General features: G+C 74.3%; 54 protein-coding genes (2 of these 54 only partly in view). 34 read left to right on the top strand and 20 right to left on the bottom strand.

From position 1 onward, the window contains the following. On the top strand, window positions 1-455 hold the 3' portion of the coding sequence (locus KSE_RS10375; protein WP_014135250.1) for a GNAT family N-acetyltransferase. The gene continues 22 nt to the left of window position 1, outside the view; 455 of the gene's 477 nt are visible here — the last part of the coding sequence; its start codon lies off the left edge, out of view; its stop codon occupies window positions 453-455. Between the two features lie 67 nt (window positions 456-522). Here KSE_RS10375 and KSE_RS10370 read toward each other — a convergent pair whose 3' ends face one another. After that, window positions 523-1,539: a mechanosensitive ion channel family protein gene (locus tag KSE_RS10370; protein WP_014135249.1), complete on the bottom strand. Its 1,017-nt coding sequence runs from the start codon at window positions 1,537-1,539 to the stop codon at window positions 523-525. A gap of 174 nt (window positions 1,540-1,713) precedes the next feature. On the opposite strand from KSE_RS10370, the gene KSE_RS44505 reads away from it, so the two are divergent. The 3 genes from KSE_RS44505 (at window position 1,714) to KSE_RS10355 (ending at window position 5,846) form a co-directional block, all read left to right on the top strand. Next, window positions 1,714-1,998 carry a hypothetical protein gene (locus KSE_RS44505; protein ID WP_158413052.1) on the top strand — a complete coding sequence of 95 codons (285 nt, stop codon included), beginning with the start codon at window positions 1,714-1,716 and terminating at the stop codon, window positions 1,996-1,998. Window positions 1,999-2,035: 37 nt separating this feature from the next. Beyond that, a complete protein-coding gene (locus KSE_RS10360; RefSeq protein ID WP_014135247.1) occupies window positions 2,036-4,867 on the top strand; it encodes an alpha/beta fold hydrolase in 2,832 nt (943 codons plus the stop codon). Between the two features lie 109 nt (window positions 4,868-4,976). After that, window positions 4,977-5,846: an ABC transporter permease gene (locus KSE_RS10355; RefSeq protein WP_014135246.1), complete on the top strand. Its 870-nt coding sequence runs from the start codon at window positions 4,977-4,979 to the stop codon at window positions 5,844-5,846. 251 nt (window positions 5,847-6,097) lie between these two features. On the opposite strand, the gene KSE_RS10350 is transcribed toward KSE_RS10355, so the two are convergent. The 3 genes from KSE_RS10350 to KSE_RS10335 form a co-directional block, all read right to left on the bottom strand. Next, window positions 6,098-6,652 carry a hypothetical protein gene (locus KSE_RS10350; protein ID WP_014135245.1) on the bottom strand — a complete coding sequence of 185 codons (555 nt, stop codon included), beginning with the start codon at window positions 6,650-6,652 and terminating at the stop codon, window positions 6,098-6,100. A 74-nt stretch (window positions 6,653-6,726) separates the two neighbouring features. Beyond that, entirely contained in the window at window positions 6,727-8,652 is a 1,926-nt protein-coding gene (locus KSE_RS45755) for a serine/threonine-protein kinase (RefSeq protein WP_014135244.1), read from the bottom strand. 191 nt (window positions 8,653-8,843) lie between these two features. Next, window positions 8,844-9,842, bottom strand: a complete 999-nt coding sequence (locus KSE_RS10335; RefSeq protein ID WP_014135243.1) for a serine protein kinase RIO — start codon at window positions 9,840-9,842, stop codon at window positions 8,844-8,846. A 384-nt stretch (window positions 9,843-10,226) separates the two neighbouring features. Between KSE_RS10335 and KSE_RS10330 the strand changes: the two genes are divergently transcribed. Next, complete coding sequence (locus KSE_RS10330; protein WP_014135242.1) at window positions 10,227-10,640, top strand: helix-turn-helix domain-containing protein; 414 nt, start codon at window positions 10,227-10,229, stop codon at window positions 10,638-10,640. Next, the gene (locus KSE_RS10325; protein WP_033260182.1) at window positions 10,637-10,999 is read left to right on the top strand and encodes a DUF4180 domain-containing protein; all 363 of its coding nucleotides are present in this window, start codon (window positions 10,637-10,639) and stop codon (window positions 10,997-10,999) included. The genes KSE_RS10330 and KSE_RS10325 overlap by 4 nt, the downstream gene beginning before the upstream one ends. A 51-nt stretch (window positions 11,000-11,050) precedes the next feature. Here KSE_RS10325 and KSE_RS10320 read toward each other — a convergent pair whose 3' ends face one another. Genes KSE_RS10320 through KSE_RS42055 form a run of 3 tightly spaced genes read right to left on the bottom strand, consistent with a single transcriptional unit; the run spans window position 11,051 to window position 14,163 of the window. Next, window positions 11,051-12,592, bottom strand: a complete 1,542-nt coding sequence (locus KSE_RS10320) for an AMP-binding protein (protein ID WP_014135240.1) — start codon at window positions 12,590-12,592, stop codon at window positions 11,051-11,053. A gap of 3 nt (window positions 12,593-12,595) precedes the next feature. Further along, on the bottom strand, window positions 12,596-12,862 hold the full coding sequence (locus KSE_RS10315; RefSeq protein ID WP_014135239.1) for a phosphopantetheine-binding protein: 267 nt from the start codon (window positions 12,860-12,862) through the stop codon (window positions 12,596-12,598). A 41-nt stretch (window positions 12,863-12,903) separates the two neighbouring features. Beyond that, window positions 12,904-14,163 (bottom strand): ATP-grasp domain-containing protein, encoded by a 1,260-nt coding sequence (locus KSE_RS42055; RefSeq protein WP_014135238.1) that lies wholly within the window; start codon window positions 14,161-14,163, stop codon window positions 12,904-12,906. A gap of 138 nt (window positions 14,164-14,301) precedes the next feature. On the opposite strand from KSE_RS42055, the gene KSE_RS10305 reads away from it, so the two are divergent. The 9 genes from KSE_RS10305 (at window position 14,302) to KSE_RS10265 (ending at window position 24,220) form a co-directional block, all read left to right on the top strand. Further along, window positions 14,302-15,057, top strand: coding sequence for an aminotransferase class III-fold pyridoxal phosphate-dependent enzyme (locus KSE_RS10305; RefSeq protein ID WP_051055167.1), 756 nt, complete (start codon window positions 14,302-14,304; stop codon window positions 15,055-15,057). Beyond that, window positions 15,054-15,812, top strand: a complete 759-nt coding sequence (locus tag KSE_RS10300; RefSeq protein ID WP_014135236.1) for an MBL fold metallo-hydrolase — start codon at window positions 15,054-15,056, stop codon at window positions 15,810-15,812. Before KSE_RS10305 ends, KSE_RS10300 begins: the two co-directional genes overlap by 4 nt. Then, a complete protein-coding gene (locus tag KSE_RS10295) occupies window positions 15,799-16,716 on the top strand; it encodes an ROK family protein (RefSeq protein WP_051055165.1) in 918 nt (305 codons plus the stop codon). The genes KSE_RS10300 and KSE_RS10295 overlap by 14 nt, the downstream gene beginning before the upstream one ends. Window positions 16,717-16,756: 40 nt before the next feature. Further along, window positions 16,757-17,941, top strand: coding sequence for an acyl-CoA dehydrogenase family protein (locus KSE_RS10290; protein ID WP_014135234.1), 1,185 nt, complete (start codon window positions 16,757-16,759; stop codon window positions 17,939-17,941). Further along, window positions 17,931-18,743 (top strand): inositol monophosphatase family protein, encoded by an 813-nt coding sequence (locus tag KSE_RS10285; protein ID WP_014135233.1) that lies wholly within the window; start codon window positions 17,931-17,933, stop codon window positions 18,741-18,743. Before KSE_RS10290 ends, KSE_RS10285 begins: the two co-directional genes overlap by 11 nt. Further along, window positions 18,740-19,459: a 2'-5' RNA ligase family protein gene (locus tag KSE_RS10280; RefSeq protein WP_014135232.1), complete on the top strand. Its 720-nt coding sequence runs from the start codon at window positions 18,740-18,742 to the stop codon at window positions 19,457-19,459. Before KSE_RS10285 ends, KSE_RS10280 begins: the two co-directional genes overlap by 4 nt. Continuing rightward, on the top strand, window positions 19,459-20,559 hold the full coding sequence (locus KSE_RS10275) for a nucleotidyltransferase family protein (RefSeq protein ID WP_014135231.1): 1,101 nt from the start codon (window positions 19,459-19,461) through the stop codon (window positions 20,557-20,559). Before KSE_RS10280 ends, KSE_RS10275 begins: the two co-directional genes overlap by 1 nt. A gap of 255 nt (window positions 20,560-20,814) precedes the next feature. Further along, entirely contained in the window at window positions 20,815-23,445 is a 2,631-nt protein-coding gene (locus KSE_RS10270; protein ID WP_231873153.1) for a M9 family metallopeptidase, read from the top strand. 187 nt (window positions 23,446-23,632) lie between these two features. Continuing rightward, on the top strand, window positions 23,633-24,220 hold the full coding sequence (locus KSE_RS10265) for a dienelactone hydrolase family protein (protein ID WP_014135229.1): 588 nt from the start codon (window positions 23,633-23,635) through the stop codon (window positions 24,218-24,220). Window positions 24,221-24,287: 67 nt separating this feature from the next. Here the strand turns inward: KSE_RS10265 and KSE_RS10260 are convergent, their stop codons facing one another. Then, entirely contained in the window at window positions 24,288-25,388 is a 1,101-nt protein-coding gene (locus KSE_RS10260) for a winged helix DNA-binding domain-containing protein (RefSeq protein ID WP_014135228.1), read from the bottom strand. Window positions 25,389-25,704: 316 nt separating this feature from the next. After that, on the bottom strand, window positions 25,705-26,421 hold the full coding sequence (locus KSE_RS43605) for a hypothetical protein (RefSeq protein WP_014135227.1): 717 nt from the start codon (window positions 26,419-26,421) through the stop codon (window positions 25,705-25,707). A gap of 195 nt (window positions 26,422-26,616) precedes the next feature. On the opposite strand from KSE_RS43605, the gene dnaE reads away from it, so the two are divergent. Next, window positions 26,617-30,144 (top strand): DNA polymerase III subunit alpha, encoded by a 3,528-nt coding sequence (gene dnaE / locus KSE_RS10250; RefSeq protein ID WP_014135226.1) that lies wholly within the window; start codon window positions 26,617-26,619, stop codon window positions 30,142-30,144. A gap of 92 nt (window positions 30,145-30,236) precedes the next feature. Here dnaE and KSE_RS10245 read toward each other — a convergent pair whose 3' ends face one another. The 3 genes from KSE_RS10245 to KSE_RS10235 all read right to left on the bottom strand — a co-directional run bounded on the left by KSE_RS10245 (window position 30,237) and on the right by KSE_RS10235 (window position 32,236). Continuing rightward, a complete protein-coding gene (locus tag KSE_RS10245; RefSeq protein ID WP_014135225.1) occupies window positions 30,237-30,773 on the bottom strand; it encodes an RDD family protein in 537 nt (178 codons plus the stop codon). A gap of 90 nt (window positions 30,774-30,863) precedes the next feature. Continuing rightward, on the bottom strand, window positions 30,864-31,313 hold the full coding sequence (locus tag KSE_RS10240) for a type II toxin-antitoxin system PemK/MazF family toxin (RefSeq protein WP_014135224.1): 450 nt from the start codon (window positions 31,311-31,313) through the stop codon (window positions 30,864-30,866). Between the two features lie 38 nt (window positions 31,314-31,351). Continuing rightward, a complete protein-coding gene (locus KSE_RS10235; RefSeq protein ID WP_014135223.1) occupies window positions 31,352-32,236 on the bottom strand; it encodes a LysR family transcriptional regulator in 885 nt (294 codons plus the stop codon). 29 nt (window positions 32,237-32,265) lie between these two features. Here KSE_RS10235 and KSE_RS10230 point away from each other — a divergent pair, with 29 nt between their 5' ends. Together KSE_RS10230 and KSE_RS10225 are read left to right on the top strand one after the other, a co-directional pair. After that, window positions 32,266-33,147, top strand: coding sequence for a dihydrodipicolinate synthase family protein (locus KSE_RS10230; protein WP_014135222.1), 882 nt, complete (start codon window positions 32,266-32,268; stop codon window positions 33,145-33,147). Between the two features lie 161 nt (window positions 33,148-33,308). Further along, on the top strand, window positions 33,309-34,337 hold the full coding sequence (locus KSE_RS10225) for an aspartate-semialdehyde dehydrogenase (protein WP_014135221.1): 1,029 nt from the start codon (window positions 33,309-33,311) through the stop codon (window positions 34,335-34,337). A gap of 86 nt (window positions 34,338-34,423) precedes the next feature. On the opposite strand, the gene KSE_RS10220 is transcribed toward KSE_RS10225, so the two are convergent. Continuing rightward, entirely contained in the window at window positions 34,424-35,233 is an 810-nt protein-coding gene (locus KSE_RS10220; protein ID WP_148283083.1) for a hypothetical protein, read from the bottom strand. Between the two features lie 192 nt (window positions 35,234-35,425). On the opposite strand from KSE_RS10220, the gene KSE_RS10215 reads away from it, so the two are divergent. The 4 genes from KSE_RS10215 (at window position 35,426) to KSE_RS10200 (ending at window position 39,312) form a co-directional block, all read left to right on the top strand. Continuing rightward, window positions 35,426-36,613, top strand: coding sequence for an NYN domain-containing protein (locus KSE_RS10215; RefSeq protein WP_014135219.1), 1,188 nt, complete (start codon window positions 35,426-35,428; stop codon window positions 36,611-36,613). A gap of 64 nt (window positions 36,614-36,677) precedes the next feature. Continuing rightward, window positions 36,678-37,643 (top strand): ABC transporter ATP-binding protein, encoded by a 966-nt coding sequence (locus KSE_RS10210; RefSeq protein ID WP_014135218.1) that lies wholly within the window; start codon window positions 36,678-36,680, stop codon window positions 37,641-37,643. Further along, window positions 37,640-38,434, top strand: coding sequence for an ABC transporter permease (locus tag KSE_RS10205; RefSeq protein ID WP_014135217.1), 795 nt, complete (start codon window positions 37,640-37,642; stop codon window positions 38,432-38,434). Before KSE_RS10210 ends, KSE_RS10205 begins: the two co-directional genes overlap by 4 nt. An 86-nt stretch (window positions 38,435-38,520) precedes the next feature. Beyond that, window positions 38,521-39,312, top strand: coding sequence for a hypothetical protein (locus tag KSE_RS10200; RefSeq protein ID WP_014135216.1), 792 nt, complete (start codon window positions 38,521-38,523; stop codon window positions 39,310-39,312). A gap of 10 nt (window positions 39,313-39,322) precedes the next feature. On the opposite strand, the gene ybaK is transcribed toward KSE_RS10200, so the two are convergent. From ybaK to KSE_RS10185, 3 genes are all read right to left on the bottom strand, one after another. Then, window positions 39,323-39,814 carry a Cys-tRNA(Pro) deacylase gene (ybaK, locus tag KSE_RS10195; RefSeq protein ID WP_014135215.1) on the bottom strand — a complete coding sequence of 164 codons (492 nt, stop codon included), beginning with the start codon at window positions 39,812-39,814 and terminating at the stop codon, window positions 39,323-39,325. A 17-nt stretch (window positions 39,815-39,831) separates the two neighbouring features. Continuing rightward, window positions 39,832-40,560 carry an LON peptidase substrate-binding domain-containing protein gene (locus tag KSE_RS10190; RefSeq protein ID WP_014135214.1) on the bottom strand — a complete coding sequence of 243 codons (729 nt, stop codon included), beginning with the start codon at window positions 40,558-40,560 and terminating at the stop codon, window positions 39,832-39,834. A gap of 62 nt (window positions 40,561-40,622) precedes the next feature. Further along, entirely contained in the window at window positions 40,623-42,281 is a 1,659-nt protein-coding gene (locus KSE_RS10185) for an oxidoreductase (protein ID WP_033258177.1), read from the bottom strand. A gap of 889 nt (window positions 42,282-43,170) precedes the next feature. Between KSE_RS10185 and hisD the strand changes: the two genes are divergently transcribed. The 8 genes from hisD to hisF are packed head-to-tail and all read left to right on the top strand — an operon-like array spanning window position 43,171 to window position 48,950. Beyond that, the gene (gene hisD / locus KSE_RS10175; protein ID WP_014135211.1) at window positions 43,171-44,478 is read left to right on the top strand and encodes a histidinol dehydrogenase; all 1,308 of its coding nucleotides are present in this window, start codon (window positions 43,171-43,173) and stop codon (window positions 44,476-44,478) included. Then, on the top strand, window positions 44,475-45,575 hold the full coding sequence (locus KSE_RS10170) for a histidinol-phosphate transaminase (protein WP_014135210.1): 1,101 nt from the start codon (window positions 44,475-44,477) through the stop codon (window positions 45,573-45,575). Before hisD ends, KSE_RS10170 begins: the two co-directional genes overlap by 4 nt. 6 nt (window positions 45,576-45,581) lie before the next feature. Then, the gene (gene hisB, locus KSE_RS10165; RefSeq protein ID WP_014135209.1) at window positions 45,582-46,175 is read left to right on the top strand and encodes an imidazoleglycerol-phosphate dehydratase HisB; all 594 of its coding nucleotides are present in this window, start codon (window positions 45,582-45,584) and stop codon (window positions 46,173-46,175) included. Further along, window positions 46,175-46,318, top strand: coding sequence for a hypothetical protein (locus KSE_RS43795; protein ID WP_014135208.1), 144 nt, complete (start codon window positions 46,175-46,177; stop codon window positions 46,316-46,318). Before hisB ends, KSE_RS43795 begins: the two co-directional genes overlap by 1 nt. An 11-nt stretch (window positions 46,319-46,329) precedes the next feature. Beyond that, window positions 46,330-46,965 carry an imidazole glycerol phosphate synthase subunit HisH gene (gene hisH, locus KSE_RS10155; protein WP_014135207.1) on the top strand — a complete coding sequence of 212 codons (636 nt, stop codon included), beginning with the start codon at window positions 46,330-46,332 and terminating at the stop codon, window positions 46,963-46,965. A gap of 22 nt (window positions 46,966-46,987) precedes the next feature. Then, window positions 46,988-47,716: a bifunctional 1-(5-phosphoribosyl)-5-((5-phosphoribosylamino)methylideneamino)imidazole-4-carboxamide isomerase/phosphoribosylanthranilate isomerase PriA gene (gene priA / locus KSE_RS10150; RefSeq protein WP_014135206.1), complete on the top strand. Its 729-nt coding sequence runs from the start codon at window positions 46,988-46,990 to the stop codon at window positions 47,714-47,716. Further along, window positions 47,713-48,183: a RidA family protein gene (locus KSE_RS10145; RefSeq protein WP_014135205.1), complete on the top strand. Its 471-nt coding sequence runs from the start codon at window positions 47,713-47,715 to the stop codon at window positions 48,181-48,183. The genes priA and KSE_RS10145 overlap by 4 nt, the downstream gene beginning before the upstream one ends. Beyond that, on the top strand, window positions 48,180-48,950 hold the full coding sequence (gene hisF / locus KSE_RS10140) for an imidazole glycerol phosphate synthase subunit HisF (protein WP_014135204.1): 771 nt from the start codon (window positions 48,180-48,182) through the stop codon (window positions 48,948-48,950). Before KSE_RS10145 ends, hisF begins: the two co-directional genes overlap by 4 nt. Before the next feature lie 27 nt (window positions 48,951-48,977). Here the strand turns inward: hisF and KSE_RS10135 are convergent, their stop codons facing one another. The 3 genes from KSE_RS10135 to KSE_RS10125 all read right to left on the bottom strand — a co-directional run bounded on the left by KSE_RS10135 (window position 48,978) and on the right by KSE_RS10125 (window position 51,038). Further along, window positions 48,978-49,739 (bottom strand): VOC family protein, encoded by a 762-nt coding sequence (locus KSE_RS10135; RefSeq protein WP_014135203.1) that lies wholly within the window; start codon window positions 49,737-49,739, stop codon window positions 48,978-48,980. Window positions 49,740-49,824: 85 nt separating this feature from the next. Continuing rightward, window positions 49,825-50,475, bottom strand: coding sequence for a TIGR03085 family metal-binding protein (locus tag KSE_RS10130; RefSeq protein WP_014135202.1), 651 nt, complete (start codon window positions 50,473-50,475; stop codon window positions 49,825-49,827). A gap of 53 nt (window positions 50,476-50,528) precedes the next feature. After that, complete coding sequence (locus KSE_RS10125; protein WP_148283082.1) at window positions 50,529-51,038, bottom strand: hypothetical protein; 510 nt, start codon at window positions 51,036-51,038, stop codon at window positions 50,529-50,531. A 196-nt stretch (window positions 51,039-51,234) separates the two neighbouring features. Here KSE_RS10125 and KSE_RS10120 point away from each other — a divergent pair, with 196 nt between their 5' ends. Then, window positions 51,235-51,549, top strand: coding sequence for a hypothetical protein (locus KSE_RS10120; protein WP_014135200.1), 315 nt, complete (start codon window positions 51,235-51,237; stop codon window positions 51,547-51,549). Further along, window positions 51,546-53,396 carry a WXG100 family type VII secretion target gene (locus KSE_RS10115; protein ID WP_014135199.1) on the top strand — a complete coding sequence of 617 codons (1,851 nt, stop codon included), beginning with the start codon at window positions 51,546-51,548 and terminating at the stop codon, window positions 53,394-53,396. Before KSE_RS10120 ends, KSE_RS10115 begins: the two co-directional genes overlap by 4 nt. A gap of 91 nt (window positions 53,397-53,487) precedes the next feature. Here the strand turns inward: KSE_RS10115 and KSE_RS10110 are convergent, their stop codons facing one another. Beyond that, window positions 53,488-54,186, bottom strand: a complete 699-nt coding sequence (locus tag KSE_RS10110) for a hypothetical protein (protein ID WP_148283081.1) — start codon at window positions 54,184-54,186, stop codon at window positions 53,488-53,490. 142 nt (window positions 54,187-54,328) lie between these two features. Between KSE_RS10110 and hisI the strand changes: the two genes are divergently transcribed. Both hisI and KSE_RS10100 read left to right on the top strand, forming a co-directional pair. Continuing rightward, on the top strand, window positions 54,329-54,703 hold the full coding sequence (hisI, locus tag KSE_RS10105; RefSeq protein ID WP_014135197.1) for a phosphoribosyl-AMP cyclohydrolase: 375 nt from the start codon (window positions 54,329-54,331) through the stop codon (window positions 54,701-54,703). Between the two features lie 45 nt (window positions 54,704-54,748). Further along, window positions 54,749-56,051, top strand: the 5' portion of a protein-coding gene (locus KSE_RS10100; protein WP_014135196.1) for an anthranilate synthase component I. Its footprint extends 203 nt past the window's final position; 1,303 of the gene's 1,506 nt are visible here — the first part of the coding sequence; its start codon is at window positions 54,749-54,751; its stop codon lies off the right edge, out of view.

The raw sequence follows: 56,051 nt of genomic DNA, 5'->3' as shown, positions 1-56,051 counted from the left end.
TCACGATCCGGCTGGTCGACGGGGACGCCGACATGGCGCTGGCGCGCGGCGTGCGGCACGAGGTGTTCGTGGTCGAGCAGCACGTGCCGCCGGAGCTGGAGTACGACGCGTACGACGACACCTCCGCGCACCTGCTGGCCGTCGGCCCCGACGGCGCCGGGCTCGGCACCGCCCGGCTGATCCACGGCGCCGAGGCGCTGGCGATGACCGGCGGCACCGAGGGCCGGGTGCTGCTCGGCCGGCTCGCCGTGGTCGCCGCCGCCCGCGGCACCGGGCTGGGCGCCCGACTGGTGCGCGCCGTCGAGGAGTCGGGGCGCCAGCGCGGCGCCCGCGAGGTCGAACTGCACGCGCAGGTGCAGGCGCTCGGCTTCTACGAGCGGCTGGGGTACGTGGCGGAGGGGCCGGTGTACGACGACGCCGGGATCCCGCACCGGACGATGACCCGGGTGCTGTAGCGGGGGCAGTGGTGGGGGTAGTGGCGGGGGCTGCGGCGGGGGCGCGTGCCGGACGCGGCCCCGCCGCTCACTCGGTGCGGACCCGGGGCAGGGACTCCGGGTGGTGGTCGCGCAGGTGGGCCAACAGGTGTTCGCGGGCGGCGAGTTTGAGGGCCGCGGTGGTGTCCGGGTCGCGGGCGGTCATCATGGCGCGGACGACGATGGTCGACGGCGTGGTGTCGCTGACGGTGAGCGACCACTCGCGGCCGTCCCAGAGCGGGCTGGCCGCGAGGTAGCGCTCCAGTTCGGCGCGGAGCGCGCCGACCGGGGTGCGGTGGTCGAGGTACAGCAGCACCCAGGCGAACAGGCCCGGGTCGCGGCGGGTCCAGTTCTCGTACGGCTTGGAGACGAAGTACGAGACCGGGACGACCAGGCGGCGGTAGTCCCACAGCCGCAGCACCAGGTAGGAGAGGGTGATCTCCTCGACGGTGCCCTGCTGGCCGTCCACCACCACGGTGTCGCCGATCCGCACGGTGTCGCTGAACGCGATCTGCAGCCCCGCGAAGAAGTTGCCCAGGGTCGACTGGGCGGCGATGCCCGCGATGATGCCGATGATGCCCGCCGAGGCGAGCAGGCTGGCGCCGACCGTGCGCATCGCGTCGAAGGTCAGCAGCAGCGCGCCGCCCGTCACCACCCAGACGACCGCCGCGCCGACCCGGCGGACCAGACCGAGCTGGGTGCGGACCCGCTGCACCCGGGAGGCGTCCTCGGTGACCGTCTCGTAGCGGCTGAACGCGGCCTCGACCACCGCCGTCAGCACCCGGACGGTCAGCCAGCCGAGCGAGCCGATCAGCACCAGCAGGACGCCGTGCCGGACGCCGTCGTCCTCGGTGTGGAAGATCCGGCGGACCGGCTGGGCCGCCAGCAACAGGGCCGACAGCAGCACCAGTTGGAGCGGGACGCGGCAGCGGCGCAGCTGCGCCCAGACCGGGGCGTCCGGGTGGCGGGCGGCCAGCCGCTGGAGGAGCTGGTCGACCAGCCAGCCGGCCAGCAGGGTGGCGAGGATCGCGGCGAGCAGGCTGACGAGCGGCCAGAACACGGTCACCTCGGGCGGTCCGGGGGTGGGGGATTCGCACCCTATCGCGCGGGAACGTGGGTATTTGGGAGCCCGGGGTGGGTGAGTGTCGGGTGCGGGGCGGGTGTTGGAGGGGGGACGGGCGGACGGGTGGACGGGTGCGGGGCGGGTGTCGGGGTGGCGGGCGGCGGGGAGGGGGCGGGCATGGTGTTCGACGAGCGGGTGCCGACGGCGGTGGTGTACGAGGCGTTCCTGGCGGTGGCCGGGCGGCTGTTGGGGCGGTTGGCGCAGCGGCACGCCGCGGCCGGGAGCGCGGCGGAGCGGGCGGCGGTGCGGCGGCGGATGGCGGAGGTGCGGGACGCCCGGGCGGGGACGGCGGCGGACGACCGGGCGGCGCTGGTGGCGCGGATCGCCGAGTGGGAGGCGGAGGCGGCAGAGACAGAGGAGGGGGAGGAGACAGAGGAGGGGGTGGAGGGGGAGGTGCGCTGACGGATTCCCTACCAGGGGCCCGGTTAGGATCACCGGCATGGGCTTCGGTGGGGCGTGGCGCGGGTGGTGGACCAGGCGCAGGGCGGTGCTGGCCGGTGGAGCGGCGGCCGTGCTGCTGGTCGGCGGCGGGGCGGTCGCGCTGGCCGGCCAGCCGGAGCAAGTGCACCGGGAGGACCGCTTCCTGGAGCTGCCCGAGGTCGCCGGCGGCACCGGGACCGTCCGGATCGACACCTCGTTCTTCACCGCCGGCGGCTCCGGGCGGCGCCCGGCCGTGCTGCTGGCGCACGGCTTCGGCGGGTCGAAGGACGACCTGCGGGCGCGCGCCGAGGAACTGGCCCGGCACGGCTACGCGGTGCTGACCTGGTCGGCGCGCGGCTTCGGGAAGTCGGGCGGGCAGATCGGCCTCGACCAGCCCGAGCGCGAGGTCGCCGACGTCTCCCGGCTGGTGGACTGGCTCGCGCAGCGCCCCGAGGTGCGACTGGACGCCGCCGGTGACCCGAAGGTCGGCGTGACCGGCGCCTCGTACGGCGGGGCGGTGTCGCTGCTGGCCGCCGGGTACGACAGCCGGATCGACGCGATCGCCCCGCAGATCACCTGGTTCGACCTGGCGGACGCGCTCTTCCCGCAGGCCGCGCAGGGGAGTTCGGCCGCCGACGGGGTCTTCAAGAAGCTGTGGGCCGGGATCTTCTTCACCACCGGTTCGTCGTCGATGACGGCGGGATCGGGGTCGGGATCGGGGTCAGGGCCGGGGTCGGCGTCGGGATCGGGGTCAGGGCCGGGGTCGGCGTCGGGGTCGGGGTCGGGGTCGGAGGCTGGTTCCGGGGGCCCGGAGGGCGGCGGTGCGGTGGGCTGCGGGCGGTTCCGGGCCGAGCTGTGCGACATGTACAACCGGGTGGCGGCGGCCGGGCGGCCGGACGCGGACGCGGTGAAACTGCTGGAGGGCTCCAGCCCCGCCGCCGTGGCGGACCGGATCAAGGTGCCGACGCTGGTCATCCAGGGCCAGCAGGACTCGCTGTTTTCGCTCGACCAGGGAGACAGGATCGCCCGGGCGGTCGCCGCGAACGGCGCCCCCGTCTCGGTCGACTGGTTCGGTGCCGGCCACGACGGCGGCCAGGAGACCAGCACCCGCGCGGACGCCCGGGTGACCGCCTGGTTCGACCACTACCTGAAGGGCGACGGCACCGACACCGGCCCCGCGTTCCGGGTCACCCGGACCGGCGGCGTCGACTCCACCGGCTTCCAGGCGGTGCTGCGCGGCGCCGACGCCGACGCGTACCCCGGCCTCGGCGGGACGGCCCAGCAGGAGGTGCAACTGACCGGCCGCGAAAAGGAGTTCGCCAATCCGCCGGGCGGGGCGCCGCCGAACATCTCCACCCTGCCCGGCATCGGCGCGCTGTCCCAGCTCTCCTCGGTCGGCGCCGGACTGTCGCTCGACTTCCCCGGCCAGAACGCCTCCTTCGAGTCGCCGCCGCTGACCGGGGCCCTGCACCTGACCGGCGCCCCCCAGGTGTCGGTGCGGGTGAAGGCGGACGCCCCCGAGGCCGTGCTGTTCGCCAAGCTCTACGACGTCGCCCCCGACGGCAAGCAGAGCCTGCCGCAGCAACTGGTCGCCCCGCTGCGGGTGACCGGCGCCGACGCGGACGGCGGGCGGACCGTGCGGGTCACGCTGCCCGCCGTCGACCACGAGTTTCCCGCCGGGCACCGGCTGCGCCTCGTCCTGGCCGCCACCGACCTCGCGTACGCCTCGCCCGACCGGGCCGCCACGTACACCGTCTCGGAGGCCGGCCCGCTGACCGTCCCGACCGTGCCCGAACTGCGCACCGAGGCCGCGCCGCTGCCGGCCCGGACCTGGGTGCTGCCGCTGGTCGCGCTGGCCGCCGCCGCGCTGCTGGTGTTCGCCCGGCGGCGGCGGGACGGCGCGCCCGCGCCCGACCCGGAGCTGGCCGCGGTGCCGCTGGTGATCACCGGCCTGTCGAAGCGGTACAAGGGCTCCACCGACCGGTACGCGGTGCGCGAACTGTCGTTCCGGGTCGAGACCGGGCAGGTGCTCGGCCTGCTCGGCCCCAACGGCGCCGGCAAGACCACCACGCTGCGGATGCTGATGGGCCTGATCCGCCCAGACGAGGGCGAGATCCGGGTCTTCGGGCACGCCATCCGGCCCGGCGCGCCGGTGCTCTCCCGGGTCGGCGCGTTCGTCGAGGGCGCGGGCTTCCTGCCGCACCTCTCCGGCCGGGCCAACCTGGAGTCGTACTGGGCCGCCACCGGACGGCCCGTCGAGGACGCGCACTTCGCCGAAGCCCTGGAGATCGCCGGCCTCGGCGAGGCCCTGGAACGCGCCGTCCGCACCTACTCGCAGGGCATGCGGCAGCGGCTGGCCATCGCACAGGCCATGCTCGGCCTGCCCGACCTGCTGATCCTCGACGAACCGACCAACGGCCTCGACCCGCCGCAGATCCGCGAGATGCGGGAGGTGATGGTCCGGTACGCCGCCGCCGGGCGCACGGTCATCGTCTCCAGCCACCTGCTCGCCGAGGTCGAGCAGTCCTGCACCCACCTGGTGGTGATGGAACGCGGCCGACTGGTCGTCGCCGGGCCCACCGGGGAGATCACCGGCGCGGGCGAACAACTCCTGGTCACCGTCGACGACGGCTACGAGGGCGTCGGCGCCGTGGCCGAGAAGCTCGCCGAACTGGCCGGCATCGCCTCGGCGGAAGCCGTGGACGGCGGGCTGCTGGTCCGTCTCGACGGTCTGCCCGCGAGTCGGCTGACCGCCGAACTGGTGCGCCTCGACGTGCCGGTGAGCGGGATCGGGCCGCAGCGGCGGCTGGAGGACGCGTTCCTGTCGCTGATCCAGGGGGCGGCCTCGTGAGTGGCGGGAGTCGTGTGACTGGTGTGAACAGTGTGACTGACGTGAATGGTGCGACCTGTGTGACTGGTGCGGGTGGGAGCGGGGCTGTGTACGGAGGGGTGTGGGCACGATGAGCGGCACGGTGACAGGGGTCGAACAGGGCACCGCCGCGCCCGGCTACCGGGCCGGGCGGACGCTGCCGCTGCGGGTCGAGGCGATGCGGCAGTTGCGGCGGAGGCGCACGCTGGTGATCGGCGGGGTGCTGGCGGCGCTGCCGTTCGTGGTGCTCGGGGCGTTCCAGATCGGCGGCACGCCCGGCCGGGAGAACCGCACCACGTTCATCGAGCTGGCCACCGCGTCCGGCGCGAACTTCGCCACCACGCTGCTGTTCATGGGCACCGGCTTCCTGCTGATCATCCCGGTCGCGCTGTTCTCCGGCGACACGGTGGCCTCCGAGGCCAGCTGGTCCTCGCTGCGCTACCTGCTGGCCGCGCCGGTGCCCCGGGCCCGGCTGCTGGTGCGGAAGTTCACCGTCGCGATGGTGTTCTCGGCCGCCGCGGTGGTGCTGCTGCCCGCGGTCGGGCTGCTGGTCGGCACCGCGGCGTACGGCTGGGGCGACCTGAAGCTGCCCACCGGGGCGACGCTGTCCGCGACCGAGGCGCTGCCCCGGCTGGCGATCGCCGTGCTGTACGTCTTCCTCGCCGAGATCGTGATCGGCGCGCTGGCGTTCTGGCTCTCGACGGCGACGGACGCCCCGCTCGGGGCGGTCGGCGGCGCGGTCTTCCTCTCGATCATCACGGGGGTGCTGGACGCCGTCACCGCGCTCGGCTCGCTGCGGGAGTGGCTGCCGGCGCACTGGCAGTACGCCTGGGCGGACGCGTTGCAGCCGCAACTGGAGTGGGGCGGCATGGTGCAGGGCGTGGTGCTGTCGCTGTCGTACTCGGTGGTGCTGCTGGCGCTGGCGTTCCGCGGGTTCGCGGGCAAGGACGTGGTGTCCTGAGGGCGGGTGGGCGTGGTTGGTGACGTGACATCGGTGACGTGGCATTGGTGATGCCTCATCGATGTCGCGTCATCGGTGACGCGACATTGGTGTCGAGGCATCCATGTCGCGTCATTGGTGTCGCGTCATTCGTGCCGAGGCATCGATGCCTTGTTATCGATGACGCGACATCGGTGAAGGGTCATCGATGTCGCGTCATTCGTGTCGGAGCATCTGTGTAGCGTCATCGGTGACGCGTCATCGATGACGTGTCACCGGGCGCCGTCGCGCACCAGCAGGAGGTCGAGGCCGAGCGCGTGGGCGCGGGAGGTCCAGACGGGCAGGTGCTCGGTGAGGAACCAGGACGCCTCCTCCAGGTCGTCCTCGTCCAGGCTCGGGACGTCCTGCTCGGGGACCGACTCCGAGGCCAGGGCGGCGAGCTCGGTGAGCAGTTCGGCGGTGCCGGTGCGCGGGGCGAGGGTGGGGTACGGCCACGGCCAGTCGTCGGTGGCGTCCGCGGGGAAGGCCCAGGGGCGTGACCAGAGGGTGGTCAGGGCGGGCAGTTCGAGGGCCTCGAAGACGTCCGTCAGGTCGTCCCAGTGCCGGCCCGGGACGGAGACCGCGCCCAGGGGGGTGCCGAAGGCGCCGGCGAGGGCGGGGAGCAGGGCGGTGTAGCGGGAGTCCGAGTCGGGGCGGATCCGGCCGGAGAGCAGTTCGCCGAGCGCCTCGGAGGGGGCCACGCCCGGGAGGGGGCGGTCGCCCGAGCCGGGGAGGGCCAGCAGGACGGCGGCGTCCACCGCGAAGGCGGAGAAGTACTGTTCGGCCATGACCGCATTCTGCCCCGAATGTGCGACAACTGCGCTGCGGGGGAGGGGAATCGGTGGAGTTCTCAGGGTGGACGTCAGGAGAAGCGGAAGAGCTGGGACCTGTCCCCGGCGTTGCAGGTGTTGACGGTGAGGGTGCTGCCGCTGCCGTTGTCGGTCAGGCAGCCCTGCGGGCCGTACCCGAACTTGAGCTGGAAGTTCCCGGAGCCGGCGTCGGCGAGCGACCAGTTGGTCATGTCGCCGAAGGAGCTGGAGCCGGCCAGTTCGGCGATGTTGGGGCTGCCCGCGTACCGCGCGCCGAGCTCGATCCCGCTGCCGGCCCGGCAGGCGGTGAAGGTGGTCACGCCGCTGCCGTCGGTGGCCTTGATCCAGCCGTAGGAGGTGGACCCGCCGGAGACCACCGGGACGCCCGCGCTGACGGCGTCGGAGCCGAGACCGATGGTCCGGCCGCTCCCGGTGTTGCTCAGCCGCCCCCAGCCGGAGCCGCCGCAGCCGCTGGCCGGGCCGGCGGGGGTGGTGGCGGCCGGAGTGGTCGGCTTGGGCGGGGCCGGGGTGCTGCCGCCGCCGGTGCTGCTCCCGCCGCCGCCGGTGCTGGTGGAGCCGCCGGAGCCGGAGGAGTTGGTCGAGCCGGAGGAGTTGGTGGAACCACCGGAGTTGGTGGAACCGCCTGAGCTGCCGGAGCCGTTGGTGGTCGAGCCGGTGCCGGTGCCGGTGCCGCCCGCACCGTTCGGGGTGGTGCCGGTGCCGCCGCCCTGGTCGGTGTTCGGGGGAGCGGGGGTCTCGGCGGACGGGGAGGACGGCGGCGGGGTCGGGGCAGCCTGGGTGGTGCCGGAGTCGGTGGGGGACGGGCCGGTGCCGGTGGTGCCGGTGCCGGTGCCGCCGGTGGTCGGGCCGTCGCCGGGGTGCTGGGTGGAGCCGGCCGTGTTGTTCCCGCCCTGGCCCTGCTGCCAGGGCAGCAGGTCGAGCTGGTGGGCGGTCACGCCGCCGCCGGTGACCAGGACGATCGGCAGCAGCAGGGTGGCCAGGCGGCGGCGCCCGGCGCGCTGCTCCTTGGGCGCGGGGGAGGGGGCGGGGGAGGGGCTCGGTTCGGCGGTCGGTCCGGGGGCGGGGACGGTCGGCGGGGTCTCGACGGCCTCGGGCGGGCCGAGCACGGTGCCGAGGGCGGCCGGTGTGGACATCGCCTGCCGGGCGGCGACGGCCATCGCCGCCGCGTCCGGGTAGCGGTCCCCCGGCTGTTTGGCGAGCGCCTTGGCGACCACCGCCCGCACGGGCGCCGGCACGCTCTCCGGCAGTTCGGGTGCCGGTTCGCGGACGTGCTTGAGCACCACCTCCAGCGGGCTCTCGCCGGTGAACGGCACTGCGCCGGACAGCAGTTCGTGCAGCACCACGCCGACCGAGTACAGGTCGGAGGCGGCGGAGGCGTCCTTGCCCTCGGCGCGTTCCGGGGCCATGTAGAGGGCGGTGCCGATCACCGCGTGGGCGGTGGTGATCCGGGTGTCGGCGAGGGTGCGGGCGATGCCGAAGTCGGTGACGGTGACCCGTCCGTCCGCGTCGATCATCAGGTTGGACGGCTTGATGTCCCGGTGGACGATGCCCTGCCGGTGCGCGGCGTGCAGCGCGTCCAGCACCTGGGCGGCGACGTCCAGCGCGCGGTCGGGCGGGAAGGCGTCGCGGCCGCGGGCCTTGTCGAGCGGCTTGCCGGTGAGCAGCTCCATCACGATGTACGCGGTCTTCGCGTCCGGTTCGGTGCCGTCCTCGCCGTAGTCGTGGATGTGCACCACGCCGCGGTGGTTCATCGCCGCCAGCACCGTCGCCTCGCGGCGGAAGCGGGCGGCGAAGACCTCGTCCTCCATCAGCGCGGGCAGCACGATCTTGACCGCCACCTGGCGGCCGAGCACCTGGTCCTCGGCCCGCCAGACCTCGCCCATGGCGCCGCTGCCGAGCCGTTCGGAGAGGGCGTACCGGCCCCCGAGCACCGTGCCCCGACCCCACATGTCCCGCATCCCCCGAGCGTGTTGGACGACCTGTCAGCAGTGATTCTGACCGTTCGGACGCGGAGAGGGAAGCCGGTGCCCCCGCCCCGCCCGACCGCGGTGACTCTACACCCGTTGCGCGCACCAACTACCAGGTGGAGCGCGTGAGGTGAGTGGAGGTCAGGCGGGAAGAGGGTGGGGGCGGGGGCCGGGCGGGGGTGTCAGCGGCGCAGGCGGGCGTCGGCGGCGAGGGATTCGACCAGGGCCTCGACGCTCGCGGCCGGGAGGCCGCGGGAGACGAACCAGGCGCCGACGTTGCGCACGTCCCGCTCCAGGAAGGAGAGGCCGCGCGGGTTGGCCACCACGTCGACGATCTGCGGGACGTCGATCACCACCAGGCGGCCGCGGTGCACCAGGATGTTGTACGCCGAGAGGTCGCCGTGCGCGTAGCCGTCGTAGGCCAGCAGGGCCAGGCTGCGGCCCAACTGCGCCCACAGGTCGTCGACGTCGGCCTCCTCGGCGCGGAGCTGGGCCAGCCGGGGCGCGGCCGTGCCGTTCTCGTCGCCGACGAACTCCATCAGGATCTCGGTGCCGGTGATCTGCACCGGGTACGGCACGGCGACGCCCGCCGACCAGAGCCGGCAGAGCGCGCCGAACTCGGCGGCCGCCCACTGGCCGGCGATCGCCTCCTTGCCGAAGGCGGTGCGCTTGGCCATCGCCCGGCTGACCCGGGACTCCTTGTGTTGGCGGCCCTCCAGGTAGCCGGAGTCCCGGTGGAACATCCGGTGCTGGGCGTCCCGGTACCGCTTGGCGGCCATCAGGGTGCGGCGGCCGGTGCCGGGGACGGCGCGCTCCAGCAGGAAGACGTCGGCCTCCTTGCCGGTCTTCACGATGCCCAGCTCGGTGTCGACGGCCGCGAGTTCGGTGACGACCCAGTCGGGGCGCGGCTCGGGGCCCTTCTCGGTCGGGGTGGACTGGTCCCACGTCGACCAGCGGTCGCCGGTGGGGGGACCGTCGGTCACGGGGGCGGTGAACTCCGGCTCGCCGCCCGCGAGGCCGTCGGAGACGTCGGGGCCGTCGAAGCCGTTGGCCTCGGGGCTGCCGAAGTAGTCGTACTCCGGCTGGTCGTCGTCGAAGCGGTCGGTTCGGCGGCCGCGACGGGAAGCACCCTTGGGGCGGATGCGGGAGAAGGAATCGGTGTCGGCAAAGCGCTCGCGCACTGCGGTGGCTCCTGAGGAGTGGCCCACCGGGGCGCGTGAAAGGGGCGCTGTCAGCCGGTGGGGCGAAGACGGGGGGAGGCGTATGGCGCGCACACGAGGGCACGCCGCGTCACGGCGACAACCATCGGTCCACACCTCCTCTCGTCTGGCCCGCGAGCGCACGGCGGCGCGGCGGGACGTGGACCACCTTAGCCGCTGGCGGGCACGGCGCAAGGGGTTTTTCCCCGGGGGTGCGTGGGGGTGCGCGGGGGTGGTCGGTGGGTGCGCGGGGGGTGGTCGGCGCGGGGCGGGAGCGCGGCGGTTTTCTGGGGGAGAGGTCGGAGTGGCGTACGGGAAACTTCCCTATCAGGCCGTATCATGGGGCGTAATAGGGAAGGATAGGGAATGCAGGATTTCTACTCCGTCGAGGACGTGGCCGAGCTGCTGGGCCTGCACGTGAAGACCGTGCGGGGCTACGTGCGGGACGGGAAGCTCAAGGCGGTGCGGATCGGGAAGCAGTACCGGATCGCACGGGCCGAGGCGGAGGCGTTCACCGGGGGCGGGGTGCCGGCGAAGCCGATGCGGGCGGACGTCTCGGCCGTGGTCCAGGTCGACGGGGTGGGCCCGCGCGACGCCGACCGGCTGGTCACGGGCGTGCTGGCGGCGGCCTCGGCGTGGTCCGGGGGGCCGCGGCCGCTGTGGGTGCAGGCGGTGCGGGAGGAGGAGCGGAGCGCGCTGCGCTTCGTGGTGATGGGCCCGCCCCGGCGGGTGTCCGAGATGTTGGTGCTGATCGACGAGTTGACCGGAGGCATGCGGTGACGGCGGTGCGGGAACTGGGCGGGGTGCGGGTGATGGTGGCCGCGCCCGAGGGCGAGGCGGTGGCGGGGGAGCGCCAGGCGCTGGACCTGCTGGGTGACGCGTACTACCGGGAGGCGGCCTGGGTGGCGCTGCCGGTGGAGCGGCTTGGCGCGGAGTTCTTCCGGCTGCGCAGCGGCGTCGCGGGCGCGGTGGTGCAGAAGTTCGCGCAGTACCGGATGGGCCTCGCGGTGGTCGGCGACGTCGCCGCGCACGTGGCGGGGTCGGACGCGCTGCGCGACTTCGTCCGGGAGAGCAACCGCGGCCTGCAGCTGTGGTTCGTCGCGGACCTGCCGGAGCTGGCGGGCCGGTTGGCGGGATAGTCCCGTGCCCGCGCCCGGGTCCGAAGCGGACCCGGGCGCGGGCACGGGCGGTCACGTGCGCTGCGGGAGCAGCTCGGTGAGCCGGCGGTGGTCGACCTTGCCGTTGTGGTTCAGCGGTAGTTCCGGGAGCCAGCTGGTTCGGGCGGGGAGCATGTAGGGCGGGAGCCATTCGCGCAGTGCGGCGAGCAGTTCCTCCTGGGTGAGGCGGCTGCCGGTGTGGAAGGCGTGGAGGGTCGTGTCGGCGGTGCGGACCACCGCCGCACCGGACACGCCCGCTACGCGGCGCAGCCCGGTCTCGACATCCGCGAGTTCGACCCGGAAGCCGCGGACCTTGACCTGGCGGTCCAGGCGCCCGACGTGGACGAGCGTGCCGTGCTCCAGGCGCACCCGGTCACCGGTGCGGTACCAGTGGGCGGCGGTGAGCGGGGCGCCGCCGTCGTGGACGACCGGTGGCAGGTGCGGGGCAGCGGGGTCGTACGCGAAGAAGCGGCCGTCGTCCGCCGCGGGGTCGGTGTAGCCGGTGAAGCGCTGCGGGCCGCGGACGCAGAGTTCGCCGTCCTCGCCGGGGCGGCCGTCCGGGGTGAGCAGCAGCCAGTCGTGCCCGGGGTGCACCCGGCCGATCGGGACGGTGCCGTTGCTGGTGGCGGGCCAGTGCGCGGGATCGGGGGGCAGGTCGTAGCCGGTGCAGAAGACGGTGAGTTCGGTGGGCCCGTAGACGTTGGCGATCCGGGAGGCGGGCGCGGCCGCGGCCCACGCGCCGGCCTGTTCGGCGGTCAGGGGCTCGCCGCCGAATCCGCTCCAGCGCAGGCTGGGAAGGCTGTTGGGGCCGAGGAGGCGCAGCTGGCCGGCCCGGACGATGGCCGAGGGCACGGAGAAGAGGTGGGTGATGTCGCGGGCCCGGACGAAGTGCGTCGGCGTCAGGGCCTCCTGGGCCACCGGGAGGACCGCGGTGGCTCCGCTGCAGACCGAGCCGAACAGGCCGATCACCGAGGGGTCGAAGACGAGGTCGACGGCGAGAGCGACCCGCGCCCCGACGCCGAAGCCGTAGTGGGGAACGAGGTGGTCGAGGAACGCGACCGCGTTTCGGTGGCGCACCGGCACCCCCTTGGGCACTCCCGTGGAGCCGGAGGTGAAGAGGACGTACGCTTCGGCGTCCGGATCGGTCGGTGCGGCGGGCGGGGGCGGCGGCGGGGGTGCCGTCGGGTCGGGGTCGGGGACGCGGACGACGGTGAGGCCCGCGTCCCGGTAGTGCCGCAGGACGGAATCGGGCGCGCAGCCGTCGGTGAGGACGGTGTCGACCCCGGCGAGCCGGCAGACCGCCAGGTTGCGGTCGGCGGGGAACGCCGGGTTGAGCGGTACGGTGGCGGCTCCGGTGCGCAGGACCGCCAGGTAGCCGAGGCAGGCGGCCAGGCTGCGGGTGCCGAGCAGGCCGATCCGCCCGGCGCCGACGGGGAGGAGGCGCTGGACCGCTCCGACCCGGGCGGGGAGCTCGCGGTAGGTGACGGTGCGGCCGTCGTGTTCGAAGGCGACCGCCTCCGGGTGCCGGCGCGCGACTCGTTCGAAGCGGGTGACGAGGGTGTCCCGGGTGGCCATGGGTCAGTCGGTGCTGGTCGCGGTCGCGGTCATGGTCGCGGCCCGGCGCTTGGCGCACTCGGCGGCGATGGCGCCGAACCGGCCGTCGAGGAAGACCGTTTCCAGCGGGAACTCGATCCGCAGGTCGGCTTCGACGCGCTCCATCAGGTCGACGACGCCGAGGGAGTCGCCACCGGAGGTGAAGAAGTTGTCCTCGTCGGAAGTGGCTTCGACGTCGAGCACTGCGCTCCAGGCCGTGTGGAGGGCGGCCAGGGTCTCGGGGTCGTGCATGCGGTTCTCCAGCGTGGCGGTGGGTCGACGGGTGGGGTGGGTCAGTGGGCGAGCCGGTCGGCGGTCAGCGTGGTGGGACCGTCCGGGGTGGTGAAGGTGAAGCGGAGCCCGGCGAGGACGGCGGCCAGGGTGGCGAGCATCCCGTCGTGGTCCGGGGCGTCACCGCAGAGCAGGTCGAGGGTCTGCGTCATCACTCCGCCGGGGAGCGCGCTCCCCGGGCGGACGTGCGGGATCCAGCTGGTGACGCCCGGCTCGCCCAGTGCGGCGTCCACGCCGTCGATCCGTTCCAGGACCGACGGGAAGCGGGGTGCCGGGTTGGTGTACTGGTAGTACACCCGCGCGGGGCGGACGGGCTCCGGCCGCGGGTGCTCGCCGAGGGCGACGAGGCCGGCGAGTCGGATCAGGTCCAACCCGGCGGCGCGCAGCGAGAGTTCCTGGATCAGTCCGCCGAGCCGCCCGTTGACCTCGATGACGCGCGGCCCGGACGGGGTCAGCTTGATCTCGGTGTGGGTGAGGCCGGTCGTGACGCCGAGCGCGCGCACCGCCCGGTCGGCGAGTTCCACGACCTCCCGCGCCGCCGCCTCCGGCAGCTGGCTCGGCCAGAACTGCGCGGTCTCGCGGAACGGCGGGGCGAGCGGGAGCTTCCCGGTGACGGCGAGATGGTGGACGCGGCCGTCGACCGCCAGGCTCTCGACCGAGACGTAGTCGCCGAACGGGGCCGTGTCCGCACCTCGCAGGTAGCCCTCCAGGACGAACTCGCCCACCTCGCCGCGCTCCAGGACCTCACGGAACAGCGCCCTTCCGGTGGCGGCGTCGGAGATCCGGTGGGTCTCCCGGCTCCCGCTGCCGGTCCGGGGCTTGAGGACCGCGGGGAGGCCGACGGGACCCGCCAGCGCGGCGTCCAGCTCCTCGACCGTGCGCACCGTGCGGACCGGCACGGTGTCCACCCCCGTGCTGGCCAGCCGTTCGCGCTGACCCAACTTGTCGGTCAACAGCCCCGCGGTCTCCGGTGAGTGGAACGCGAGGCCGACGGCCGCGGCGAACTCGGCGGTGCGGGCCAGCTGTTGCTCGCTGAAGGTGACGATGCCGTCCAGGGCGGCGGCCCGGACCGCGGCGGCGTCCCCGGCCGCCTCGCCCGGAAGCACCACGGTCTCGCCGCCCCGGCGGATCAGCGGGAGCAGCCGGCGGTTGTGCTCGCTCGGCGGCAGCAGGAAGACCGGCGAGGAGACCTTGGCCAGGGCGGCCTGGATCTCCCCGAACGAGGCGGCCTCCTCGTCGTAGACGATTCCGAGTCGTTTCATCACAGGTCCCCGGGCTGGGTGGAGAGGCGGTGGAGGTGGTGGGCGAACCGTTCGGCCAGGGCCTGGGGCAGGGCGGGATCCACGGCGTCGGTGCGGTGGACCACGGATTGGCACCCGGGCGGGCGCGGGTGCCAATCCGTGGTCCGCCTCCCCTATCCGGGCGCCGACACGGACGCGCCGGCCCCCGCCGAGGCCGTCGTGGCGGTCCGGGCCGCCCTGGCCGCCCGGACGGTCGCCGCGGTCCTGGTCGAGCCCGTCCAGGGCAGCGGCGGCAACCGTCCCGCCGCGCCCGGCTTCCTGCCGGGCCTCGCCGCGGCCTGCGCCGACTCCGGGACCCTCCTGATCCTGGACGAGGTGGTGACCGGCTTCGGCCGGACCGGTGCGATGTTCGCCGCGACGGCGGCCGGCGTCACCCCGGACCTGATGGTGCTGGGCAAGGGCATGGGCAACGGGGTGCCGATCGGTGCGGTGCTCGCGCCCGCCGCCCTCGCCGCGCTCCCGCCGCACGGCCTCCCGGGCGGGCTCTCCAGCACCTTCGGCGGCAACCCGCTCGCCGTCGCCGCCGCCGCCACCACCCTGCGCCTGCTGTCGGAACGGGAGTCGGCGCAGCAAGCGGCCGTCGTCGGAACCCAGTGGCGGCTGTCGCTCGTCCAGGCCCTGGCCGACCACCCGAACGTCGAGTCCGTGCACGGCACCGGGCTCCAGATCGGCGTGCGACTGCGGCACCCGGTGACCGAGCGGGCGTTCCTGGACGGCGGCCTCGTGGTCGGAGTGAACGGCGACACCGTCCGCCTCAGCCCGCCGCTGGTGCTCACCCACGCCCAGGCCGACGAGGCCACCGACCGGATCGTCCGGGTCCTCGACCGGGCGGCCGCCCGCGAGGCCGCGAGGTGACGAGCCTGCAGATCATCGGCGCCAGCAGCGCCGTGCCCAATCCCGGCAGCGCCACCTCCTGCTACCTGGTGCGCAGCCCGACGGCCGACGTGCTGCTGGAGTGCGGCCACGGGGCGGTCGGCGCGTTGCGCCGGTACGCGGACCCGGCGGGCCTGGGCGCGGTGCTCATCACGCACATGCACCCGGACCACTGCTTCGACCTGGTGGCGCTGCGCAACCACCGGGTGGTGCACGCCCTGCCCCGGCTCCCGCTGTACCTGCCGGAGACCGGGCCCGCCGTGCTGCGCTCCCTCGGCGAGGCGCTCGGGCTGGGGGCCGGCTACTTCGACCCCGCGTTCGAGGTCCGGACGTACGCGGAGGGGCCGGCGTTCGAGGTCGGGGGCCTCACGGTGGAGGCGGTCCGCTCCCGGCACAACACGCTCGCCCACGCCGTCCGGTTCACCGACCCGGACGGGGCGCGGCTGGTCTTCAGCAGCGACACCGGCTGGTTCCCCGGCCTCGCCGAACTGGCCGCCGGGGCGGAGGTGCTGCTGATCGAGGTGACCGACCCGGCGACCCCGGCCGCCGGGCCGCGCTGGCACCTGTGCCCCGCCGACGCGGCCCGGGTGATCGACGCCGCCCGGCCGGGCCTGGCCCTGCTCACGCACTACGCGGCCGCCACCGCCGACCGCGTCCTGGCGGACACCGCGGCCCGCTGCCCGGGCGTGCCGGTCCGCCTCGCCCGCGAAGGAGAGGTCCACCGTGTCGCCGGCTGACCGGTTCGCCGTGCCCGCCCGGTTCGGGGCGGACGTCGGCGGCACCAGCGTGCGGGCCGCACTGGTCGGCGCCGACGGGGCCCTGCTGACCCCGCTGCTCGACCTGCCCCGCTCACCCGACCTGATCGGCCAACTCGCCGACCTGTACGCCGAGTCGGCCGAGCGGGCCGGCTCCTCCGTCACGGTGGTCGGGGCCGGGTTGGCGATCCCCGGGGCGGTCGATCCGGCCACCGGCCGGATCGGATCGGTCCCGACCGCGCCGGCCCTGCGCGGGCTCGACCCGGCGGAGGTACGGCTCGCCCCCGGGCTTCCGCTCGGCGTCTGCAACGACGCCAACGCGGCGGTCCTGGCCGAGCGGGCGTACGGCGCCGCCCGGGGCGCCCGGCACGTGGTGGGCCTGTTCGTCGGGACCGGAGTGGGCGGCGGCGTCGTCGTCGACGGAGCCCTGCTCACCGGCCGGGCCGGACTGGCCGCCGAGATCGGCCACCTGGTGGTCGACCCGGACGGTCCGCCCTGCCCGTGCGGCGGACGGGGCTGCCTGGAGCAGTACGCGTCGGGCACCGCGATCGCCGCCGCGTACACCGCGGCCACCGGCCGGTCCGTGACCGGGGCCGCCGAGGTCGCCCTGGCCGCCCGGGCCGGCGACCCGCAGGCCCGGGCCGCGTACGCCGGGGCGGGCCGCCTGCTCGGGGTCGCCGCGGCGGGCCTGGCCAACCTCTTCAACCCCGAGGCCGTGGTGCTGGGGGGCGGCGTGGCCGCGGTCTGGGACCTCTTCGGGGACGACCTCGTCCGGGCCGTCGAGCGCCACACCATGCCGCTCACCAGGCGCGGCCTGCGCGTCGCCCCCGGGCGGCTCGGGCGCGCGGCCGGCGTCCTGGGGGCCGCCCTGGCCGCCACCGGCTGACCACACGAATCCTCACACCGACACACCACTTGGGATGCCCATGCACGTTCCACCGGACCGCACCGACCGGGCCCGCGCGCTCGACGCCGTGATCCACGACGTCGTCGCTCCGGCCGCCGGCGAGGTCGACCAGACCGGAGCCTTCCCGTCCGCAGGCATCAAGGCGCTCGGCGAGGCCGGCTTCCTCGGCCTCTCCGTGCCCGTCGAGGACGGCGGGGCGGGCGCGAGCGCGCGGGAGTTCGGCGAGACGGTGACGCGGCTGGCGGAGGCCTGCGCCTCCACCGCCATGGTCTACGTCATGCACGTCACCGCGCTCAGCTCCTTCCTGGCGATTCCGGAGGCGGGGCGCCGACGCGACCACCTCCGCGCCATCCTCGACAACCGGTGGCTGGTCACCGAGGCCATCAGCGAGCCCGGTTCCGGCTCGCAGTGGTGGTCCGTCTCCAGCACCGCCGAGCCGACCGCCGACGGCTACCGGATCACTGCCGACAAGAGCTTCGCGACCTCGGCGGGCCACGCCGACCTCTACGTGGTCTCCACCCGGGCCCCCGGCGCGACCGGGGACCGGGACCACGCCGTCTTCGCGGTCCGGGCCGACCAGGGGGAGATCACCTCCGGCACCTGGCAGGGCCTCGGCCTGGCCGGCAACAGCAGCACCTGGATCCGGTTCCGCTCCGAGGTCGGGCCGGAGGCCCGGCTCTACGCGGGCACGGACGGGGACGGCCTGCGCCGGTACAACGAGGCGAACCAGCCGGTGTACCACCTCGGGGTCAGCTCCGCCTACCTCGGGATCGCCACCGCGGCGCACCGGGCCGCCCTCGGCCGGATCCGCTCCCGCCGCTACACCGGCGACCCCGCCGGGTTCGGCGCCAGGCTCGGGGACTACCCGGTCGCCCGCCGACACGTCGGCGAGAACGCCATCAAGATCGCCGGGATCCGGGCGATGACCGCGGACCTCGCGCGGCGCGTCGACCGGGGGCAGCAGCTCGAAGAGCTCGCGGTCCCGATGACCGCGTGCAAGGTCGCCGCGGCCGAGGCGGCCTCCGCCGTCGCCAGGGAAGCCATGATGGCCAGCGGCGGCATCGCCTACTCCCGGGGGCCGCTGACGATCGAGCGCCACCTGCGCGACGCGCTCGCGGCCTCGCTGATGGGGCCCAACGACGACTTCTGCAAGGAGCTGATCGGGCGCCTGGAGATCGACGGGACCTCCTACCATGACCTCTGACCGACTGCGGATCGCCCGGGCCGTCGCCCGCGCGGCGGCCGACACGGCGCTGGAGTTCCACCGCGACCGGTCCCTGCGGAGCTGGGCCAAGGACGACGGGTCCGTGGTCACCGAGGCCGACCTCGCCACCGAGGAGCGGATCCGCCGGGTCCTCGCCGAACTCGCCCCCGGCGAGGCCGTGCTGGGCGAGGAGTACGGCCTGGACGGCGCGCCGGCGGAGGGCTGCTGGGTGGTGGACCCGATCGACGGCACCGAGAACTTCCGCCGGGCCGGGCTGGTCTGGGGCACGCTGGTGGCCTGGTGCAGCGGATCGCGGCCGGTCGCGGCAGTGGTCAGCGCGCCCTCCCTCGGCCGCACCTGGTGGGCGGAGCGCGGTCGCGGCGCGCACACCGACGGGCGCCGCCGGCTGTCCGTCTCCAGGGTCGCCGAACTCTCCGAGGCGTCCTTCGCGTTCGGCGGTGCCCACGAGTACCCGCCGCGGGAGCTGGCCCGGCTCACCGCCTACGCGGCCACCTGCCGCACCGCCTGGGGGATCGGGAACTTCCTCGGCCACGTGCAGGTGGCCGAGGGCGCGGTCGACGGCGCGCTCTCCCACGGCGCCCGGATCTGGGACCTCGCGGCCCCGGCCCTGGTGGTCGAGGAAGCCCGCGGCGAGTGGAGCGACCTCGACGGGCGGCCCGATCTCGGCACCGGAACGCTGCTCACCACCAACGGCACCCTGCACCGCACCCTGCTCGCCGGAGTCGGTGCCGCCCTCGGACCGTCACCGGCCGACCGCACCAGCGAGGAGAACCACCCGTGACCGCAGCCGCAGCATCGCCGCAGACCGGCTCCGACCCGCTCGCCGAGGTCTACCGGGAGCTGTGGCGCGACGGGGAGCGGGCGCTGCGCGAAGCCTCCCACCAGGCCGACGGGATCCCGGTCCACGGGAGCCCCCGCTGGGGCCTGAGCCTGGTGGTCCGGGTCGACGGCGCGCCGGGTGAGGCGCTCGCCGCCGAACTGGCCGCCCTCGCCGGGCTCCGCTCCGCGCCGCACCTGGTGTACCGGCCCGAGCACCTGCACCTGACCGTCCGCAGCGTCGAGGGCTTCGCGGACGAGGTCGGCGAGCGGTCCGTCACCCACTACGCCGACCAGGCGCGGGCAGCCGTCCAGGGGCTGAGCGGGCTGGCGGTCACCCTGCGCGGCCTGGGCGGATCGCCGGGCGGCCTGTTCGCCTGCGGCTACCCGACCCCGGCCCTGCGGGAACTGCGCACCAGGCTGCACGCCGCGGCCCGGTCCGCGGGGCGGCCGGGCGTCCCGGGCGGTGACGCGGACCGGATCCGCAACACCGCGCACGCTTCGCTGGTGGTCTACCGGCCGCCGATCGTCCCCGAACCGGCGCTGGCCGACCACGTGGCGGCCCGGGCCGGGACGGAGTTCGGCACGCTCGCCGTCACCGCGCTCTCCCTCGTCCGCTACCGCCCGACCGCCACCGACGTGGCACTCGAAGAACTCGCCCGAATCGGAGTACCCCGCTGATGCGCCACCAAGCACCGGACGCCGCCGCCCGGCCCGTCAAGGGCCTCGTCCTCGGCGCGGGCCTCGGCACCCGCCTCGCGCCGCTCACCGACCAACTGGCGAAGCCGCTCTTCCCCGTCCTGAACCGCCCGGTCGTCGTGCACGTCATCGAACGCCTGCGGGCCGCCGGGATCACCGAGATCGCCGTCAACACCTTCCACCTCGCGGAGGAGCTGGAGGCCGTGCTCGGTGACGGCAGCGCACTCGGCGTCCGGATCACCTGGTTCCGCGAGCCGGTCCTGCTCGGCACCGGCGGGATCCTCCCGTTCTGCGCCGAGTTCTGGCGGGACGCCACCCTGCTGGTCACCACGAACGACATGCTCTCCACCCTGGACCTCGACGAGATGCTCGCCTTCCACCGGGCGTCCGGGGCGCGGGCGACGGTCGCCACCTTCGAGCACTCGTGGCCGCTGGAGGAGTGGGGCGGCGACGTCGCCGTGCTCGCCGCGGGCACCAGCAGGGTCGCCGAGTACCAGTCCAAGCCGGGGGTGGAAGCCCGGGGGCGCCACGGTGCGACCGGCACCTGGATCTTCGAGCCGGAGGTGCTGGAGCACGTCCCCGCGCGCGAGTCCTTCGACCTCAACGAGGACTTCCTGCCGCCGCTGGCCGCCACCGGCACCCTGCACGCGTACGCCGGGACCTACGAGTTCGAGGACTTCGGCCAGGCCGAGGGCTACGTCCGGGGCACCGGTGAGGCGCTGGCCGGCCGGCTCGGCATCCGCGCCGACGAGCCGGAGGTCGCCCCCGGCGTCCACGTGCACCCCACCGCCGTGATCGCGCCGGGCGTCCGGCTGGAAGGGCCGCTGGCGGTGGGCGCCCACGCCGTCCTGGAAACCGACTGCCGGATCATCGGGCCCACCGTCGTCGGCCCCGGTGCCACGGTCGGCCGGGGGGCGACGCTGCGCGAGTCCGTCCTGCTCCCGGGCGTCGCCGTTCCCGCCGGGATGACCGTGGCGGGGGCCCTGCTGGGCAACGCCCTCACCACCCCGGACGCGATCCGGCGGTACTGTCTGGCCGAATTGGGGCGAGAAGGTGCCGGAAGGGTGTCGACGGCCCCCTGAGCAGGGTTGGGTGCGGCTGGGTGTCCAACCGGGGAGTTATGACCGGCAGTTGACTTCTGCCCGAACTCTTTCGATGACAGGTGACATGTGTAATTGTACATGTCACCGGCCGTCGAGGGGCATCTCGGCGGCCACCGACCCTCTGCCGTGCCCCAAATCACGGCGTCATATCGGCCCGGAGGCCCCCACGTGCGAACCTTCCGGATGGCGTTCGCGTCCGCAGGACGGACGCTGAGTCTGCTGTTGTCCCTCTGTATGGCCCTCGGGTTCCTCGGCGCGCTGGCGCCGGGGGCCCGAGCCGCCGACCCGGCCGGGCAGAAGCCGGCCAAGTCCGAGAACTCCGACCAGGCCCTCAAGGCCGACCGGGCGGCCAAGGCGGGCAAGGAGGCGCCGCTGAGCTCGGCGGCGTCCGAGCTCCGCAAGGACTCCGCCAGCAACGTCCGCTCCGACGCGAGCAAGCGCCCGCCGCTGGCGGCCAAGGGTGAGCCCGGCGGCCTGCCGGGCGACGTGCCGACCGCCACCACGGCGTGCAACGCGTCCGACTTCACCGGCCGCACCGGCGCGGCCCTGGTGGCGCAGATCAAGGCGTCCACCGTCGACTGCGTCAACTCGCTGTTCCTGCTGAAGGGGAACGACGCGAAGGCGGCCTTCAACGAGTCGCAGATGGTCACCGTCGCCAACGCGCTGCGCGACGTGTCCGCCAACTACGCGGGCGACAACTCCGCCTCGGCCCACCAGATCGTGCTCTACCTGCGGGCCGGCTACTACGTCCAGTGGTACAACGCGGACGTGGTGGGCACCTACGGCAGCAACCTGAAGGGCGCGATCGAGGGCGGCCTGGACGCCTTCTTCAACAGCGCGCACGCGCAGGACGTCACCGACGCCAACGGCGAGACCCTCGGCGAGGCGGTCACCCTGATCGACAGCTCGCTGGAGAACGCCCGCTACCTGAACGTCGTCAAGCGCCTGCTGAACGGCTACAACAGCAGCTACGACGCGTCCTGGTACATGGTCAACGCCGTCAACAACACCTTCACGGTGTTCTGGCGCGGCCACCAGAACAGCGACTTCCTGCCCGCCGTCAAGGCGGACCCGAGCGTGCTGAGCACCCTGCAGTCCTTCGCCAACCGGAACATCGGCCGGCTCGGCACCGACAAGGACTTCCTGGTCGCCAACTCCGGCCGCGAGCTGGGCCGCTTCCTGCAGTACGCGGACCTCAAGCCGACCGTCAGCCCGATGGTCAAGGGCCTGCTCGACCAGAGCTCGATCACCGGCAACACCGCCTCGCTCTGGGTCGGCCTCGCCGAGATGACCGACAGCTACGACAAGGCCAACTGCGCCTACTACGGCACCTGCGACCTGGTGAACCGGGTCAAGGCCGCGGTGCTGACCGTCAACTACACCTGCAGCGACAGCATCGACATCATCGCCCAGTCGCTGACCGCCGACCAGCTCGCCACCGCCTGCACCAGCCTCAAGGGCCAGGACGCGTACTTCCACAACGTGGCCAAGGACAACGGCCCGGTCGCGGACGACAAGAACACCACCATCGACGTGGTGGTCTTCCACTCCAGCAGCGACTACCAGAAGTACGCCGGCATCATCTTCGGCATCTCCACCAACAACGGCGGCATGTACCTGGAGGGCGACCCGACCGCGGCCGGCAACCAGCCCCGGTTCATCGCCTACGAGGCCGAGTGGGTCCGTCCGGACTTCCAGATCTGGAACCTGAACCACGAGTACACCCACTTCCTCGACGGCCGGTTCGACATGTACGGCGACTTCGACGCCGGTCTGACCACGCCGACCGTCTGGTGGGTCGAGGGCTTCGCCGAGTACGTCAACTACGGCTACCGCGGCGCCGACAACACCGGCGCGATCGACCAGGCCGGCCAGCACACCTACCCGCTGTCCACCCTGTTCGACACCACCTACCAGAACGCCGACCAGACCCGGATCTACAGCTGGGGCTACCTGGCCGTCCGCTACATGCTGGAGCAGCACCGCTCCGACATGGACGCCGTGCTCGCCAAGTACCGCACCGGTGACTGGGCCGGCGCCCGCACCATCCTGAAGACCACCATCGGCACCCGCTACGACGCCGACTTCAACACCTGGCTGACCGCCTGCAACGCCGGCGCCTGCGGCAAGGGCTCCGGCACCACCCCGCCCACCACCCCCGGCGGCGACTGCACCGCGGCCAGCCCCCAGCAGATCGACCTCGGCTGCACCCGCAAGGACGCCTCCGCCGCGGCGGGCGACTACTCGTACTTCTACGTGTGGGTCCCGGCCGGCACCGCCAACCTGACCGTCAGCTCCAGCGGCGGCACCGGCAACGCCGACCTGTACTACAACGCCGCCACCTGGGCGACCACCGGCGCCAACACCGCCAAGTCCACCAACAGCGGCAACACCGAGACCCTGACCATCGCCAACCCGACCGAGGGCTGGAACTACGTCAGCCTCTACGCGGCCGGCGACCAGCCGATCTCCGGCGTCTCCATCACCGCCACCAACGGCACCGCCACCACCCCGCCCGGCAACACCGGCGGCGGCGAGTGCACCGCCGCGGACACCCGCCAGCTCGACAAGGGCTGCGTCCGCAGCAACGTCGCCGCCACCAACGGCAACTACGCGTACTTCTTCGTCTGGGTGCCGAACGGCACCGCCAGCCTGAAGATCAACGCCTCCGGCGGCACCGGCAACGCCGACCTGTACTACAACGCCGCCACCTGGGCGACCACCGGCGCCAACACCGCCAAGTCCACCAACAGCGGCAACACCGAGACCCTGACCATCGCCAACCCCACCGCGGGCTGGAACTTCGTCAGCCTCTACGCCGCCGGACAGGACTTCGCCGGCACCACCGTCAGCGCCTCGTTCTGAACGCGATGACCGACCCCCAGTAGGACCAGGTGCCGGAGGCCCGGCCCACCACCCGGTGGGCCGGGCCTCCGCGCGTCCGGGGATGGGCGATCATGGAGGGTCGGTGCCGGCCGTCCCGCGCCGGCACGGCCGTCCGTCCGCACCGCCCGTCCGCAGCACCCACCCGCAGCACCGAGGAGCCAGACCCGTGGCCGAGATCGTCCTGTTCCACTCCGCGTACGGCCCGCGCCCCGCCGTCGCCGCGGCCGCCGACCGGCTGCGCGCCGCCGGACACACCGTGCACACCCCCGACCTGTACGAGGGCCGGACCTTCGACGACCTGGAGGAGGGCATGGCGTACCGCGACGAGATCGGCAACGACGAACTGCTGCGCCGGGCCGTCGGGGCCGTCGCGCCGCTGCTGCCGGTCGAGGGCGGGCTGGTGTACGCCGGGTTCTCGCTCGGCGGCGCGCTCGCCCAGAACCTGGCGCTCGCCGACGAGCAGGCCCGCGGGCTGCTGCTCCTGCACGGCACCTCCGACCTGCGGGAGGACGCCGCCACCGAGATCCCGGTGCAGCTGCACGTCGCCGAGCCGGACGCGTTCGAGTCCGAGGACTGGCTGAACACCTGGTACCTGTGGATGACCCGGGCCGGCGCCGACGTCGAGGTCCACCGCTACCGGGGCGCCGGGCACCTCTACACCGACGCCGACCTGCCCGACCACGACGCCGAGGCCGCCGAACGGACCTGGGCGGCCGCGCTGGCGTTCCTGGCGGAGCTGGACGGGCAGGGCTGAGCGGGGCCGGACCGCTCGGGATCGGGGTCGGGGTCGGGCTCAAGGGCAGGGGCGGGGTCGGGGTCGCTCAGGAGGCGAAGCGCACCGTTCGGCGGTCCGCGTCGGGCTCCAGGAAGGCCAGCAGCCGCTCGCCCTCCCGCTCCAGTTCGGGGCGGCGGGCGTGCGGCAGCAGCGGGGTGAGGGTGAGGGCGGCGGCACCGCGGGTGCGGGTGTGCTCCCAGACGCCCGCGACCAGCCCGTCCACCAGGTAGGAGGCCAGCAGGGTGCCGTTGACCGCCCGGTAGACCTGCTGGTGGATCTCGGCGGGCAGCATCCGGGTGCGGTCGGCGTGCGAGAGCAGCGCGGCGTCCCACTTCGGCAGGAAGCGCACCGGCAGCTCGCGGCCCGGGTCGGACGGCGGCGGGGCGTCCGCCAGGTCGAGCAGCTCGCGGCCGTCCTCGGCGAGGTAGCGCACCAGCTCGCCGCGCCCGTCCAACTCGGCCAGCGCCGGATCGACCTGGCGCAGCCGCAGGCCGCCGAAGTGCGCGACGTCGGCGCGCGAGGCCGGGCCGTAGCCCGCCAGGTAGCGGCGCACCAGGCGGACGGTGGCGGCCGGCTCGGCCGGCAGCTCGCCGTCCCACAGCACCAGTTGCGGCTTGCCGTGCGCCCGCCAGTGCCCGGACGGGGCGACGTGCACCAGCGGGAGCAGCGCCCGCGGGTAGTGCAGCAGGTCGGCCTCGCGGACCCGGCCGCCGGACGCCTCGGCGGTGTGCGCGCGCAGCTCGTCGGTGCCGCGCGGGACGGCGGTGAAGGCGCGCAGCGAGGCTTCGAGGGCGTCCTCGTCCAGGCCGGCCGTCTTGTGCCGCCCGCGCAGGTCGGTCAGCCACTGGCGGCGCCAGGCCGCCGCGAGGTGCCCGTAGTCCGCCCCGGACACCAGGTGCAGGGTGCCGCGCATCAGCGTCGACTTCACCACCGTGCCGTCCAGCAGCGCCGCCTCCAGCTCCGGGTACCCGAACCCCGGCAGCCGGGCCCACAGCGCCAGGTGCGGCGAGGGCGAGTACTGCGCCTGCAGCGCGGCCAGCCGGGCCACCGCCTCGGCCGGGCCCGAACCCTCGGGCCGGTGCAGGAGTTGGCGCTCGAAGAAGGAGACCGTCAGCTCGCGGTCGGACAGCGTGCGGGCGGCGGGCATGGCCGGGCCTCCTGGTGGTGGACGGGGTGGGGCCAACCTAACAGTCAGTCAGGACAGGTGTGTGACGCGTCAATGATCGGCGTGACGACAGATGACGCGTCATGGATGACGTGGCAATTGGTGACGTGGCAGTAGGTGTCGTGACATCCATGACGTGACATGCGTGATGCGTCATGGATGTCACGACATGCGTGACGTGGCATGGGTGGCATGACATGCGTGATGCGACATCGATGTCGCGGCAATAGATGACGTGACACGGAAGCCCGGGCCCCACGGGGGACCCGGGCCGATGGCCGCGTTCAGCCGGTCGCGTTCAGCCCGCCGGCGGGGTGGCCGGCGGGGGCGGGGGATAGGCGTACGCGGCGCCGTGGCCGTCGACGGGGGCCGCCGGTGCCGGTGCCGGTGCCGGTGCCGGGGCGGCAGGGGCGGGTGCCGAGTAGGCCGACGGGGCGGGGGGTGCGGTGGGGCCCGGGGTGTGGCCCGGGGCGGGGACGAAGGGGGGTTGGGGGAGGTAGGCGGGCGGGGGTGCGGGGGTGCTGGTGCGGGTGGAGGCGACCGTGATGGCGATGACGACGAACACCAGCACGTGCAGCACCAGGGCCAGGGTCAGCAGCAGGTTCGCGTTGGTTTTGGTGGCGTAGCCGGACTTGCCGAGCGGTCCGGTGAACAGCAGCCACAGCTCGCCGACCATGGGGTAGGCGTTGGCCCCGGTGAGCACCACGGCGGCGGCCCTGGTCCAGGCGGCCCCGGCGAAGGCGCGGAAGGCCGTGATCAGGATGATCACCAGGTAGGGGGCGCTGCCGCCGATGAAGCTGGTCGGGCCGGGCACCACGTGGGTGTAGGAGAAGCCGAGCGCGGTGGGCAGGTAGGCGCTGCCGGCCTCGGACAGGTCGTACACCAGGACCGCGATCAGCACGGCGGCCTGCAGCAGCAGCGTCGAGCCGACGGCGCCCAGTCCGCGGGCGGTCCGGGCGGGTGTGGCGGGCGGGCCGTACGGCGGCGGGCCGTACGGGGGCGGTGCGTAGGTCATGTGGTGATTCCCCCCTGGGACGTGACGAGTGTCGGAGGGAGGTTAGCGGAGAGGAGGGCGAGAGGGAGAGGGGAGGGAGAGCGGAGGAGGATTAGACTCGGGAGCGCGAACCCGGAAGCCGTGGTCCGAGCCCTGGTGGTGGCTCGGGCCGCACGTGTTTCAGCCCTCTCCCAGGACGACCCCGGAGGCCCCGCCTTGAGCGACCAGCCGTACGCGCACCTGCACGTCCACACCGAGTACTCGATGCTGGACGGTGCCGCCCGGCTGAAGCAGCTCTTCGCGGAGGTCGGGCGGCTGGGGCAGACCCACGTCGCGATGACCGACCACGGCAACATGTACGGCGCCGCCGAGTTCCACAAGCAGGCGGTGGCGGCCGGGATCACTCCGGTGATCGGCATCGAGGCGTACGTCGCGCCGGAGTCGCGGTCGAACACCAAGCGGATCCTGTGGGGGCAGCCGCACCAGAAGCGGGACGACGTCTCGGCGTCCGGCGCCTACACGCACAAGACCATCTGGGCCCGGAACAAGGAGGGCCTGCACAACCTCTTCAAGCTGACCTCGCGCTCCTACGCGGAGGGCTGGCTGGTGAAGTGGCCGCGGATGGACAAGGAGATCATCGCCGAGCACGCGGCCGGCCTGATGGCGACCACCGGCTGCCCGTCCGGCGAGGTGCAGACCCGGCTGCGGCTGGGCCAGTTCGACGAGGCGCTCCGTTCGGCCGGCGAGTACCAGGAGATCTTCGGCAGGGAGAACTACTTCCTGGAGCTGATGGACCACGGCCTGGAGATCGAGGGCCGGGTCCGCGACGGCCTGGTCGAGATCGGCCGCCGGCTGAACATCCCGCCGGTGGTCACCAACGACTCGCACTACACCACCGAGGCGGACGCGGGCGCGCACGACCTGCTGCTGTGCGTGCAGACCGGCAAGAACCTCTCCGACCCGGACCGGTTCCGGTTCGACGGCACCGGCTACTACGTCAAGTCGGCCGCCGAGATGTACGGCCTGGACTCCTCGGACATCTGGCAGGAGGGCTGCCGCAACAGCCAGTTGCTGGTCGCCGAGCGGGTCGACACCACCGGCATGTTCGAGTTCAAGAACCTGATGCCGCGCTTCCCGATCCCGGAGGGCTTCGGCTCGGAGGCGGAGTTCTTCCGGGCCAAGGTCTGGGAGGGCATGGACCGGCGCTTCCCGGGCGGCTACGACGAGGAGCACCGCGAGCTCGCCGAGTACGAGATGGACACCATCGTCCAGATGGGCTTCCCGGCGTACTTCCTGGTGGTCGCCGACTTCATCATGTGGGCGAAGAGCCAGGGCATCGCGGTCGGCCCGGGCCGCGGTTCGGCGGCCGGCTCGCTGGTCGCCTACGCGATGGGCATCACCGACCTCGACCCGATCCCGCACGGCCTGATCTTCGAGCGCTTCCTCAACCCCGAGCGCGTCTCGATGCCCGACGTCGACATCGACTTCGACGAACGCCGGCGCGCCGACGTGATCCGCTACGTGACGGAGAAGTGGGGCTCCGACAAGGTCGCCATGATCGTCACGTACGGCACCATCAAGGCGAAGGCCGCGATCAAGGACTCCTCCCGGGTCCTCGGCTACCCGTACGCGATGGGCGACCGGATCACCAAGGCGATGCCACCGGACGTGATGGGCAAGGGCATCCCGCTGTCCGGCATCACCGACTCCGCGCACCCACGCTACGGCGAGGCGGGCGAGATCCGCGCCCTGTACGAGAACGACCCGGACGTCAAGAAGGTGATCGACACCGCGCGCGGCATCGAGGGCCTGATCCGGCAGCCCGGCGTGCACGCGGCCGGCGTGATCATGTCCGCCGAGCCGCTGACCGACCACATCCCGGTCTGGACCCGGCACACCGACGGCGTCACCATCACGCAGTTCGACTACCCCACCTGCGAGGGCCTCGGGCTCCTCAAGATGGACTTCCTCGGCCTGCGCAACCTGACGATCATGGACGACGCGGTCAAGGCGATCGAGCGGAACAAGGGCGTCAGGATCGAGCTGCTCCAGCTCCCGCTGGACGACAAGCCCGCCTACGAACTCCTCGCCCGCGGCGACACGCTGGGCGTCTTCCAGCTCGACGGCGGCCCGATGCGCTCGCTGCTGCGCCTGATGAAGCCCGACAACTTCGAGGACATCTCCGCCGTCCTGGCGCTCTACCGGCCGGGCCCGATGGGCGTCAACTCGCACACCAACTACGCGCTGCGCAAGAACGGCCAGCAGGAGATCACCCCGATCCACCCGGAGCTGGCCGAGCCGCTCAGGGAGGTCCTGGAGCCCACCTACGGCCTGATCGTCTACCAGGAGCAGGTGCAGAAGGCCGCGCAGATCCTGGCCGGCTACTCGCTCGGCCAGGCCGACCTGCTGCGCCGCGCGATGGGCAAGAAGAAGAAGGAGATCCTGGAGGCCGAGTTCGTCCCGTTCCAGCGCGGCTGCCGGGAGCGCGGCTACTCGGACGCGGCGATCCAGGCGGTCTGGGACGTGCTGGTCCCGTTCTCCGGCTACGCCTTCAACAAGGCGCACACCGCCGGCTACGGGCTGGTCTCGTACTGGACGGCGTACCTGAAGGCCAACTACCCGGCCGAGTACATGTCGGCGCTGCTCACCTCGGTCAAGGACGACAAGGACAAGTCCGCGGTCTACCTCAACGAGTGCCGCAAGATGGGCATCCAGGTCCTCCCGCCGGACGTCAACGAGTCGGACGCCGACTTCACCCCGCACGGCAGCGAGACCGTCCGGTTCGGCCTGACCGCGATCCGCAACGTCGGCGGGCCGGTGGTGGAGTCGATGATCCGCACCCGGAAGGCCAAGGGGAAGTACACCTCGTTCCCGGACTTCCTGGAGAAGGTCGAGTCGGTGGTGTGCAACAAGCGCACCGTCGAATCGCTGATCAAGGCCGGCGCGTTCGACTCGCTCGGGCACACCCGCAAGGGCCTGAGCGCCCAGTTCGAGCCGATGATCGACAACGTGGTCGGGATCAAGCGCAAGGAGGCCGAGGGGCAGTTCGACCTGTTCGAGACCGTTTCGGACGAGCCGTCCTTCGGGCTGGACGTGGTGTTCGCCGAGGACGAGTGGGAGAAGCCCGTGCTGCTCACCCACGAGCGCGAGATGCTCGGCCTGTACGTCTCCTCGCACCCGCTGCACGGCATCGAGCACGTCCTCGCCGACAAGGCGGACTGCGCGGTCGCCGACCTGGCCGAGCGGCCGGACGGCGTGACGGTCACCATCGGCGGCATCATCTCGGGCCTGCAGCGCAAGATGACCAAGCAGGGCAACGCCTGGGCGATCGCCACCGTCGAGGACCTGGCGGGCTCGATCGACTGCATGTTCTTCCCCGCCAGCTACCAGCAGTACGCCGCGCAACTCGCCGAGGACGCCGTGGTGTTCGTCCGCGGCAGGCTGGACAAGCGGGAGGACGTGCCGCGGCTGATGGCGATGGACCTGTCGGTGCCCGACCTGAACAACCTCGCGGCGCAGCTGCCGATCGTGATCACCGTGCCGGAGGACAAGCTGACCCCGCCGATCATCGCCCGGCTCGGCGAGGTGCTGCGCCACCACCGGGGCAGCACCGAGGTGCACGTGCACCTGCGCAAGGAGAGGTCGACGGTGGTGCTGCGCCTCGACCGGCACCGGGTGAAGACCGACCCGGCGCTGTTCGGCGACCTCAAGCAGCTGCTCGGGCCGAGCTGCCTGGCGAGCTGAGCGAGCTGAGCGGGCGGGGGCGGGCCGGAACACGCCGAGGGCCCCGGCGGAGAGCGGTCTCCGCCGGGGCCCGGGTGCGCACCGCCGGGGCGTCAGTTCTCCTTGACGACCACGGTCTTGGCGCCCTTGTCGTGGAAGCACTGCTGGAGCGGCTTGTCCCAGAGCAGGGACAGCGTGTTGACCAGCGAGAACAGGCCGCCGACGTACGGGACCAGGACCGGGACGCCGTAGATGCCGGCCCGGGTCCACAGCTCGTTGTCGGTCGGCCGGCCGCCGGTGGCCGCGCTCACCACGCGCAGCTTCATCACCTTCTTGCCGACGGTCTGGCCGTGCTGGGTCAGCAGCATGCCGCCCTCGTACGCGACCAGGACCACCGCGGCGAGCACGTAGTAGAGGAGGCTGCCCAGCGAGATGACGGCCACCACGATGAACGGGACGATCAGCACCGCGGCGTCGATCAGCCGGGCCAGCAGGCGGTCCCCCGGGGAGGCCAGCACGCGGGAGCCCGGGGCCGGCGGGTAGCCGGGGGCCGGGGCCGGGCTGAGCCACCCCGGGAATCCCGCGCCCTGCTGGTACTGGGCGTAGGGGTCCTGCGGCGGTTCGTATCCGGGGGGAGTGTTGCTGCTCATGCGGGCGACTCCAGCTCGACTGTGGCGAATCCTGGAGCCGTTGTACCGGTACGAGGGTGAACGTGGAAAGGATGATCCGATAATCGTTACTCAGTGCCAGTGGTAACGGGCCCTCAACGCGTCGACCACGAGCCGGAAACGGGCCCGGTCCAGGGCGCACGCCTCCCGCCGCATCCCGCCGTCCCGGACCCGGAACACCCGGTCCAGCGCCACCCAGGAGTCCCGCCCGCTGCGGTCCCACGGCCCGGCGCCCAGCGGCACCCAGTCCCGGTCGTCGTCGTGCCCCTTGCTGGACAGCATCACCGTCAGCAGCGAGCCGCCCGCCTCCCGCGCCACCACCAGCACCGGGCGGTCCTTGCCCCGGCCGTCGTTCTCCTCGTACGGCACCCAGGTCCAGACGATCTCGCCCGGGTCCGGGTCGCCGTCGTGGTCCGGCGCGTACTCGGTGCGCACCGGCCCGACCCGCTCGGCCCGGACCTCCACCGTGGCGTCCGGCCCGGAACGGCCCGGCTGCTCCTGCTCCTCGTTCAACTGATGCATGGCGGAAGGCTAGCGATCACGCGTGAACGGCGGGAGGGTCAGGCCGAGCGGAGTTCGGCCGGGACGGCCGTGTGCAGGGCCGCCGCGAAGGCCGCCACCGCCGGGTGGGCCGCGCCGCCGGCCCGGAACGCGGTGCGGGTGCGCCGGTACAGCGGCAGCCGGGTCAGCGCGACGCCCGGCGGGCAGCGGTCGACGCCCAGGTGCGGCACCAGTGCCACCCCCTGGCCCACCGCGACCAGGGCCAGCTGGGCGGCGAAGTCGTCCACCCGGTGCCGCACCCGGGGGCTGAACCCGGCCGACTGGCACACCCGTTGGACCATCGCGTGGCAGAGCGTGCCGGCCGGCGAGGTGATCCACGGGCTGTCCCGGTGCCCGGCCAGCGGACCGGCCGAGCGGGCCGCCAGGTACAGCGGCTCGGCGAACACCGGCCCGGTCAGCGCGATCCCGTCCTCCGGCTCGCCCGGCACCAGGTCGTACTCGTGCACCAGCGCCACGTCCAACTCGCCCGCGCGCAGCGCCCCGGCCACCGCCGCCGGGTCGACCTCGGTCACCATCGCCTCCAACTCCGGGTGCCGGGAGGCCAGTTCGGCCAGTGCCGCGGGCAGCAGGGCGCGCACCGCCGACGGGTAGGCGCCGATCCGCAGCGGCCCGGCCGGCCCCGTCCGGGCGTGCGCCAGCTCGGCGCCGGCCCGCTCCAGCAGCTCCAGCACCGCCTCGGTGTGCCGCACCAGGTTCCGCCCCGCCGGGGTCAGCGCCACCCGCCGCCCGGTCCGCTCCAGCAGCGGCACCCCGGCCTCCCGCTCCAGCACCGACAGCTGCTGGGACACCGCCGAAGGACTGAACGCCAACGCCTCCGCGACCGCCGCGATCGTCCCCAGGTGGGCCAGTTCGCGCAGCAACCGCAGCCTTCGCACATCGAGCATCGGCCCAGCTTACGAGAAGCATCGGAAATGTGAACTGGACCCGCACGGTCGCCGCCCGGCAGGCTGCCGACATGGAACTCCACGGCATCCACGTCCCGCTGGTCACGCCCTTCACCGCCGACGGCGCCCTCGCCCTCGACGCCCTGGAGGGGCTCGCCCGCGACAGCCTGGAAGCCGGCGCGGCCGGCCTCGTCGCACTCGGCACCACCGGCGAGCCCGGCTCGCTCACCACCGCCGAACAGGACGCCGTGGTCGAGGTCTGCCGCCGGGCCGCCGACGCGTACGGCGCCGTCCTCACCGTCGGCGCCGGGCACGGCGGCACCGCCCGCACCGCCGAGGCGCTCGCCGCGCTGGACGGCCGGGCCGACGCCGCGCTGGTCGCCGTCCCCGCGTTCGTCCGCCCCGGCGCGGCCGGCGTCCTCGCGCACTTCCGGGCCCTGGCCGCGACCAGCCCGCTGCCGCTGGTGATCTACCACATCCCGTACCGCACCGGGCAGCCGCTCGGCGCCGCCGCCCTGCTCGACCTGCTCGCGCTGCCCGGCGTCGCCGGGATCAAGTACGCGCCCGGCGGCGTCGACGAGGAGACGATCGCCCTGCTCGCCGCCGAACCGCGCGGCGTGCTGGCCGGCGACGACCTGTTCCTCTCCCCGCTGCTCGCGCTCGGCGCGGCCGGCGGCATCCTGGCCTCCGCCCACCTGGAGACCGCCCGCTTCGTCGCCCTGCACGCGGCCTGGCGGGACGGCGACGCCGTGCTCGCCCGCAAGCTCGGCGCCGAACTCGCCGACGTCTCCCGGGCCGCCTTCGCCGGCCCGAACCCGACCGCGCTCAAGGCGCTGCTGCACCGCGCCGGACGCATCCCGACGCCCGCCGTGCGGCTGCCGCTGCTCGCCCACGACTTCGGGGACGCCTGACCGACGGCTGCAGGATTTCCGGTCGGAAAGCGCCCGCGCAGGAGGGATTTCCGCCCCGGACGGCAAGCGTTCACGCTTTGGGACACCCCCACCGAAACCCGCCCTGACAAGGCATGATGGGCCGGGACAACCGGCACAACCGGTAGCAGGAGGAGAGACGGATGAGGATCGGCATCGTAGGTGCCACCGGTCAGGTCGGCGGCGTGGTCCGCGAGATCCTGGCGGAGCGTAACTTCCCGGTGGAGCAGCTGCGGCTGTTCGCCTCGGCCCGCTCGGCCGGGCGCGCCCTGCCCTGGAAGGACACCGAGGTCACCGTCGAGGACGCCGCCACGGCCGACTACAGCGGCCTGGACATCGTGGTCTTCTCGGCGGGCGGCGCCACCTCCAAGGCGCTGGCCCCCAAGGTCGCCGCCGCCGGAGCCGTCGTCATCGACAACTCCTCGGCCTGGCGCCGCGACCCCGAGGTCCCGCTGGTCGTCGCCGAGGTCAACCCCGACGCGATCGCCGACCGCCCCAAGGGCATCATCGCGAACCCGAACTGCACCACCATGGCCGCGATGCCCGTGCTGCGCCCGCTGCACGAGGAGTCCGAGCTGGTCGCCCTGGTGGTCTCCACCTACCAGGCGGTCTCCGGCTCCGGCCTGGCCGGCGTCTCCGAGCTGCACGAGCAGGCCCGCAAGGTCGTCGACGGCGCGGCCGCGCTCGTCCACGACGGCGCCGCCGTCGAGTACCCGGCGCCCGGCGTCTACCAGCGGCCGATCGCGTTCAACGTCGTCCCGCTCGCCGGGTCGATCGTCGACGACGGCAGCAACGAGACCGACGAGGAGCAGAAGCTCCGCCACGAGAGCCGCAAGATCCTCGGCATCCCCGAGCTGAAGGTCTCCGGCACCTGCGTGCGCGTCCCGGTCTTCACCGGCCACTCGCTCCAGGTCAACGCCCGCTTCGCCCGCCCGCTCGCCCCCGAGCGCGCCGTCGAGCTGCTGGCCGGCGCCCCCGGCGTCGCCCTGACCGACATCCCCACCCCGCTGCAGGCCGCCGGCCAGGACCCGAGCTACGTCGGCCGGATCCGCGCCGACGAGACCGTCGAGCACGGCCTGTCGCTGTTCCTGTCCAACGACAACCTGCGCAAGGGCGCGGCGCTCAACGCCGTGCAGATCGCCGAGCTGGTCGCGGCCGAGCTGCGCGGCTGAGCTGAGCTGCGCGGCTGAGCTGCGCGGCCGAGCGCGCATCGCCTCGCGCCGAGGAGGGGCCCCGGGCAGCCGCCCGGGGCCCCTCCTCACTGCCCCGGGTGCGCGGCCGGACCGTCCACCGCGAGCGGCAGCTCGGCGGAGAGCGCGCCCGCCGTCCACTTGTCGCCCGGCGCGTACCACTGGAACGCCCCCGGCCCGCGCACCGGCACGGTCACCGACAGCAGGCCCCCGGAGTCCGCGCCCGTCGACGCCACCGTCGTCCAGGTGTCGCCGCCCGCCGGACGGAACTGCAGGTACGCGCCGGCGCCGTACTGCGGGACGTCCGCCTTCCGGTCCCAGTCCGCGCGCAGCAGCCGGCCCCGGACCGTCACCGCCCGGCCCGCCGCCGCACCCGCCGCGCCCTCCGCCGCGTCGTCGACCCGCGCGTCGTCGATCCGGGCCGCGCGCTTGAGCGAGAAGCCGGCGGCGTTCTTCGAGAGGTAGCGGTCGCCGTCGTTCGCCCGGATCCGCAGGTCGACGAACCAGGTGCCCGCCTGGTCGTCGAAGAGCGTCCGGGAGGACGACGCCACCGTCGCCTCCCCGCCGCACCGGGCCGTCGTCCCGGCCGGGTCGAGCGGCACGCAGGACATCGGACCGACCTTCAGCGCCGCGTAGTTCGGCCCCCACAGTCCGATCGGCTCCACCGCCCGGATCCCCGACCGGTCACGCGCGGTCACCTCCACCGTGACGGTACGGCTCTCGGCCGCGCCCAGCTCGACCGTCCGGCCGCCGTTGACGACCACCGACAGCAGCGCCGCGTCCCCGCTGGAGGTCTCCGGCGCGGTCGCCGGGACCAGCACCACGGCCACCGTCCCGACCGCCGCCACCGCGCACAACGCCACCGCACTCTTCCGCACGGTGTCCCAGTATCCAGGGTCGGGACGGGGCCCGGCCGGACGGCGGGCGGGCGGGGGCGGCGGGAGGAGCGGGGAGCGAGGGGACGGGGGTGGTTCGGTCGGCGAACGGAGGGTAAAGGTGTGCCCAACGGTCGCCGGGCCGCCGGGCGGGATGCCGCCGTCGGGGGCCGGACCGAGGAGGAGGTACCGGAGATGGACCGCTGCGTCGTCCTGGTCGACGCGGGCTACCTGCTGGGCGCGGCCGCCAGCCTGCTCGCGGGGGAGCCCGGCCGGTCCCGGATCGCCGTCGACCACCCGGTGCTGATCGCCGCGCTGCGCGAGCGCGCCCAGGCCGAGACCGGGCTGCCGCTGCTGCGGATCTACTGGTTCGACGCGGCCGTCGACCGCCGCCCCGCGCCCGAGCACCGCAGGCTGCGGGTGCTGCCCCGGGTCACCGTCCGGCTGGGCGCGCTGACCAGGGCGGAGGGCCGCTGGGTGCAGAAGGGCGTGGACGCCGCGATGCACGCCGAACTGAGCGAGCTGGCCCGCAACCACGCCTGCGCCGACGTGGTGCTGGTCACCGGCGACGGCGACCTGCTGCCCGGGGTCGCCTCGGCGAAGGAGCACGGCGTCGCGGTGCACCTGTGGGCGCTGGAGGCCGCCGACGGGGACTTCAACCAGTCCGAGGAGCTGGTCGGCGAGGCCGACGAGCGCCGGGTGCTGGACCGGGCCTGGATCCAGCGCTGGGCCCGCCCGCGGGAGTCCGCCGGGGCGTCCGTCGCGGTGCCGCCCGCCGCGCCCCGGCCCCGCCCGCTGTCCGTCCCCGCGGCCGCGCCCGGGGCGCCGGCGCCCGCCGTCCCCGCGCCCGCCGCCACCGCCCGGGCCACCCCGCTGCGGGTCATCCCCACCCCCAAGGACCTGGCCGGCCGGGCCGTCCCGCCGCCCGCGCCCGCCGCCGTCGCGTCCGGGCCCGCCGCCGGGCCGGTGCTGCGCTGGTCCTCCGACCGCGGCTGGGTCGAGCGCGCCGACTCCACCGCCGCCGACGCGCTCCCCACCCTGGACCGGCTGACCACCTCCGCCCAGCGCTGGGCGGACCGCGAGGAGGACCTCACCAGTGTCGGCGGCGACCCGCAGGAGGTCGGCCAGGTCTTCGCCCGCCGCTGGCTGGACCGCCTCCCCGACGCCGAGCACCCCGGCCCGCTGTGGACCGACCACCCGCGCATCCCGCACCGGCTGGACGGCGAACTGCTGCGCTACGCCGCCCGGTTCGGCCTGCTCGCGCACAAGGAGGACCAGATCGACGAGCAGGACAGGTACGCCATCCGGGAGGGCTTCTGGAAGGAACTCGCCGCCCGCGTCCCCGACCCCCGCCAGCACCCGGAGGCGCTGGAGGACCACTGACGCCCCGGGCCCGCGCCACCCCGGGTGTCCGGAACGTCCCTTACGGCGCGTAGAGTCTTCCGTCGTGAGCAAGGCACCTCAGGGCTGCTGCACGGTCAGCGGCCTGGTCAAGACCTACCGGACGGGCGGCACCGAGGTCAGGGCCAACGACGGCATCGACCTCGCCGTCGGACGCGGCGAGGTGTTCGGCCTGCTCGGGCCCAACGGCGCCGGCAAGTCCACCCTGGTCCGCCAGCTCACCGGGCTGCTCCGCCCCGACGCCGGGCGGATCGACCTGCTCGGCCACGACATCGTCCGGCACCCCGAACGGGCCGCCCGGCTGCTCGGCTACCTCGGCCAGGAGTCCACCGCCCTCGACGAGCTCACCGTCGCCCTCGCCGCCGAGACCACCGGCCGGCTGCGCGGCCTCGGCCGGGCCGCCGCCCGCGCCGAGACCGCCGACGTGATCACCGAACTCGGCCTCGAAGCGCTCGCCCACCGCCCGCTCGCCAAGCTCTCCGGCGGCCAGCGCCGCCTCGCCTGCCTGGCCGCCGTGCTGATCGGCGACCGCCCGCTGCTGGTCCTGGACGAACCCACCACCGGCATGGACCCGGTCGCCCGCCGCGCCGTCTGGACCGCCGTCGACCGCCGCCGGGCCGAACGCGGCACCACCGTGCTGCTGGTCACCCACAACGTCATCGAGGCCGAGACCGTCCTCGACCGGGTCGCCGTGATCGACGCCGGCAAGGTCATCGCCTGCGACACCCCCGGCGGCCTCAAGGCCCTGGTCGACGGCCACGTCCGGCTCGACCTGGTCTGGCGCACCGACGCCCCGCTGACCGTCCCCGCCGTCGCCGACCTCGCCGAGCGCGCCGAGCGCACCGGCCGCCGCTGGACCCTGCGCACCACCCCCGAGGAGGCCCGCGAACTGGTCGCCGCCGTCACCACCGGCCCCGCCTTCGCCGCCCTCGACGACTTCACCCTCGCCACCCCCACCCTGGAGGACGCCTACCTCCGACTCGGCGGACGGCCCGGAGGACTCGCCCGATGACCCTGCTCGACGCCCCCGCGGTCAGCACCGCGCCCGCGCCGCTCGCCCCCGCCGCCCGGCCGCTGCCCGCGCTGGCCGCCGTCTACCGGGCCCAGCTGGCCCGCGCCAAGGTCGCCCGGATCCCGCTGCTGTTCGTCGCCACCTTCCAGTCCGTCGGCATCCTGGTGATGATGCGCGGCGTCGTCGACCCCGGCGACAACCCCTCCGCGCACGCCGTGGTGGCCGGCTCCGCCGTCCTGGTCGTCGCCTTCGTCGCGCTCAACCTGCTCGCCCAGTACTTCGGCAAACTGCGCGCCACCGGCGGCCTCGACCACTACGCGACCCTGCCGGTGCCGCCCGCCTCCGTCGTCCTCGGCACCGCCGCCGCGTACGCCTCCTTCACCGTCCCCGGCGTGTTCGCCACCGCCGGACTCGGCAGCTGGATGTTCGACCTGCCGCTCGGCCGGCTCTGGATCCTGCTCGCCGTCATCCCGCTCACCGGCGCCGCCCTGGCCGGCCTCGGCGCCGCGCTCGGCCTGCTCGCCCCCCGCCAGGAACTCGCCACCCTCGCCGGACAGCTCGGCATGTCCGCCGCCCTGCTGCTCGGCGTCCTGCCCGCCTCCCGGCTCCCCGAGCCCGTGCAGTGGCTGCGCGACCTGCTCCCCTCCAGCTACGGCGTCGACGCCTTCGCCCTCACCTTCGCCCCCGACCCCGACTGGGCCCGCGTCCTGCTCGACCTCGGCGTCTGCGGCGCGGTCGGCCTGGCCTCGCTCACCCTCGCCACCTGGGCCTACCGGCGCGCCGCGAGGTAGCTCCCGCGAGGGGATCTGGGCAGTACGCCGGGCTGCTTGTCGGACGAGATCGACACCCGTCCGGGCGGACGTGAAACGATGGGGGCGTGACCGTACCGAACACACCTGCGGGCAGCACGCCCGGGCCGGACCCCTTCGCCCCGCCCCTCCCGCCGCCGCCCGTCCGCGCGGAGCGGGCGCCGCTCGGGCCCGAGTTGCGGATCGGGGCGATCATCGTCCTGGCCGGGGCGGTGCTCGGCGTGGTCTTCGGGTTCCTCTGGCTCTGGCTGGCGCCCCGGGTCGGCTACGCCGTCCAGGACAACCACATCCTGTACCGCGCCCCGGAGGGCGAGGAGCTGATCGGCGCGGTCGGGGTGTTCTCGCTGCTGGGGCTCGGGCTCGGACTGCTGACCTCGCTGGGGGCCTTCCTGTGGACCCGGTCCCGGGGCGGCGGCATCGCCGTCGCGGTCGGGCTGGCGGTGGGCGGCCTGCTCGGCTCGGTCATCGCCTGGCAGCTCGGCACCCACCTCGGCGCCACCACCGACCTGCGGGCCCACGCCCGGTCCGTCGGCAACGGCGGGACGTTCGACGGGCCGCTGGAGCTGACCGCGAAGGGCGCGCTGATGGTCTGGCCGATGACGGCGATGATCCTGCTGCTGGCGCTCTCCGCGACCTTCGGCAAGCGCGAGCCCGACCGCCCGCCGTACTGGGCGACGCCGGGCTCGGAGGGGGCGTGGCCGGCCGCGCCGGGGGCCGACAACCCGTTCGCGCCGGCCCCGCAGGCCGCGCAGGCCCCGCAGGCCGCGCAGCCGTCGCTGACGAAGGAGCCTCAGCCGGACGAGCCGGAGCAGGGCCAGGACCAGGGCCAGGGCCGGGAGCAGCGGCCCCCGGCCGAGTAGCCGCCGCCGTTCAGGGCCTGGCGATCGGCGCGGTGCGGGCGCCGGTCAGCCGGACCAGGTCGGCCGGGGCGAGTTCGACCTCGGTGCCGCGCTTGCCGGCCGAGACGAAGACGGTCGGGTGGGCCAGCGCGCCGGAGTCCACCACGGTGCGGAGCCGCTTGCGCTGGCCGAGCGGCGAGATGCCGCCGAGCACGTAGCCGGTGGAGCGCTCGGCCGCCGCCGGGTCGGCCATCGCGGCGCGCTTGGCGCCGAGCGCGGCGGCCAGCGCCTTCAGGTCGAGCTGCCCGGAGACCGGGACGACGGCGACCGCGAGGGTGCCGTCGGTCTCGGCCAGCAGGGTCTTGAAGACCCGTTCCGGGGGCACGCCCATCGCCTCGGCGGCCTCGGCCCCGTACGAGGCGGCGGCCGGGTCGTGGGCGTACTCGTGGACGGTGAACGGGACGCCGGCGGTGTCGAGGGCGACGGTGGCGGGGGTGCCGCCGGCGGTCTTCTTCTTGGCCAAGGGGGTTCCTCGGGTCCTCAGTTCGGGCTGAACGCCTGGCGGGTGAGGTCGACGGCGGGCAGCGAGGGCAGTTTCGCCAGCACCGCGCTCTCCTGCCGGAGCAGGGCGAGTTCGCGGGTCAGGCGCTGGGCGGTGTCGGGGCAGGCGAGCAGCTCCTGCTTGACCTTGGTAGGCAGCGAGGTGGCGGCGGCGACCAGGTAGGAGAGCACCTGCGGGTCGTCGGGGAGCTCGGGTTCGCCGCTGAGGGTGGCCTCGCGGGCCCCGGCCAGCCGCTTCTGGTACGTCCGGAAGGCGCGTTCGACGCCGGCCGCGAGCGCGCCGGAGCCCTCGCCCGGCTCCTCGGGCAGCACCGAGACGTCGCCGACCAGGTAGGGCCCGGTGGCGTCCAGGGCGCGCAGCCGGAACCGGGTGGTGCCGGTGACGAGCAGCTCGTAGCGGCCCTCCGGCTGCTCCCGGACGGAGGCGATGTCGGCGACGCAGCCGACCGGGTAGAGGGCGTCCAGCGGGTCGCCGTCCGGGGTGCCGATGCCGTCCAACGGGCCCGCCGGCTCGTCGAGTTCGCGCACCGGCGCGGTCTCCCGGCCGTCCTTGACGGCGACCACGCCGAAGCGGCGCGGCGCGTCCTCGGGCAGTTTCTCCAGGTCGGCGACCAAGCGGCGGTAGCGCTCCTCGAAGACGTGCAGGGGCATCACCAGGCCCGGGTACAGGACCGTGTTGAGCGGGAAGAGCGGGAGCCGATCAGTCACGGCGGACAGCGTAGTTGCCGGGGGGCCGCCGCCGCTCCGCGGTTTCCCGGGCGCGGCGGGAGTCAGCCGCGCTGGAGCAGTCTGGTGACGCCCGCGACGGCGGTGGTGGCGAGCGTCCAGCCGGTCAGCACCAGGGCGGTGGCGACCCACTGGCCGGTGCGGTCCGGGTTCCAGCCGTTCTGGCCGAGGTCGATCAGCGGCAGGACCTTGCCGGCCGCGTACAGCGCCGGGTTCCACACCACGGACTCGTCCGGCTTGACCGGCGCGGGCCGGTGCCCGGCGAAGTACGCGGTGCCCAGCACCCAGGCGAGGACCAGCCAGGCGGCGGCCCGGCCGGGCCGGTAGCCGTAGCCGACGGCGGCGTCCTGCAGGTGGCCCCAGAGCCGGCCGGGCAGCGGCAGGGTGCGCCGGCGGCGGCGCTGCTTGGCGTACAGGACGGCGCGGGCGTCCTCGTCGGCGCCGTCCCGGCGCAGCGCGGCGGCCAGCTGCTCGTACGCCTCGGGGCGGAACTCGCGGCCGGAGTCGACCCAGGCGATCCGGCGCTCCAGCGGGAAGGGCTCGGCGGGGCGGAGCGACTCGTAGGTGAAGCCGGTCAGCGAGACGTGGTGCGCGGTGGGCCAGGCGCCGGGGGAGTCGACCAGGTTGCCGATCCGGGCCCGGTTGAGGCTGACCGCGCCGGTCGGCGGCGTGTCGCAGGTGAAGCGGAGCTCGGGGGTCTGGATCCGGCTGAGCGCCAGCTCCTCGCCCTCGCCGAGGTGGAACTCGGCGTTGGTGATCAGGACGGCGTTGTCGAAGCGGCCGTCGGAGAGCCGGATCCGCCCCCAGGCGCGGAACGGGGTGTGGGTGGTGTCCCGGTAGGGGGCGGCGACCGTCGACCCGCCGTAGCCGGAGCCGTAGACGGTGCGCGAGCCGGTCCAGTTGGCGTCCTCGGAACCGGACAGGTACAGGGTGTGGCCGACCGTGATCCGGGCCGCGTTGACCGCGGTCGGGTTGTCCGGCCCGGCGGCCCGCAGCGAGCCGCCGCGGAGCGAGAGCCGGCCGCCGATCCGGGCCGAGCGCAGGCTCAACTCGCCGATCAGGTCGAGGCGTTCGGCCTCACAGTCCTGGTTGATGGAGATCCCGTCGGCGGAGACCGCCCGCCCGTACGCGTCGGGGCCGACGGCGGACTGGTTCAGCAGCAGGTCGGTGCCGATCCGGGCGTCGGTCAGCCGGACGCCGCCGGGTATCCCGCAGCGGGCCAGGTGCACGTCGCCCTCGCTGACCAGCCGGGACGCCTCCAGCCGGGGGAGCGCGCAGGAGACGATCCGCAGCGTGCCGGCGGTCGCCTCGGAGAGCAGCAGCTTGCGCTCGAAGCGGCAGAGCTGGAACTCGACGTAGCAGTCGATCCGGCCGCCGGCCAGCGTGAACTCGCCGGTGACCAGGGCGCCGGTGAGCTTCAGCGCGGTGACCCGGCCGGGCGCGGCGGCCGGGCCGTGCAGCAGCAGCCGGGCGATCACCTCGGCCCGGACGGTGCGCTCCGGGCCCCAGCCGCCGGCCGCGAACGGGTCGTCCGGGCCGTGCCCCTCCCCGCCGTCCGGGCGGACGGCCCGCCCGGCCGGGGCGGGCAGCACGAACTCGGCCGGGCCGGTGCCGGACCGCAGGTCGTACACCTCGCCGTGCCGGAACGCCTCCCACAAGCCGCGCTCGGTCGCGCTCCAGTCATCCGGCGCCCGGTCCGCCACGGGCCCGCCCGCCGAGGGCGGGCCCGCCGCAGGCCCAGCCACCGCCGCTGCGGGCTCGGCTGCCGCTGTCGGCCCGGCCGCTGCCGCCACGGGCTCGGCTGCGGTGCGCCCTGCTGCCGTTGGGGGCCCCGCCGCTACCTCGGTCACCGTCGGCTCGGCCGCCGCCACGAGTTCCGCCGCCGCTCGCCCCCCTGCCGCCTCGGCCGCCGCAGGCCCGGCCACCATCGCCGGCACCGCCGCCTCGGCCGCAGGCCCGGCTGCCGCAGGCTCGGCGTCCGCCGCCTCGGCCGCAGGCTCGGCGTCCGCCGGCCTGGCCGTCGCCGGCTCGGCCGCCACGGGCTCCGCCGCAGGCGGCTGCTCGACCGCTTGCCCCGCTGCTGCCGCTGCTGCTGTCGGCTCGGCTGCCGCTACGAGTTCTGCCGCCGCTCGCCCCCCTGCTGCCGCAGGCCCGGCCACCATTGCCGGCACCGCCGCCTCGGCCGGGGGCTCCGCCGCCTCTGCCGCAGGCGGCTGCTCGACTGCTTGCCCCGCTGCTGCTGTCGGCTCGGCCGCCGCCACGAGTTCCGCCGCCGCTCGCCCCCCTGCCGCCTCGGCCGCCGCAGGCCCGGCCACCGCCGCAGGCCCGGCCACCGCCGCAGGCCCGGCCACCGCCGCAGGCCCGGCCACCGTCGCCGGCACCGCCGTCTCGGCCGCAGGCTCCGCCGCCGCAGGCCCGACGTCCGCGGGCTCGGCCGCCACGGGCGCTGCCGCAGGCGGCTGCTCGACCGCTTGCCCCGCCGCCGCTGCCTGGTCCACCGAGCCCCCCGATGATCTTGGTTTCGTCTCACCTTTCGTATCACGGACTGAAATGCCGGGCGGCCGGTTTTCGCCACTCCTTACACTTGGGCCTGTGATCTCTCGAATCGACCTCCGCGGCTCCTCGACGGACCCGCGCGACGTGCTGCCCCGTGCCGAGTTCGACGTCGAAGCGGCCCTGGAGAGGGTCCGGCCGATCGCGGAGGACGTACGCCATCGCGGGGTCGCGGCGCTGATCGAGATCACCGAGCGCTTCGACGGCGTCCGGCTGGAGTCGACCCGCGTCCCGGCCGGGCAGATCGCCGAGGCGCTGGAGCAGCTGGACCCGAAGGTCCGCGCCGCGCTGGAGGAGACGATCCGCCGCGCCCGCGCCGTCCACTCCGACCAGCGCCGGGTCGGCCACACCACCCGGGTGGTGCCCGGCGGCACCGTCACCCAGCGCTGGGTGCCGGTCGACCGGGTCGGCCTGTACGTGCCCGGCGGCCTCGCCGTCTACCCGTCCTCCGTGGTGATGAACGTGGTGCCCGCGCAGGAGGCCGGGGTGGCCGGCATCGCCGTCACCTCCCCGCCGCAGAAGGCGTTCGGCGGCCGTGTCCACCCGGCCATCCTGGCCGCCTGCGCGCTGCTCGGCGTGGACGAGGTGTACGCGGTCGGCGGCGCCCAGGCCGTGGCGATGTTCGCGCTCGGCACCGAGGAGTGCGAGCCGGTCAACCTGGTCACCGGCCCCGGCAACATCTACGTGGCGGCCGCCAAGCGCCTGTTCGCGGGCCGGATCGGCATCGACTCGGAGGCCGGCCCGACCGAGATCATGGTCCTCGCGGACGACACGGCGGACGCCGCCGAGGTCGCCGCCGACCTGATCAGCCAGGCCGAGCACGGCCCGACCTCCGGCTCCGTGCTGGTCACCGCCTCGCCGCTGCTGGCCGACGCGGTCGAGGCCGAGCTGAAGGCGCAGGTCGCCCGGACCAAGCACGCCGAGCGGGTGGCCGAGGCGCTGGGCGGCCCGCAGTCCGGCATCATCCTGGTCGACGACCTGGAGCAGGGCCTCGCGGTGGTCAACGCCTACGCCGCCGAGCACCTGGAGATCCAGACCGCCGAGCCGCACGCGGTCTCCGAGCGGGTCCGCAACGCGGGCGCGATCTTCCTCGGCCGCTACACCCCGGTCTCGCTGGGCGACTACGCGGCCGGCTCCAACCACGTGCTGCCCACCGGCGGCTGCGCCTGCCACTCCTCCGGCCTGTCCGTGCAGACCTTCCTGCGCGGCGTCCAGGTCGTCGAGTACGACCGGGAGGCGCTGGCCGGCGTCGCCGCGCACGTGGTCAACCTGGCCGAGGCCGAGGACCTGCCCGGCCACGGCGACGCCATCAAGGCCCGATTCGAGTGGAGTGTCCCCAGCTCGTGACGAAGATCGACGACCTCCCCATCCGGGACGAGCTGCGCGGCCAGTCCCCGTACGGCGCACCGCAGTTGGACGTGCCCGTCCAGCTCAACACCAACGAGAACCCGTACCCGCTGCCCGAGCCGCTGGTGGCCCGGATCGCCGAGCGGGTCGCCGAGGCCGCCCGGAACCTCAACCGCTACCCGGACCGGGACGCGGTCGAGCTGCGGGCCGGCCTGGCGAAGTACCTCAGCGACACCACCGGCTTCGCCGTCACCGGGCAGCAGGTCTGGGCCGCCAACGGCTCCAACGAGGTGCTCCAGCAGCTGCTGCAGACCTTCGGCGGCCCCGGCCGGACCGCGATCGGCTTCGAGCCCTCGTACTCGATGCACGCCCTGATCGCCCGCGGCACCGGCACCGGCTGGGTCTCCGGCCCGCGCAACGCCGACTTCACCATCGACCTGGACGCGGCCCGCGCCGCCATCGCCGAGCTGCGCCCGAACGTGGTGTTCGTCTGCTCGCCGAACAACCCGACCGGCACCGCCGTCGCCGCCGAGACCGTGCTGGCCCTGTACGAGGCCGCGCAGGCCGCCGGGCCCAGCCTGGTGGTCGTCGACGAGGCGTACGTCGAGTTCTCGCACCGCGCCTCGCTGCTGCCGCTGCTGGAGGGCCGCCCCAACCTGGTGGTCAGCCGGACGATGTCCAAGGCGTTCGGCGCGGCCGGCCTGCGGCTCGGCTACCTCGCCGCCGATCCCGCCGTGGTGGACGCGGTGCAGCTGGTCCGGCTGCCCTACCACCTGTCGGCCGTCACCCAGGCCACCGCGCTGGCCTGCCTGGAGCACACCGGCACCCTGCTCGGCTACGTCGACCGGCTGAAGTCCGAGCGCGACCGGGTCGTCCTCGGGCTGCGCGCGCTCGGCCTCGACGTCACCGAGTCCGACGCCAACTTCATCCAGTTCGGCCGCTTCGCCGACACCCACGCGGTGTGGCGGGCCGTCCTCGACCAAGGCGTGCTGATCCGCGACAACGGCGTCCCCGGATGGCTGCGCGTCTCCACCGGCACCCCCGCCGAGAACGACGCCTTCCTGACCGCCATCGCCACCGCCACCAAGGAGCTGTAAACCCGCATGTCCCGCATCGGCCGCGTCGAACGCACCACCAAGGAGACCTCCGTCCTGGTCGAGATCGACCTCGACGGAACCGGCAAGACGGACGTCTCCACGGGCGTCGGGTTCTACGACCACATGCTCGACCAGCTCGGCCGCCACGGCCTCTTCGACCTCACCGTCAAGACCGAGGGCGACCTGCACATCGACACCCACCACACCATCGAGGACACCGCCCTCGCGCTCGGCGCCGCCTTCCGGCAGGCGCTCGGCGACAAGGTCGGCATCTACCGGTTCGGCAACTGCACCGTGCCGCTGGACGAGTCGCTCGCCCAGGTCACCGTCGACCTCTCCGGCCGCCCCTACCTGGTGCACACCGAGCCCGAGAACATCGCCCCGATGATCGGCGCGTACGACACCACGATGACCCGGCACATCCTGGAGTCCTTCGTGGCCCAGGCGCAGATCGCCCTGCACGTGCACGTGCCGTACGGCCGCAACGCCCACCACATCGTCGAGTGCCAGTTCAAGGCCCTCGCCCGGGCGCTGCGCTACGCCTCCGAGCGCGACCTGCGCGCCGAGGGCATCCTGCCGTCGACCAAGGGCGCGCTGTAATGGCCACGCTGTTCATCGTCCTCGGGCTCTTCTTCGCGGGCGGCGTCTGGTCGTTCTGGAAGCAGAAGCTGCCCAAGGGCGTCGTCCTCGTCCTCGGTATCGCCTCGGCCATGTGCCTGGCCACCGGCGTCATGCGCCTCTAGGAGACCCACAGATGTCCAAGAACGTCGTGGTGCTGGACTACGGCTCCGGCAACCTGCGCTCCGCCCAGCGCGCCGTCGAACGCACCGGTGCCACCGTCACCGTCACCTCGGACTTCCAGCGGGCGCTGGACGCCGACGGGCTGCTGGTGCCCGGCGTCGGCGCGTTCGAAGCCTGCATGCGCGGCCTGAAGGCGGTCCGCGGCGAGCAGATCATCGGCCGCCGACTGGCCGGCGGCCGGCCGGTGCTCGGCATCTGCGTCGGCATGCAGATCCTGTTCGAGAAGGGCGTCGAGCACGGCGTCGAGACCGCCGGCTGCGACGAGTGGCCCGGCACGGTCGAGCCGCTGGACGCCCCGATCGTCCCGCACATGGGCTGGAACACCGTCGACGCCCCCGAGGGCACCCGGATGTTCGCCGGGATGGACGCCGACACCCGGTTCTACTTCGTCCACTCCTACGGGGTCCGGCACTGGGTGCTGGAGAGCCACTCCGAGAAGATCCGCGCCCCCAAGGTGGTCTGGGCCACCCACGGACAGCCGTTCGTCGCCGCCGTGGAGAACGGCCCGCTCTGGGCCACCCAGTTCCACCCCGAGAAGTCCGGCGACGCCGGCGCCGCCCTGCTGACCAACTGGGTCGACACCCTCTGAGCACGGAAGAGTCCTCCACACCATGACCAACCGCCTCGAACTGCTGCCCGCCGTCGACGTCCGCGACGGCCAGGCGGTCCGCCTGGTCAAGGGCGCCTCCGGCACCGAGACCTCCTTCGGCGAGCCGCTCGCCGCCGCCCTCGCCTGGCAGAACGCCGGCGCCGAGTGGCTGCACCTGGTCGACCTCGACGCCGCCTTCGGCACCGGCAGCAACCGCGACCTGCTCCGCGAGGTCACCGGCCGCCTCGACATCAAGGTCGAGCTGTCCGGCGGCATCCGCGACGACGAGTCGCTCGCCGCCGCCCTCGCCACCGGCTGCACCCGGGTCAACCTCGGCACCGCCGCCCTGGAGACCCCCGAGTGGGTCGCCAAGGTCATCGCCGAGCACGGCGACAAGATCGCCGTCGGCCTCGACGTGGTCGGCACCACCCTGCGCGGCCGCGGCTGGACCCGCGACGGCGGCCAGCTCTACGACGTGCTGGCCCGCCTCGACTCCGAGGGCTGCGCCCGCTACGTGGTCACCGACGTCAACCGCGACGGCACCCTGACCGGCCCCAACCTCCAGCTGCTGCGCGACGTCTGCGCCGCCACCGACAAGCCCGTCGTCGCCTCCGGCGGCGTGTCGTCCCTCGACGACCTGCGCGCCATCGCCACCCTGGTGCCGGAGGGCGTCGAGGGCTCGATCGTCGGCAAGGCCCTCTACGAGCAGAAGTTCACCCTCGAAGAGGCCCTGGAGGCTGTGTCCCGATGACCGACGAGACCCCGACCACCGCCGCCCGCCCGTCCGACCGGTCCCCCTACGAGGACCAGTACGGATTCTCCCGGGCGGTGGTGGCCGGGGACTTCGTCCTGGTCGCGGGCTGCACCGCCTACGACGACGTCGACGCCGTCGTCGAGGGCGACCCGTACGAGCAGACGCTGGCCGCCTTCGCGACGGCCCTCCGCGCGCTCGACCGCCACGGACTCACCGCCGCCGACGTGGTCCGCACCCGGATGTACCTCACCCACGTCCGGGACTGCGACGAGGTCGGCCGCGCCCACAAGGAACTCTTCGACGCCGTCCGCCCGGTCACCACCATGGTGGTCGTCCAGGGCCTGACCGACTCCCGGATGATGGTCGAGGTCGAGGTCGAGGCCCACCGGCCCGGCCTGGCCCGCACCCTGGAGGGCGCGTCGGACGGTACCTCGGCCCGCACTTCGGAAGGCACCCAGCCGTGACACTCGCAGTACGCGTCATCCCCTGCCTGGACGTGGACGCCGGACGCGTCGTCAAGGGCGTCAACTTCCAGAACCTGCGCGACGCCGGCGACCCGGTCGAGCTCGCCAAGCTCTACGACGCCCAGGGCGCCGACGAGTTGACCTTCCTCGACATCACCGCGTCCTCCGGCTCCCGGGAGACCACCTACGACGTGGTCCGCCGCACCGCCGAGCAGGTCTTCATCCCGCTCACCGTCGGCGGCGGCGTCCGCGCCGTCGAGGACGTCGACAAGCTGCTGCGGGCCGGCGCCGACAAGGTCGGCGTCAACACCGCCGCGATCGCCCGGCCCGAGCTGATCGCCGAGATCGCCAAGCGCTTCGGCCGCCAGGTGCTCGTCCTCTCGGTCGACGCCCGGCGCTGCCCCGAGGGCACCGAGACCGCCTCCGGCTTCGAGGTCACCACCCACGGCGGCCGCCGCGGCACCGGCCTGGACGCCATCGAGTGGGCGGTGCGCGCCGCCGAACTCGGCGCCGGCGAGATCCTGCTCAACTCGATGGACGCCGACGGCACCAAGGACGGCTACGACCTGGAGATGATCCGGGCCGCCCGGAAGGCCGTCAGCATCCCGGTGATCGCCTCCGGCGGCGCCGGCAAGCTCGCCGACTTCGCCCCCGCGGTCGACGCCGGCGCCGACGCCGTGCTGGCCGCCAGCGTCTTCCACTTCGGCGACCTGACCATCGGCCAGGTCAAGGACGAGCTCCGGACCACCGGGCACCCCGTCCGCTGACGGCCGCCCCGGAACCCCGCGGGTGCGCTACCGGCGGGGTTCCGGCTCCAGCAGCGCGAACTGGGCGCCGAACGGGTCCGCCAGCACCGCGATCCGGCCCACCGACGGCACCGGCTCCGGCGGCACCAGCACGCTCCCGCCCAGCCGCCGCACCTCGTCGGTGGCCAGCAGCGCGTCCGCCACCGCGAAGTGCACCAGCCAGCCCACGTCCACCCGCGGGTGCACGCCCGCGACGCCGCCGAACTCCTCCTCGCCGCCGGCCGGGCGCAGCACCGTGTACTCCACCCCCGGGACGTCCGACTCCCTGGTCCGCCAGCCGAACAGCCCCCGGTAGAACCGCAGCGACCCCGGCACGTCCGAGGAGCGCAGCTCCACCCAGCACAGCGCGCCCCGCCCGCCCACCGCCTCCAGCCCGGCCGTCCCGCCGCCCTGCCAGACCGCGAACCGGCCGCCCACCGGATCGGTCAGCTGCGCGAACCGGCCCTGCCCCGGCACCTCGGTCGGCGCGACCCGGACGGTGCCGCCGGCCCGTTCCGCCTCCGCCGCGACGTCCGCCGCGTCCGCCGCGGCGAAGTACACCGTCCAGGCGGGCAGCGCCTCCGCCTCGGTCAGCGGGCCGACGCCCGCCACCGTCCGGCCGCCGCTGCGGAAGAAGCGGTAGCCGGACGGGCCGGCCGGATCCAGCGTCCAGCCGAACACCGAGCCGTAGAACAGCTCGGACTCGGCGAGGTCCGGGCTGCCGAGGCCGATCCAGTTCGGCGAACCCGGCCGGAAGTCGCTGCTCACCATGGTGTGCGCTCCTGAAGGGAGGGGGAGAGGTGCCTGACCGGGCCAGGCTGGCACACCGGCGGGACGAAACGGACCGACGCGCCCGTCAGGCCGCCGTCCCCGCCCCGGGCAGCGGCAGCACGTGCGCCAGCGTCTCCACCGCCTCCGGCGCGCCCTCCGCGACCACCTCGGCCCGGGCGCCCCGCCCGTACAGGAACAGCACCAGCTCGCCCGGCTCCCCGCGCACCGTCACCAGCGGCGCGCCCTTCCGTCGCACCGTCGCCTCCCGGCCGTCCGGGTGCACCAGGCGCAGCTCGACCGGCGACCGCGCGTCACCGAACCTGGCCACCGCCGGCAGCCGCTTCCACAGCGCCTCCGCCAGCTCCGGCGCGAGCGGCTCCGGCTCGAACGGGACCGCGCGGCGGACGTCCTCGGCGTGCACGAAGAACTCCACCAGGTTCGCCGCCCCGTCCACCCCCGGCAGGTTGAACGGCGAGAAGGCCGGCGGCCCCGACCGGAACGACTTCACCAGCGCCTCGAACCCGCGCGCCGCGACCCGCCCCTGCACCCGCTCCGTCCACCCGGCCAGCGCCCCGACCCGGATCCCCGCCGCCGCGTCCGGCCGCCCCTCCCGCACCACCAGGTGCGCCGCCAGATCCCGCGCGGCCCACCCCTCGCACAACGTCGGCCCCTCCGGGCCCGCCGCCGCCAACAACCGACTCAACCGGGCGCGTTCGCCCTGCGCAAGACTCACCATGGAGCCAGCCTACGGGGCGTCAGCGCGGGATCGGGGCGGCGGGTGACGGTGCGTCAGCGGAGCGGGGCGGTCAGCTTGCGGTTGTCGTGCTGGTTGCTGACGGTCACCGCGCAGCTGATGTCCCGGAAGCCCTGCTGGTAGTACTGCGCGCCGAGGGCGAGCGGGCTGTTGTAGTACGGCGTCGTCCCGCCCTGCCGCTGTTCGACCGCGGTGTACTGGTCCTTGCAGAGCGCCAGGGCGGCCTGGATGATCTTGCCGTCGGTGGTCAGCCCGTCCGGCAGCACCCCGACGGAGATCGTCTCCGAGTCGTGCGGCTGGTCACAGGGCACCACCGCGGTCGTCCTGACGTCGCTGAGCCACGGCACCACCAGGCACGTCCCCGGCGGGTAGAACGGGTACGGGTACGTCTTCGACGGGCTGGGGTTCGGGGTCGGGCTGGGGGAGGGGCTGGGCGGCGGGGGTGCGGCGGCCGGGTGCTTCGGGGCGGGCCAGAGCAGGACCGCCGCCGCGACGGCGAGTGCGGCCAGCACGCCCGCGAGGAAAGCCTTCTGTCGTCCGCTCATCCCAACCCCCTTGGATCCCAGGCCATTCTGGGGGCAGGGCGGCGGCCGCGTCAGTGCTTTCGGGTTCCCGCCGGCTCCGGCCGGTCCGGCGCTCCTGGTCCGGGCTCCTGGTCCGGCCGTCGGTTTGCCTGTCCTTTGCATGCTGATCAGTAGGATGACCCGCCTGTCAGAGGGATGCCAGAGAAAGGCAACTGTCATGGGGGACAGCGGATTTCAGGTCGAGCCGGGCGCGCTCGAACGGTACTCGTCGCTGCTGGCCGAGCAGGCCGAGCAGTTGGAGCGGATCGCCGCCGCGACCGCCGCGATCACCATCTCGTCGGACGCCTTCGGGCACCTGCCGAACGCCCAGCACCTGGCCGCGGCGTACCAGGAGCACGCCGGGGCCAGCCGCGAGAACGTCGGGGTGATCGGCAGCGCGGTGAACGGCAGCGCGCACGGGCTGTCCGGGGTCTCACGGAACTACACGGACCACGAGGACTACCTGGCGGGCACCATGGGCGGTGGACGATGAGCGGGGGCAAGAGCTCCTCCAAGGGCTCGTCGAAGGGCTCGGGCGGCTCGGGCGGCTCGACCTCCCACCGGCGGGACGACCCGCCGCCCCGGGTGGGGGACCCGCGGGCGGTCGGCACCAACCCGTCGCGCGGCGTCACCACCGCGCCGCCGCCGCGGCCCACCGCGCAGCCGGGCCCGCAGCCGGCGGCCGGGCACGACGGCCGGACGCCCTCGGTGGGCGACCCGACCCGGATCCGCCCCGGCGGGCAGGGCACGGGCGAGACCCGGCCGGCCGCCACTGGCGGCGCGGGCGACGGCGCGGACGGGGCGGCGGCCGACCCGCGGCAGTCCTGGTTCGGCGGGATGCTCAGGGACGCGGCGGGCAACGCCGCGAGCAGCGCGGCCGGCAGCCTCGGCAGCCGGGCCGGGGAGTGGGCCGGCGAGCAGGTCTTCGGCCCCTCGGGGGGCTCGGAGGAGCCGGGCGGCGGCGAGGGCGGCGAGGGCGGCGAGGGCTCCGCCGAGGGCGGCGACTTCTTCGGCGGGCTGCTGCGGCCCGGTGGCGCGGGGGTGGGCGACGGCTTCTTCGGGGGCCTGGTGCCGTCCGGCGGCGGTCCGGCGGGCTCGGCCGAGGGGAACGGCATGTTCACCGGCATCGGCGCGGCCGTCGGCGAGGTCGCGGGCCGGGTCGGGCAGGAGGGGCTGTCCCGCGAGGACGTCAGCACGATGCCCGCGATGGTGCCGGGCCGCGGCCCGGGCGGGGCGAGCACGATGCCCGCGTACGGGTCGATGCCGGGGGCCGGCGCGCCGGGCGGGCGGAGCGACGCGTACGCCTGGGCCAGGGCGCGGATCCAGCAGTCGATGGAGGCGCTGCCGGAGGCGCGGCACGCCTCGCGGGGCGGGTTGAGCGGGGCGCTGGACGAGGCGGTCGAGTGGGCGCTGGAGGAGTCCGGCCTGCTGGGGATGCTGGAGAAGGTCACCGGCAACCTGGCGGAGCTGAACGCCGCCACCGCCGCCTGGCAGGCCCAGGCGGCCGCGGTCCGCTCGGTCGCGGCGGAGGTGCGCGCGGGCGCGCTGCCGCTGGCGGGCGAGTGGGCGGGGTCGGCCAGCGACGCGTTCGGCGGGCACATGGGCGAGGTCGCGGAGGCGCTCGACCAGACCGCCGAGGAGATGGCGCAGACCGCGCAGATCATCAACTCGGCGGCGCAGGAGTGCGCGATGGCCGAGGGCATGGTGATCGAGATCATCACCGAGGCGATCGAGGCGCTGATCGTCTCGCTGGCCGCCGAGGCGGTGCTCGCGGTGGTCACCTTCGGCGCCGCCGCGCTGGTCGGCGCGCTGATCGACGAGGCCGAGATCACCGTCTTCGTGGGCCGGGTGGCGCAGGTGTCCACCAAGCTGGCGAAGGCGCTGGAGGAGCTGTTGAAGGCGCTCCAGGAGATGGGCCGGGCGGTCAAGGCGACCCGGAAGCTCAAGGACCTCGGCGAGGTGATGTCCAAGATGCGGAAGGTCGAGACCGCGTTCAAGGACCTCCGCGCGCTGGAGGAGGGCGAGAGCAAGGCCGCCAGGATCGCGCAGAAGATCGACGAGAAGGTCACCGAGAAGGTCGGCGACTGGGGCGAGGACCAGCTCAAGGGCGCGCTCGGCATCGACGAGGAGGACCGCGAGGGCGTGCAGCGCGGCGACGGCACCCTGAAGGGCAACCTGAAGGCGGCGGGGAAGTCCTCGCTGGGCGTCGCGCAGGAGGCGTGGAAGAGCGACACCAACCAGGACGCGGTCGAGCAGGAGCTGCTGAACGACCTCGGGCTGCGGCAGCAGCCGGACCCCTACCGGGTGGACCGCTCGCGGATCCAGACCGCGTTCGGCTGACCGGCGGGCTGACCGGCGGGCCGACCGGCGGGCCGACCGGCGGGCCGACCGGCAGCGGGCCCCACCGCGACGGCGGGGCCCGCCCGGCGGCTCAGCGGCCGCCGGCCACCGCGCGGAAGGCGTGCAGGTCGGCCTCGTTCTCGAAGGCCAGCGCCAGCCAGGAGCCGTCCGCGAACAGCAGGTCCTGCCGGTGCGCCCAGACGTCGTTCGGGGTGTCCGGGCGCAGCCACCAGCTGCCGACCGGCAGTTCGATCAGCGGGGTGGCCCGGTAGTGGTCGTCGGACTGGCCCGCCGTCCAGCGGCTGAGCACCAGCAGTCGGCGGTCGCTGACCAGCAGGGTGAACAGGTCGTGGTCGGCCTTCAGCTTCTCGCCGGCGGTGGTCCGGACGGCCCGCCAGAACAGCCAGGCGGTGGAGCCCGCCGGGCCGTGCCAGGAGCCGCCGTGCAGCGGGCGGCGCAGCGCCCGGTAGGCCCGCCGGGTCAGCGACAGGCCGTACGGGCGGCGCCCGTACCGGCTCGGTCCGAAGAGGTCGACGGCCCAGCGCGGCAGGAAGTACAGCCAGAGTCCGCGCCAGAGCGACTTGAAGAAGTTCATCGCCCAGACGAGAGGAGCGAAACCGGCCGCGCGAACGGTGTCGCGGTCCCACCAGAGCGGCAGGAGGCGGTCCAATTCGACCGCCCAGGTGCCGAACATCGGCTCGCCCGGATACAGGTGCTCACCTGCGGTTCGCTGGAGCCGGTAATCCCCGTACGCGACCGCCGGAAAAGGCTGCTGCTGGTATCCGCTCATTCGACAAATCCCCCCTGTGGCAAAGCAGTTCGGTATTCCGCGGAGAGCAGGTTACCGGGTGGGGGAAGTGATTTCGGCCGGCGGTGCGGGCCGCGTCCGGCGGCCTGGCCGGGGGCCGGTCCGGGCCTGCGAGAATGGGGCCATGTCGACCACTCCCGCCGCCCCCGGCAGCACCGCACTGGACCCGGCGATCGCCGCCCGTCTCAAGCGCACCCCGGACGGCCTGCTGCCCGCCGTCGCCCAGCAGTACGACACCGGCGAGGTGCTGATGCTCGGCTGGATGGACGACGAGGCGCTGCACCGCACCCTGACCACCGGCCGGTGCACCTACTGGAGCCGCAGCCGCGCCGAGTACTGGGTGAAGGGCGACACCTCCGGCCACGTCCAGCACGTCAGGCAGGTCGCCCTGGACTGCGACGGCGACACCCTGCTGGTCAAGGTCGACCAGGTCGGCGCGGCCTGCCACACCGGCGACCGGACCTGCTTCGACGCCGACGTGCTGCCGCTCGCCCAGTAGCCTGTCACCCGACCGGCCCCGTCCCTCCCATTCGAACGGTGTTCCATGGAACTTGAGGCTTTCCGCTCGCTCGCCGCTGACACCCGGGTCATCCCCGTCACCCGCCGGCTCCTGGCGGACGGCCTCACCCCGATCGGCGTGTACCGCAGCCTCGCCGCCGAGCGGCCCGGCACCTTCCTGCTGGAGTCCGCCGAGCAGGGCCGCAGCTGGGCCCGGTACTCCTTCGTCGGCGTGCGCTCCGGCGCGGTCCTGACCGTCGGCCCGGACGGCGGCGCCCGCTGGCTCGGCGAACCCCCCGTCGGCATCCCCACCGCCGGCGACCCGCTGGAGGTGCTGCGCGCCACCCTGGCCGCCCTGCACACCCCCCGGCACCCGGACGACGGCCTCCCGCCGCTCACCGGCGGCCTGGTCGGCTACCTCGGCTACGACGTGGTCCGCCGGCTGGAGAAGCTCCCGAACCTCACCCCGGACGACCTGAAGCTGCCCGAGCTGACCCTGCTGCTCGCCACCGACCTGGCCGTCCTCGACCACGCCGACGGCACCGTGCTGCTGATCGCCAACGCGGTCAACCACAACGACCTGGCCACCGGCGTCGACGAGGCGCACGCCGACGCCGTCGCCCGGCTCGACGCGATGGAGGCCGACCTGCGCCGCCCGGTCGACCCCGGCCTCGCCACGTACACCCCGACCGCGGTCGACGCGCACTCGCCGTTCGGCGGCGAGCCGTACCGCAAGGCCGTCGAGGTGGTGAAGGAGCGGATCCGGGCCGGCGAGGCGTTCCAGGTGGTGCCCTCGCAGCGCTTCGAGGCGCCCTGCCCGGCCTCCGCGCTCGACGTCTACCGCGTCCTGCGCACCACCAACCCCAGCCCGTACATGTACCTGTTCCGCTTCCCCGGCCCGGACGGCGGCGCCGAGGGCGGCTTCGACGTGGTCGGCTCCAGCCCCGAGGCGCTGGTCAAGGTGGCCGGCGGCGAGGCCATGCTGCACCCGATCGCCGGCACCCGGCACCGCGGCGCCACCCCGCACGAGGACGCCGAGCTCGCCGCCGAGCTGCTCGCCGACCCCAAGGAGCGGGCCGAGCACCTGATGCTCGTCGACCTCGGCCGCAACGACCTCGGCCGGGTCTGCGAACCCGGCTCGGTCGAGGTGGTCGAGTTCATGACCATCGAGCGCTACAGCCACGTCATGCACATCGTCTCCACCGTCACCGGCAGGGTCGCCCCCGAGCGCAGCGCGCTCGACGTCCTCACCGCCTGCTTCCCGGCCGGCACCCTCTCCGGCGCGCCCAAGCCGCGCGCCATGCAGATCATCGAGGAGCTCGAACCCACCCGCCGCGGCCTGTACGGCG

It is taken from the genome of Kitasatospora setae KM-6054, from assembly GCF_000269985.1.
GTDB lineage: Bacteria > Actinomycetota > Actinomycetes > Streptomycetales > Streptomycetaceae > Kitasatospora > Kitasatospora setae.
The sequence above is the reverse complement of the archived record's forward strand: the minus strand, read 5'-3'. Positions and strand labels throughout refer to the sequence as shown.

Bases quoted from the DNA above. Each gene is read 5' to 3' on its own strand.
- KSE_RS44505 (WP_158413052.1), top strand. From the start codon at position 1,714: ATGGTGTTCGACGAGCGGGTGCCGACGGCGGTGGTGTACGAGGCGTTC.
- KSE_RS10360 (WP_014135247.1), top strand. From the start codon at position 2,036: ATGGGCTTCGGTGGGGCGTGGCGCGGGTGGTGGACCAGGCGCAGGGCG.
- KSE_RS10355 (WP_014135246.1), top strand. From the start codon at position 4,977: ATGAGCGGCACGGTGACAGGGGTCGAACAGGGCACCGCCGCGCCCGGC.
- KSE_RS10350 (WP_014135245.1), bottom strand. From the start codon at position 6,652: ATGGCCGAACAGTACTTCTCCGCCTTCGCGGTGGACGCCGCCGTCCTG.
- KSE_RS45755 (WP_014135244.1), bottom strand. From the start codon at position 8,652: ATGCGGGACATGTGGGGTCGGGGCACGGTGCTCGGGGGCCGGTACGCC.
- KSE_RS10330 (WP_014135242.1), top strand. From the start codon at position 10,227: ATGCAGGATTTCTACTCCGTCGAGGACGTGGCCGAGCTGCTGGGCCTG.
- KSE_RS10320 (WP_014135240.1), bottom strand. From the start codon at position 12,592: ATGGCCACCCGGGACACCCTCGTCACCCGCTTCGAACGAGTCGCGCGC.
- KSE_RS10315 (WP_014135239.1), bottom strand. From the start codon at position 12,862: ATGCACGACCCCGAGACCCTGGCCGCCCTCCACACGGCCTGGAGCGCA.
- KSE_RS42055 (WP_014135238.1), bottom strand. From the start codon at position 14,163: ATGAAACGACTCGGAATCGTCTACGACGAGGAGGCCGCCTCGTTCGGG.
- KSE_RS10290 (WP_014135234.1), top strand. From the start codon at position 16,757: ATGCACGTTCCACCGGACCGCACCGACCGGGCCCGCGCGCTCGACGCC.
- KSE_RS10285 (WP_014135233.1), top strand. From the start codon at position 17,931: ATGACCTCTGACCGACTGCGGATCGCCCGGGCCGTCGCCCGCGCGGCG.
- KSE_RS10275 (WP_014135231.1), top strand. From the start codon at position 19,459: ATGCGCCACCAAGCACCGGACGCCGCCGCCCGGCCCGTCAAGGGCCTC.
- KSE_RS10270 (WP_231873153.1), top strand. From the start codon at position 20,815: ATGGCCCTCGGGTTCCTCGGCGCGCTGGCGCCGGGGGCCCGAGCCGCC.
- KSE_RS10260 (WP_014135228.1), bottom strand. From the start codon at position 25,388: ATGCCCGCCGCCCGCACGCTGTCCGACCGCGAGCTGACGGTCTCCTTC.
- KSE_RS43605 (WP_014135227.1), bottom strand. From the start codon at position 26,421: ATGACCTACGCACCGCCCCCGTACGGCCCGCCGCCGTACGGCCCGCCC.
- KSE_RS10245 (WP_014135225.1), bottom strand. From the start codon at position 30,773: ATGAGCAGCAACACTCCCCCCGGATACGAACCGCCGCAGGACCCCTAC.
- KSE_RS10240 (WP_014135224.1), bottom strand. From the start codon at position 31,313: ATGCATCAGTTGAACGAGGAGCAGGAGCAGCCGGGCCGTTCCGGGCCG.
- KSE_RS10235 (WP_014135223.1), bottom strand. From the start codon at position 32,236: ATGCTCGATGTGCGAAGGCTGCGGTTGCTGCGCGAACTGGCCCACCTG.
- KSE_RS10225 (WP_014135221.1), top strand. From the start codon at position 33,309: ATGAGGATCGGCATCGTAGGTGCCACCGGTCAGGTCGGCGGCGTGGTC.
- KSE_RS10215 (WP_014135219.1), top strand. From the start codon at position 35,426: ATGGACCGCTGCGTCGTCCTGGTCGACGCGGGCTACCTGCTGGGCGCG.
- KSE_RS10205 (WP_014135217.1), top strand. From the start codon at position 37,640: ATGACCCTGCTCGACGCCCCCGCGGTCAGCACCGCGCCCGCGCCGCTC.
- hisB (WP_014135209.1), top strand. From the start codon at position 45,582: ATGTCCCGCATCGGCCGCGTCGAACGCACCACCAAGGAGACCTCCGTC.
- KSE_RS43795 (WP_014135208.1), top strand. From the start codon at position 46,175: ATGGCCACGCTGTTCATCGTCCTCGGGCTCTTCTTCGCGGGCGGCGTC.
- hisH (WP_014135207.1), top strand. From the start codon at position 46,330: ATGTCCAAGAACGTCGTGGTGCTGGACTACGGCTCCGGCAACCTGCGC.
- priA (WP_014135206.1), top strand. From the start codon at position 46,988: ATGACCAACCGCCTCGAACTGCTGCCCGCCGTCGACGTCCGCGACGGC.
- KSE_RS10145 (WP_014135205.1), top strand. From the start codon at position 47,713: ATGACCGACGAGACCCCGACCACCGCCGCCCGCCCGTCCGACCGGTCC.
- KSE_RS10135 (WP_014135203.1), bottom strand. From the start codon at position 49,739: ATGGTGAGCAGCGACTTCCGGCCGGGTTCGCCGAACTGGATCGGCCTC.
- KSE_RS10130 (WP_014135202.1), bottom strand. From the start codon at position 50,475: ATGGTGAGTCTTGCGCAGGGCGAACGCGCCCGGTTGAGTCGGTTGTTG.
- KSE_RS10125 (WP_148283082.1), bottom strand. From the start codon at position 51,038: ATGAGCGGACGACAGAAGGCTTTCCTCGCGGGCGTGCTGGCCGCACTC.
- KSE_RS10120 (WP_014135200.1), top strand. From the start codon at position 51,235: ATGGGGGACAGCGGATTTCAGGTCGAGCCGGGCGCGCTCGAACGGTAC.
- KSE_RS10115 (WP_014135199.1), top strand. From the start codon at position 51,546: ATGAGCGGGGGCAAGAGCTCCTCCAAGGGCTCGTCGAAGGGCTCGGGC.
- KSE_RS10110 (WP_148283081.1), bottom strand. From the start codon at position 54,186: ATGAGCGGATACCAGCAGCAGCCTTTTCCGGCGGTCGCGTACGGGGAT.
- hisI (WP_014135197.1), top strand. From the start codon at position 54,329: ATGTCGACCACTCCCGCCGCCCCCGGCAGCACCGCACTGGACCCGGCG.